The organism is Pelagibacterium sp. 26DY04 (genome assembly GCF_031202305.1).
Lineage (GTDB): Bacteria > Pseudomonadota > Alphaproteobacteria > Rhizobiales > Devosiaceae > Pelagibacterium.
The window spans coordinates 3692995-3749609 of the sequence record NZ_CP101731.1 but is presented as its reverse complement, the minus strand read 5'-3'; the positions used below and the strand labels follow the sequence as shown (position 1 = coordinate 3749609).

Sequence of the window (56615 nt, the reverse complement as noted above, 5' to 3'; positions counted from 1 at the left end):
GGAAGCCGCCGCGCTCGAAGGCGAGCAGCTCGGCGAATTCATGGGGGAAATCCTCGCCGCCCGTCGAGCGCAGGGCGCGCAGGGTCAGCCCGTCCGAACCGCCGGCGCGGCCGATGCCCAGATCGATGCGATCCGGGAAGAGGCCGTTGAGGGTCCGGTAGGTCTCAACCACGCGCAGCGGAACGTGATTGGGCAGCATGACGCCGCCGGCGCCCACGCGGATGCGCGAGGTGTTGGCGGCGGCGTTGGCGATCAGGATCTCGGGCGCCGAGGAGGCGATCGAGGCCATGCCGTGATGTTCGGCATACCAGAGGCGGACAAAGCCCATCTCGTCGCCCAGACGGGCGAGATCGAGGGTTCTGGCGAGGGCGTCCTGGGTGGAATAGCCTTGCGAGATCGGCGCAAGGTCCTGAATGGAAAGCGGAGGCAGGGTCATCGGGCTCATCTGGGTTCGGGAAGGGCCACCGTCAAGACGGCGAGTCGGGTTTGATCGTTAAAAGACGATAATCGGTTCTGTTGCCTTCCTGCAATTGACATCGGCGCATCGATGAGGTGCATTGCTCGCCATTCCCTGCGTAACGAGGACGTCCCATGATCCGCAAGCTTGCCGCATTGGCTATCGCCCTTCTGGCTGGCGCGGGAGCGGGACCGGCGCTGGCCCAGGGGCTGGAGCTGGACGAAATACGCGCCGGGGCGTTCTTCCATTCGGCCTATGGCGGCTTCCTGCCCACGGGCGACAATTGGGAGCTCACCCGGTTCGAGGACATCAAGTTTTCGGCGCTGTTCGCCTCGCCCGATATCGCGGCATTCGAATGGATCGGCTCGCCGCGCCCGGAAATCGGCGCGACGATCAATCTCCAGGGGCGGGAAAATCTCGTCCATGCCAATCTCAACTGGCAGATTCCGGTGTTCGAAACCCCGCTCTATCTCGAACTTGGGTTCGGCGCGGCGCTGACCGACGGGGCGCTGGACGGCGCGACGCGGCCCGAGCGCAATTTCGGCTGTTCGCTCAATTTCTACGATGCCGCTGGCATCGGGGCCAATGTGAGCGAGAACGTCACGGTGACGCTGCGCTACGAGCATATCTCCAATCTCGAGCTTTGTTCGCCCAATGACGGGTTGTCCAATTTGGGCTTGATGGTCGGCGTCAAATTCTAGTTGCGCGGCCAGTTGGGCGATGGCGGTCACCTCGTGGTCGCCCCGGCCTTGCGCCGGGTCCAATACACTCCGCGCTCAGGTGGAACCGCGGCGCTGCCGGTTACTGGATCCCGGGTCGGGCCCGGGATGACGGGGAGTCCCGGTTCGCGTTCCAATTCTCCGTGGCCACCCTTGGCAAAGTGACCGGAACCACGTATGTAACGGGCTCCGGACGGCAGGAGCCTTTTTCGTGGCATTAATGACCATGACAGTGCTGCTCAAAACAGTCGGCGCGAGCGCCGGCGCGATGCCGTTTATGGGTAAAACCACCACCAAAACCGCTTGACGCACTCCCCGGGCCAATCCTCCCGGCGGGGAGGGCGGCAAAGCACATAAAGGCCGAGCGGGCGGAACGCCCCGGCGCGGGAGGTGGGGTGAAAGGACAAAAATCGAAATGGGTTACAAGGTTGCAGTCGTAGGCGCCACCGGCAATGTGGGCCGCGAAATGCTCGACATCCTCGCCGAACGCAATTTCCCGGTCTCCGAGCTGGTGCCCTTGGCATCGTCGCGCTCGGTGGGCCGCGCGGTGAGCTTCGGCGACAAGATATTGAAGTGCAAGAACCTCGACGATTTCGACTTTACCGGCACCGATTTCGTTCTGATGAGCGCTGGGGGCGATATCTCCAAGCAGTGGGCGCCCAAGATCGGGGCAGCGGGCGCGATCGTCATCGATAATTCCTCGGCATGGCGCTACCACGAGGACGTGCCGCTGGTGGTGCCCGAGGTCAACGGGCATGTGCTCGACGCCTATATGGCGCGCAATGAACGCAAGAACATCATCGCCAATCCCAATTGCTCGACGGCGCAACTTGTCGTGGCGCTAAAGCCGCTGCACGATCTTGCGACCATCACCCGGCTGGTGGTTTCCACCTATCAGTCGGTTTCGGGCGGAGGCAAGGAGGCCATGGACGAGCTCTGGGACCAGACCAAGGGCATTTTCGTCAACGACCAGCCCGAGCCGAAAAAGTTCACCAAGCAGATCGCCTTCAACGTCATCCCCCATATCGACGTGTTCATGGAGGATGGCTACACCAAGGAAGAGTGGAAGGTTCTGGCCGAAACCAAGAAGATGCTCGACCCCAAGATCAAGGTGACCTGCACGGCGGTGCGCGTGCCGGTGTTCGTGGGGCATTCCGAAGCTGTCAACATGGAGTTCGCCAACCCCATCACCCCCGACGAGGCGCGGGACGCCCTGCGCGAGGCGCCGGGGATCGTGGTGCTCGATAAGCGCGAGAACGGCGGCTACATCACCCCGGTCGAAGCCAAGGGCGAGGATGCCACCTATGTGAGCCGCATCCGCGAGGACGTGACGGTTGAAAACGGGCTCGCCATGTGGGTGGTCTCGGACAATTTGCGCAAGGGTGCGGCGCTCAACACCATCCAGATCGCCGAAACGCTGATCGAGCGTGGCCTGATGGACAGGAAGGCCGCCTGATGCGTTGGGCGGCGCTTTTCACCGACCGGACGGACGGCGCGGATATCCGCGCCGCCCATACCGAAGCGCATCAAGCCTATTTGCGCAAATACAAGGGCAGGATTGCCCTCGCCGGGGCCTTGCGTCCCGAACCGGGCGGCGCGCCCTCGGGCGGGCTCTGGATTTTCGAGGCCGAGAGTCGCGCGGAAGTCGAACAGATCATCGCCGAGGACCCCTTCCAGATCCATGGATTGCGGGCGACGAGCGAAGTCTTCGCCTGGGGCACGGCTCCGGGGTTCGAGGATATCGAGATCGGGGCGCGGTAGCGGCCTGGTTGGAAGCTTGGCGAAGGCCTCACCCGCCGTTTTGCGTCGACCTCTCCCCCAAGGGAGAGGTTAGGCTGGGGCTCCCTCGTCCCGTTTGTCTCACGCAAGAGCGATATCCTGGGCCACCGCTGCGGCCCCTCATCGGACCGCTTCGCGGCCACCTTCTCCCCAGCGGGGAGAAGGACATCGGGTGCCGCCGCTCACGTTCACCTCTTCCTCTGGGCGAGCTCGCCCTGAAGCGGCGGGTGAGGGGCCTCGCCGCGTTCACCATGCGGGATGACAAGCCTTGTCACTCTGCGCTAAGGCAGGGCTCCTGTCTTTTCTTCGGAAGCCCGCCATGCCCTTGCGCGACGTGCTCATTGCCCTGGTCGTCGTCACGATCTGGGGCGTCAATTTCACGGTCATCAAGCTAAGCGTCGGAGAGTTGCCGCCGCTGCTGGTCGCGGCGCTGCGGTTTTTCTTTGCCGCCGTGCCGGTGATCTTTTTCGTCGCCCGGCCCCAGGCGCCGTGGCGGCTGGTGGTCGGCTACGGGCTTTTCATGGGCTGCGCGCTCTATGCGCTTTTGAACCTCGCGATCTTCATGGGGCTTTCCGCTTCGCTCGCTTCGCTGGCCCTGCAGGTGCAGGCGATGTTTACCATCGGGCTGGCGTTTTTCGTCTTCGGCGAAGTGCCGCGCCGGCTCCAGATGGTGGGCGCGGCGGTGGCGTTTGCCGGGATCGGGGTGATTGCCTGGGGCCATGGAGCGGACGGAGAACTGGTTCCCATCGCCATCTTGATGGTGGCGGCCTTGTGCTGGGGCACGGCCAATATCATTTCCAAAAAGGCCGGCGCGGTTCCCATGGTGCCCTTTACCGTCTGGGGCAATTTCTTCGCCTCGATCCCGCTCTTTGCCCTCTCGTTCGCCTTCGAGGGCGGGACGAGCGCCTTTGCCGGGCTGATGCCGCCGAGCTGGAGCGTGGTGGGACTGGTCGCGTTCCTCGCCTATCCGGCAACGCTTTTCGGCTTTGCCATGTGGAGCGGGCTGCTCTCGCGCCATTCGGCGGCGACGGTGGCTCCCTTCACGCTGCTGGTGCCCATCGCGGGGATCAGTTCGGGCGTGCTGATCCTGGGCGAGCCGATCTATCCGGTGGATATTGCCGGCGGGGTGCTGGTTTTCGCTGGGCTGATCCTCACTGTGGTCAAGCTCAAGCCAAGGCAGGCGGCAACCCAGCCGGTGGGGTGAGCGGATCTAGGGGCGTGAAAAGTCGCCGCTCTCCCCGTTCATGGTCCAGAGCTCGCCCGTTGAGATGTCGAACCAGGCGCCGTGGATCGAAAGCTGGTTCTCATCGACGCGGGATTTGACGAAAGGGAAGGTCAGGAGGTTGTTAAGCGACTGGCGGATGGCGATGCGTTCGAGCGCGGTCTGCTGTTCGGCCGGGGTCATCAGCGAATTGGCTTCGACCTTGTCGGCGACGTCCTTGACCATGGTCAGCCATTTGCCGATGAAGTCGCCTTCCGGGGCGTGACCGGCAGCGGTGGCGAGGGCGCCGGAAATGCCGCCGCAGCGGCCATGGCCCATGACAACGATATGGGCGACCTTCAAATGGATGACGGCGAATTCGATGGCCGAGGAGGTGCCGTGATAGGCGGCGTCGGGACCAAAAGGCGGTACGAGGTTGGCGACGTTGCGCAGAACGAAGAGCTGGCCGGGGCCGGCATCGAAAATGGTTTCGGGGGCCGAGCGGGAATCGCAGCAGGCGATCACCATGGTCGTGGGCTTCTGGCCTTCCTCGGCGAGGCTGCGATAGCGCTCGCTCTCGGCACTGTAGCGGCCCGCCATGAAATTGCGGTAGCCCTCGAGGAGGAAGGGGGGAAAGTCCTGCGCCATGGAGTTCATCCTTTCACGTCGATCGGTTTGCGATAGACCCTGGCGCGGCCAAGATCAATTGCTATGCTTGGCGCAAGAACCACAAAGGAGATCGGGCAATGGTGATTTATCGCTTCCTGTCGGGGGACGACGATTCGTCCTTTTGCCACAAGGTCACAAAGGCGCTGAGCGAGGGCTGGCTGCTCTATGGCGAGCCCCATTACGTGTTCGATGCGGTGGCGGGAAAGATGCGCTGCGGGCAGGCGGTGACCAAGGAGGTTTCCGACCAGGTTTACGACCCCGACAAAAAGCTCACCGACTACGCCTGATCGGCGTCGCCCCGCCAGGCCATGCCCATGTAGACGCCGCCCTTTTCGAGTTCCTCGAGCATCTGGGCGATACGTTTTTCCCGCGTGGCCGGGCGTTTGGCGCGGGCGATCCAGCCCAGATAGTCGTTGCGCTGATAGGCGGGGCGGGCGGCGTATTGTTTCTCCAGCTTTTTGGCCTTGAGCTGCTGCCCGATATCGTCGGGCATCGGCTGGATGGGGCGGGAGAGATTGGAGAGGTCGGTGCTCATACCTGGCCGCCGGTGGGGGTGACGACGACGGAGTCGGCGCTGCGCGTCGAGGGGCCGTGCCACACAGCTTCGATATTGTTGCCGTCCGGATCGATGACGAAACAGGCGTAATAACCGGGATGATAGGGGCGCTCGCCCGGCGCGCCATTGTCGGTGCCGCCGGCGGCAAGGGCGGCCTGGTGGAAGCGGGCGACCATTTCGGGGCCATCGGCCTGGAAGGCCAGGTGCACGCGGGTGACATAATCGTCGGCCTTGTCCACGAACAATTCGTCCGAGGCGAAGAACCCTTCGCCTTCGTGGGTAATTTCACGGCCCAGGGCGGCCAGCGCCGCGCGGTAGAAGCTTTTGCTTCTTTCAACGTCGGCAACGCGCAGATGAACGTGATCGATGAGACGTCCGACGTGGAATTCCATGGGCGGCACCTTTCGTGGCGGCGGTTAACCGTCTAAGCTAATATTTAGCGTAGCTAACGAAGTTAAACCTGCCGGATGTCAAACGCAAGCCTTTCGCGAACGTTGCAATTGATGCATCGCATCGTCCTGCCCCTCGATCGGCTGTTGCAGGCCGCTGACAGGGAGAGCGGGTGCACGGCAGCGCAACTCTCCATCCTGGCCGGGGTGCACTATCTCAAGCGCACGACGCTGAGCCGGCTTGCCGCCCGCGAGCGGATAGCCGCCCCCACCGCCTCGCGGATCGTCGATGGCCTGGTGCGGGAAGGAATGCTCTCGCGCATCGTCGAGGCGGGGGACCGCCGGGCCGTGCGGCTCGAAGTGACCGGTAAGGGCGTAAAAGCCATTGCCGTGGCCTGCGCGGCGCGCGAGAAGGTCCTGGCCCAAGCCCTGGAAGGGCTGACCGAGGCGGAGAAGGATGCGCTGAGGGTAGCCGTACCGGGGCTCAATCGCGTGCTGGGCCTTGTGCCCGAACCGGTCAGCGCAGAATCCCCTTGAGAGCGGCGTGCTGAATCAGCGCCACGGTTTTGGAATCAACGATGGCGCCTTGTTCGATCCGGCCGAGGGCTTCGTCAAAGCCGATCTCGACGATCTCGATGTCCTCGCCTTCGTGGCCGAGCCCGCCGCCTGCGCCGGTGCGGTCGGTTTCGGTGTAAAAGCCCAGGAAACAGTGGGTTTTTTCCGAGAGCGAGCCGGGGCTGGCATAGAGATCGAACACATGGGCGAGCGTTGCGGGCGCGATGCCGGTTTCCTCCATCGCTTCCTTTTTCGCGCAGGCTTGGGGCGTGTCGCCATCGAGGAGCCCGGCACAGACTTCGAGCAGATAGCCGTCATCGCCCAGAAGATGGGGCGGCAGGCGGAACTGGCGCACGAGCGTCAGGCATCGGCGGTCGGGATCGATGAGCAGAATCGCCGCCGCATTGCCGTGGTCATAGACCTCGCGCGTGTGGCGATTTTCGCTGCCGTCGCGGTGAGGAAGCGAAAAAACATACTCGGTAAGGCTTCCCCAGGCGCGGGCGAGGATTTTTTTGCTCTCGATGCGGATGGGACTGGGCTTGGACATGCTACTTTACCTAGTAGGTAAACCTGGCTGACATTTCCCCAGTCTTGCCTCGACTTAGCCCTCGATGTCCAGTGCGGAAATAAAATATGACGTTGAAAGTCAATATTTTAGCACCGCTTCGGAAAGCGGTTTTGAGACCAAAGACGTACCCATGTCCCTTTGACGAATGGGGAAAGCGCGATTAGAAGTTGGCGCCAAGTTCGATGCCGGGCGACCGGCTGTTCATGCCCGGCCCCGGCGCCGGAGGAGATCGAGGCAGCATGGCGACCCAGTTTCGACCCACCTCTCCCCACCTTTCGGTTTGGCGTTTCACCCTCACCATGACGATGTCGATCCTGCACCGGATCCTCGGCATAGGGCTCTATCTGGGCACCATCCTGTTCGTTTTGTGGCTGGGGGCGGCGGCGCTGGGACAGGAAGAGTTCGAGATGGTTCAGGGGTTCTTCGGCTACCCCATCATCCAGATCGGCCTCTTTCTTTATACCTGGACGCTGTTCCACCACATGGCCGGCGGAATCAAGCATTTCGTCTGGGATACGGGCGCCGGGTTCGATCCAGCCGGGCGCGAGATCATCACGGTGGCAACCCTGGTGTTTTCGGTGACCGCCACGGTGCTGGTCTGGGCGCTGCTGGTCTGGTTCTAGGGGGAGAAGACATGAAGACCCATCCAAGGGAAAAGGGCACCGGCACCTTCATCCGCCAGCGCGTCACGGGCGTCATCAACATCGCCTTTGTGGGCTTTCTGATCTGGCTGGTGGTCTCGTTTGCCGGGGCCACGCGGGCCGAGATGGCGGCGACCTTCTCGAACCCGTTTGTCGCCATCCTGGCGCTGGCGCTCATCGCTTCCCCGCTCATCCATATGCGCATCGGCATGTATGAAGTGATCGAGGACTATGTCCACGATCCCAAGCTGCACGCGCTCGCCAAGACGCTCAATACGATTTTCGTTCTGATCATCGGCGTCATCGCCGCGGTCTCGGTGCTCGTCCTCGCCTTTGGAGGTTAGTTAGTTCATGGCTTCGGCTTATCAAATCATCGACCACGCCTATGACGTCGTGGTGGTCGGCGCCGGCGGCGCGGGTTTGCGCGCGACGCTGGGCATGGCCGAGCAGGGCTTTTCGACGGCATGCGTCACCAAGGTGTTTCCGACCCGCTCGCATACGGTGGCGGCGCAGGGCGGGATTGCCGCCTCGCTCTCCAATATGGGCCCCGACAGCTGGCAGTGGCACATGTACGACACCGTCAAGGGGTCGGACTGGCTGGGCGACAACGACGCCATGGAATATCTGGCCCGCGAGGCGCCTCAGGCGGTTTACGAGCTCGAGCATTACGGCGTGCCGTTCTCGCGCACCGAAGAGGGCAAGATCTATCAGCGCCCGTTCGGCGGGCACATGCAGAACTATGGCGACGGCCCCCCGGTGCAGCGCACCTGCGCGGCGGCGGACCGGACCGGCCATGCGATCCTGCACACGCTTTACGGGCAGAGCCTGCGCAACAATGCCGAGTTCTTCGTCGAATATTTCGCCATCGACCTTTTGATGAGCGATGACGGGGTTTGCCAGGGGGTGATCGCCTGGAAGCTCGACGACGGCACCATCCACCGGTTCCGCGCCAAGATGGTGGTGCTGGCGACCGGCGGCTATGGCCGCGCCTATTTCTCGGCGACGAGCGCCCATACCTGCACCGGCGACGGCAACGGCATGGTGGCGCGGGCCGGGCTGCCGCTGCAGGACATGGAGTTCGTCCAGTTCCACCCCACGGGCATTTACGGTTCGGGGTGCCTGATCACCGAGGGCGCGCGCGGCGAGGGCGGCTATCTGGTCAATTCCGAGGGCGAGCGCTTCATGGAGCGCTATGCGCCCAACGCGAAAGACCTCGCTTCGCGCGACGTGGTATCGCGCTGCATGACGCTCGAAATCCGCGAGGGGCGGGGCGTGGGGCCCAAGAAGGACCACATCTTCCTCCACCTCGACCATCTTGACCCCGCCGTGCTGCATGAACGGCTGCCGGGGATTTCGGAATCGGCAAAGATCTTCGCCGGGGTCGATCTGACCCGCGATCCGATCCCGGTGATCCCGACGGTCCATTACAATATGGGCGGCATCCCCACGACCTATTGGGGCGAAGCGATCGATCCGCGCAATGGCGGGCCCGATGCCACGATCCCCGGGCTGATGGCGGTGGGCGAAGCGGGTTGCGCTTCGGTCCATGGCGCCAACCGGCTGGGGTCCAATTCTCTGATCGACCTCGTGGTGTTCGGGCGTGCCGCGGCGATCCGGGCCGGCGAGATCATCGACCGCAATTCCCCGGTGCCCGAAGTCAACAAAGCCGCCGAAGACAAGATCATGGCGCGCTTCGACCGGTTGCGGAACGCCAATGGCGCGATACCCACGGCAAAGCTCAGAGACAAGATGCAGCGCGCCATGCAGGAAGACGCCGCCGTGTTCCGCACCCAGGAGACCCTGGAAAGCGGATGCCGGCGGATTTCGGAAATCTGGGGCGAGCTCAAGGACATCAAGGTCCATGACCGTTCGCTGATCTGGAATTCGGATCTGGTGGAAACGCTCGAACTGGAAAACCTGATGGCCAATGCCGTCACCACCGTCTATTCGGCGGAAAACCGCAAGGAAAGCCGGGGCGCCCATGCGCGCGAGGATTTCTCCGAGCGCGACGACGCCAACTGGCGCAAGCATACGCTTTCCTGGGTGGATGACGCCGGCAATGTGGCGCTGGACTACCGGCCGGTGCATGTGGATCCGCTTTCGGACGGCATCGACCTTGCCAAAATCGCGCCCAAGGCGCGCGTCTACTAGGGGGCGGGAGAGGACAATGGCTGAACTCATCCTCAACAAGCGCTCGCAGCCCAAGAAGGGCAAGACCTGGCCCAAGCCGGAAGGGGCGACGCGGCTGCGCGAATACCGGGTCTATCGCTACGATCCCGACACCCAGGAAAACCCTCGGATCGACACCTATTTCGTCGATCTCGACGATTGCGGGCCGATGATCCTCGACGGGCTTTTGTGGATCAAGAACAACATCGACCCCACCCTCACCCTGCGCCGCTCGTGCCGCGAGGGCATTTGCGGGTCGTGCGCGATGAACATCGATGGGGCCAATACGCTCGCCTGCACCAAGGGCATGGACGATGTTTCGAGCGGGCCCATCAAGGTCTATCCGCTGCCCCACATGCCGGTGGTGAAAGATCTGGTGCCCGATCTTTCGACCTTTTACGAGCAGCACAAATCGGTCGAACCTTGGTTGCAGACCAAATCGCCCACCCCGGACACCGAATGGCTGCAGAGCCGGGAAGACCGGGCCAAGCTCGACGGGCTTTACGAGTGCATCCTTTGCGCGTGCTGTTCGACCTCTTGCCCGTCCTATTGGTGGAATGGGGAAAAGTATCTCGGGCCGGCGGTGCTGCTGCAGGCCTATCGCTGGCTGATCGACAGCCGCGACGAAGCGACCAGCGAACGGCTCGACAATCTCGAGGACCCGTTCAAGCTCTATCGCTGCCACACCATCATGAACTGCGCCAAGGTGTGCCCCAAGGGCTTGAACCCGGCCAAGGCGATCGCCGAGATCAAGAAGATGATGATGGAACGCAAGGTGGCCTGAACCGGCGGCTTGGGTTAAACGTTTAAAGGGTCCGCGGGAAACGCCCGCGGACCCTTTGTATTTGATGGAGCGCGCCATGACCGATTACGAGACGATCATCTATGTCGAGAGGGAATCGGTGGCGCGGCTGATGGTGACGGCGCTGCGGGCGCATGGGTTTTCGCCGCGCGAGATCGCCGATGGCGGCTTGCCGGGAATCGGCACGGGACTGACCGGCCGGGGGCTGGCCATCGCGGTGCCCGAGAGCGAGGCGCGAGACGCCCAACCGCTGGCCGAGGCGCTGCTCAAGGACATGGTCGCCAAAAAGAGCTAGCGCGTCACCGCGCGCGCCAGCCAATCCTTGAGTGCCTGGGGCAGTTGGTGATTGTCGACGTCCTGGGCGACGACCTTGCGCCACTTTTCGATTTCGGCCTGCTGGTCGTTACTGCGGCTGACCCGGTCGAGGAGCGCAAGGAGCGCGATCAGCCGCTCTGTGGCAAGCGTATCGGAGCGCATGGCCGGCAGCAGGGCGGGAACGATCAGGTCGAGATAATGCCCAAGGCCCAGATCGGGGCGGCGCAGGCAGGGGCGGCCACTTTCATCAAAGAGTATGCGCGGGACGCCTTCGGCGCGGACCAGGGGAAGAAGGCCGGCGCTCAGGTGATCGATGGCGGCAACGGCGGTGGCCGGATCGTTGATGCCGGGGGAAAGGCCGCGCAGGGCGATGTCGATCAAGGCGCGGGCTTCATAGGTGGCTTCCTGCAGCACGTCGCGGCGCGGGCCGATGGTGAAGGCGGAGGCAAGGCGGGATATGTCGGGGTTGGGGCCTTCCACAAGGGCGAGCGGCAGGCCCTCGCCGATGAAATCATCGGGCCGGACGAGCACATCGATGCGCAGGCCGGCCCGGCTGGCGATCTGCAGCAATTGATCATAGGCGACATGGCGGACATAGCCCGAGCCGGGAGCGGGGACCGGAGCGCCCGAGACGGCTTGGAACCGGGCCAGCTCCCGGTTGGCCCTGGCGATATCGAAACCCTTGCCGGCTTCGGTCACCCGCCCGATCGCCTTTTCGAACCGGCGGCCCAGGCCGGCGACGATGACGTCGGCCTGGATCGAGAGCGCCATGTGGTGGACGAAATAGATCACAAGGCCAAAGGCGATGGTGGCGCTCAGAATCGCGGTGGCGACGGCCAGATGGGGAACGAAGCCGTCCTCGAGCTCGGTGACGTTGACCAGAACGATAAGGGTGAAGAGAAAGACGCCGACAAAGGCACCCATGACGACCCGGGTGGGCTTGTCGTGCATGAACATCATCAGGATGCGCGGGCCGAGCTGGCCCGAAAGCAGGGTCAGCCCCACAAAGGTCAGCGAAAAGACCAGGCTCGCCATGGTCATCATGCCGCCGGCTATGGTGGTCAGCACCGATCGGGCGCCCTCGGGCCCGAATTGCGGGTAGAAAGACTGGCGTCTGAGCGGGGCGAGCTGCTCGACGCTTTCAAGAAGGATCGCCAGCTCGGCCAGGACCAGGCCACTTGCCGCCATGATCAGGGGGAGGAACCAGAAGCTGCCGGCGATCCCCGAGGTCAGCGATTTGATCCTGGCATAGAACGGCATCTCTCTCTCCGGCTGGCGAACACACCTCTCGCTACTAAAGCCCAAGACGGGCCAAGCGATCCAGCCGGTCAGACGATGACGGTATCGCGCGGCAGTTCGGAGAGGATTTCGGGGCCGTCGGAGCGCACGATCACCACTTCCTCGAGCCGGATGCCGAAGCGGCCGGCGAGATAGATGCCCGGCTCGATGGAAAACACCATGCCTTCCTCGAGCACCGTATCGCTGGTGGCGGTGATGTAGGGAGGCTCGTGGATATCGAGGCCCAGGCCGTGACCGGTGCGGTGGAGGAAGAATTCGCCATAGCCGGCCTGAGCGATCACCCCGCGCGCCGCATCGTCCACCGCGCTTGCCTTAACGCCGGGTCTGACGGAGGCCAGTGCGGCCTCGACAGCCGTATTGACGACGGCGTGGACCTTGGCGAACTCGGCACTGGGCTCCCCCAGATGGGCGACGCGGGTCATGTCGCTGGGATAGCCGTCGAGCCGCCCGCCGATGTCGAGCAGCACGGCATCGCCGGCTTTGAGCACGGTATCGCCGGTGTGGTGGTGGGGAAAGGCGCCGTTTTCGCCAAAGCACACCAGATCGAATTGCGGGCGGGCGCCATTTTCGAGATAGACCGAGCGGATGACGCTCGCCACGTCCCGTTCGGTGACGCCGGGCTTGAGCGCCGCGAACCCGGCCTGCATCGCCTTGTCGTTCAAAAGCTGGCTGGCCTTGAGCCGGCGGTATTCGTCTTCGTCCTTGCGGGCTCTCAAAAAGGAAACGGTGTCGCCGGTAAAGCGGCGGCGAGCGCCGGGCAGGGCGTCGAGCAGCAGCAGGGCGAAATCGGCGCGCATGGTTTCGTCGAGAACGACCGAAGGCGAAGTTCGGTCGATGCCGGTGGCTTCGAGCACCTGAGCCAGCGCGGCGTCGGGACCGTCGCTGTCGCTCCAGGGGATCATGGGAAGATCGGAATTCTTGCGCGCGGCGTCGAGGTTGAGGGCGGGCATCAAAAAGCCCGCATAGGTCGGGGAGACCAGGAGCATCACCGGCCGCTCGTCGCCATGGGGATCGACGCCGGTCAGATAGACCATATGGCTGGAGGGGCCGATGGCGACGAGGTCGGTGCCGGTTTCGGCCATGCGCTGGCGCAGGCGTTCAATGCGAGGGGAAGCGGTCATGATGGTCTCCGGGAACGAAAAGGAAAGGGCCGCCCATGGGCGGCCCTGGAGCACGATCAGTCCTTGGTCACGAGGCGATAGTAGACGAAGTCCGAGGTCGCGCCGTTGACATAGCCCTCGACGTTCTCGGCCATGGCCACCTGGTAGGCGGCCTGGAACATGATGACGATGGGCGAATTTTCCTGAACCTTGCGCTGCAGGTCGAGATAAAGCTCGTTACGTGCTTCCGGATCGGCTTCGGCGAGCGCCGCCATGGTTTCCGCGTTCATCTCCTCGGGCACGGCCCAGGCATTGCGCCAGGTGGTGGTTGCCGCATAGGCCTCGTCGGAATTGTCCGAATTGTAGGCGAATGCCTTGGCGTTGGAGTGCGGATCCATGAAGTCCGGGCCCCAATAGAGAAGCATGGCTTCGTGGCTGCGCTCACGGTATTTGGTGATGACCTGGGCCGCGGTGCCGGGGACGATCTCGAACTCGATGCCGGCTTCCGCGAACGTGGCCTGCAGCGACTGGGCGATATCGGTGAAGGGGGACGAGTTGATCACGTCGAGCGAAACGGTGATCGGGGTTTCGACGCCCGCTTCCTCGAGGATTTCCATCGCCCGGTCGGGATCGTAGGAATAAGGCTCGTCGTTGAGCGCACCGGGGAAACCCTCGGGCCAGAAGGCCTGATGCACTTCCATCTGCCCGGCAAGGAAGCTATCGACCATGCCTTCGTAATCGACAAGATAGCGGGCCGCTTCCCAGACCGCTTCGTCGGTCAGCTCCTCGACCTTCTGATTGAAGGAGAGGAAGTGCACGGCGGCTTGCGGGAAGGTTTCGACCTTGAGCGTGTCCTCGAGGGCCGCGATCTGATCGGGCGTCAGATTGCGGGCCAGGTCCACGTCGCCGGTTTCGAGCAGGAGCTGCTGGGTCGCCGCCTCGGCGACGTGACGGATGATGACGCTTTCGATCTCGGGCGCGCCCTTGAAATAGTCGGGGTTCGACTGCAGGCGGATGATCTCGGCCGGGCGGTAGGCCTGCAGCGAGAACGGGCCCGAGCCGGCCGAATTGGCGTTGAGCCAGGCATTGCCCATGTCGCCATCGACCTCGTTGGCCATGACCGTCACCTCATCGACGATCGAGGCGGGGCGGGAGGCGAGGACGTTGAGCACGAAGGCGGAGGAGAAATCGCCTTCGTAGCGCACGGTTACGGTGTTGCCCTCGACGGTGATCATCTCGTCGATATTGTCGGCGGTCCAGCCGAGCTGGGTGAGGATGAAGGCAGGGGTCAGATCGAGGGCCACGACGCGCTTGAAGGAAAACAGCACGTCTTCGGGGCGCACCGGATTGCCCGAATGGAAGGTCGCGCCTTCGCGGATGGTGAAGGTGATCGACTTGTTTTCGTCATCGACCTCCCATTCGCTGGCGAGGCCCGGCGCCAGGACCGTCGTGTCCTCGGCATCGTACTGCACGAGGCGGTCATAGACATTGGTGACCAACTCGCCCGAGCTGAACTCATAGGCCTGGGCGGGATCGATGGCGACGATGTCGTCGATGTTCTGGGCGACGACCAGAACGCCTGGCGGGGTGGCGGCAATGCCCGCCACCGGGGCCAGAGGCAGTGCGATGGCCGTGGCCAGCAATGCGGCGCGGAAAAGCTTCATGATTGGTCTTCCTTTGGCTTTGATGTGGAAAGGGCCGGTTGGCGTTCCGGCTTCTTGTCTGCGTCCGGGAGCACCCTCGACGCGGTTATGGATTGGAAAAGCTCAAGCGTGCCGGTCCATAAAAGCCTGGCCGGCAGGGCCGTGTGATTGGACCAGGCATGGGGCTGGTTGCCGCGGAAATGCAGGGCATCGCCCGCCTTCATGACCATCTCGTCCTGGCCCAGCCGCTGCGTGATTTCACCGGACAGGACGTAAAGCAGCTCTTCGCCCTCATGGCTGACGGTTTCCGAGCGATAGCCCGGCGGCACCGTCATGATGAAGGCCGAGAGCATGTTTCCGGGAAATTCGGTGGTGATGCGCTCATAGACGATGGAGGTGCCATCGATCGAAAAGCGCCGGCGATCTTCGGACCGGCTGAATGCGTTTTCCACAGAGGGCGCGGCGATGAAATAATCGACGCCCACGCCCAGGGCGCGCGCGATCTGCGCCAGGGTGCCAAGGGAGGGCGTCGCCTGGTCGCGTTCGATCTGGCTGAGATATCCCACCGAAGTTCGGGCGGCTTCGCCCAGCATCTGCAGCGTCATCTGCTGCTGCCTGCGGCGGGCGCGGATCAGCGAACCCACCTTGGGGGACAGATCTTGTGCCAATCTCCCACCCGCGATGTCGGCCATGCTGCCGTCCTCCACCAAAATTTTTTTGATATAAGCAAAACTTTTTGTATGATCCAAGCGAATTGTGACGGTCTCGACATCTGGAACGCCCTCGGCGCAACGTCGTAAAACGCCGTTCCCAACAAGGAGAATGTGCCCCGTGTCACTTGAGGGACAGGCAGGCGGAGAGCCGGTGAACCAACCGGCCGGGCGCTGGAGCGGAAAACGCGTGGCAGCCGTTTTGGGCGAGCTTGCCTGGTTCGTCGCCACCATCGCCCTGACCTTTCTGGGCCTGCTCGCCATCACCTTCTTTATCGGCCGCGTGGTGCCCATCGATCCGGTTCTGGCGGTGGTGGGCGACCGGGCCTCGGCCAGCACTTATGAGGCGGCGCGGGTCGCCATGGGGCTGGACCGGCCGCTTTACGAGCAGTTCTTTTCCTATGTGGGGGATATTCTCAGCGGCAATTTCGGCATGTCGGTCTCGACCGGCCGGCCGGTGATCGTCGATCTCAGCCGGGTTTTCCCCGCAACGCTCGAAATGGCGACGATCGGCATCCTGATCGGGGTCGCGCTGGGCGTGCCCATGGGCGTTCTGGCCGCCGCGCGGCAGGGGAGCTGGACCGATCAGATCATCCGCGTCTTCGGGCTTTTGGGCTATTCGGTGCCGGCCTTCTGGCTGGGGCTCGTGGGGCTGGCGCTGTTTTATGCCCAATTGCGCTGGGTCGGCGGGCCGGGCCGGGTCGATATCTTCTACGATGGGCTGGTGCCGCACATCACCGGGCTGATGCTGGTCGATAGCCTCATCACCGGTCAGGTGGACGTGTTCTGGAACGCGGTCAGCCACATCATTCTCCCCGCCTCCATTCTCGGGTTTTTCTCGCTGGCCTATATCGCGCGCATGACGCGCTCGTTCATGCTCGACCAGTTGGGGCAGGAATTCGTCACCACCGCGCGGGTCAAGGGCGTGCCCGAATGGCGGGTGATCTGGCGGCACGGGTTTTATCCCATCCGCATCCAGCTCATCACCGTCATCGGGCTTTCCTATGCCGGCCTTCTCGAAGGGTCGGTGATGATCGAGACCGTGTTCTCCTGGCCCGGCATCGGCAATTATCTCACCACCGGCCTCTTTAACGCCGACATGAACGCGGTGCTCGGGGCCACGCTGGTGATCGGGGCGGTGTTCATCGTCATCAACAAAGTTTCGGACGTGCTCTATCGCGTCCTTGATCCGAGGGCGCGCTGATGGCCTCTACACGCGACTGGCTTTTGGCCGACTCTCCCACCTCCCGCATGCAGGCGAGCCTTGGCCGGTTCTATCGGCTGGCGCTTGGCCTTTTGAGCAATCCGCTCACCGTTGTCGGGCTCATCATCATCATAACGCTGGTGGTGACCGCGATCGCGGCCGATTGGATCGCCCCCTATTCGGCGACGCGGCAGAACCTTTCGGACCGGCTGCTGCCGCCCAGTTGGGACCATTTGATGGGCACCGACATGCTGGGCCGCGATATTTTCTCCCGCGTGGTCCATGGTTCGCAGATCACCTTGACCATTGTGCTGCTGGTGGCGGTGATCGCCGCGCCGGTGGGATTGGTGGTCGGCGCCATAGCGGGCTATTTCGGCGGCTGGGTGGACCGGGCCCTGATGGGGATTACCGACATCTTTCTCTCCATGCCCAAGCTGATCCTGGCGCTGGCCTTCGTCGCGGCGCTCGGGCCGGGCATCAACAACGCCATCATCGCCATCGCGATCACCACATGGCCGGCCTATGCCCGCATAGCGCGGGCCGAGACGCTGACCTTCCGCAATTCCGAATTCATCGCAGCCGTGCAGCTTCAGGGCGCTTCGCCGATCCGGGTCATCGTCAACCACATCCTGCCGCTCTGCACCTCTTCGATGATCGTCCGCGTGACCCTCGATATGGCGGGCATTATCCTCACCGCCGCCGGTCTGGGCTTTCTCGGGCTGGGGGCGCAGCCGCCGCTTCCCGAATGGGGCGCGATGATCGCGACGGGCCGCGATTTCATTCTCAACCAGTGGTGGGTCGCCACCATGCCCGGCATTGCCATCATCGTGGTCAGCCTCGGGTTTTGTTTCCTGGGCGACGGGCTGCGTGACGTGCTCGATCCCAAGCAGGGAGAAAAGCATTGAGCGCGCCGCTTCTCGAGGTCGAAAACCTCCGCGTTTCCTTTCCCACCCATCAGGGCCGGGTGGAGGTGGTCAAGGGAATATCGTTTTCGCTGGGCCGGGAGCGGCTGGGAATCGTGGGCGAAAGCGGATCAGGCAAATCGATGACCGGACGCTCGGTCCTGCGGCTGATCCGCTCGCCCGGGCGTGTCACCGCCGACAAGCTCTCCTTTAGCGGCATCGACCTTCTCTCCCAATCCGAGCGCCAGATGCGGGCCATTCGCGGCGCCCGCATCTCCATGGTGATGCAGGACCCCAAATTCTCGCTCAACCCCGTGATGACGGTGGGCGACCAAATCGCCGAGGCGCTCAAGGTGCACACGAGGGTGCCCGGACGCGAGGTGCGCGATCGGGTGATCGCCATGCTCGAAGCGGTGCGCATCAACGATCCGGAGCGCGTCGCCAAGCTTTATCCCCATGAGGTGTCCGGCGGCATGGGCCAGCGCATCATGATCGCCATGATGCTGATCCCCGAGCCCGATCTGTTGATCGCGGACGAGCCGACCTCGGCGCTCGACGTTTCGGTCCAGGCCCAGGTGCTCGACATCATCGACGACCTGATCAAGACCAAGGGCATGGGGCTGATCCTCATCAGCCACGACCTCAACCTCGTCTCGCGCTATTGCGACCGCATCCTGGTGATGAATGCCGGCCAGGTGGTGGAAAGCTGCGCGGCGGGCGAACTTTCGAACGCAACCCATCCCTATACGCGCGGATTGCTGGCGGCGATGCCCCGGCTCGACGAGACGCGCGATCAACTGCCGGTCCTCGACCGGGCGAGCTGGGGCGGCACATGACAAGTGCCATCATCCTCAAGGATCTTTCGATCGCCTATGGCGAGACCGTCATCACCCACGATATCTCCCTCGATATCGCGCAAGGGGAGAGCTTTGCCCTTGTGGGCGAATCGGGGTCGGGCAAAACGACGGTGCTGCGCGCCATCGCCGGGCTCGCGCCGCAATGGACGGGGGAGATTTCGCTCCTTGGCGGAACGCGCACCCATGGCATCGACAAGCGCTCGGTGCGCGAGACGCAGATGGTGTTCCAGGATCCCTATGGTTCGCTCCACCCGCGCAAGACCATCGATGCGGTGCTTTCCGAACCGTTGGCCATCCACGGCGTTTCGAATCGTGGCGAGCGGGTCGAAGCGGCCCTCGGGGCGGTCGGGCTCGATCAGCGCTTCCGCTTTCGCTATCCGCACCAGCTTTCGGGTGGGCAGCGCCAGCGTGTCGCCATTGCGCGCGCGCTGATGCTGGAACCGAAGGTCCTGCTGCTGGACGAACCCACCTCGGCGCTGGACGTCTCGGTGCAAGCCGAGATTCTCAACCTTTTGAAGCGCCTGCAACGCGAGCAGAACCTCACCTATCTGATGGTGACCCACAATCTTCCGGTGGTGTCGTTCCTCTGCGATCGGCTGGCCGTGATGCGCCATGGCCGGATCGTGGAGATCGCCACCGCCGATCAATTGCGCGAAGGGAATTTCACCGATGCCTATTCGCGCGAACTCTACGCCGCCAGTGGCGGTGCTCCTGCCTAGTCCAAGGACATTGCAAAGTGACGACACCTGATATTTCCGCCGCGCGGCAGCAATTCGACGCCGCGATTTCCGCAGCCACCAGCGCGGAGGCCGCATTCCTCGCGCTGCAGGATTTCGTACGGCGGATCGTGGGGGCCAAGCTCTTCACCGTCATGCTGGTGGACATGGAGGCCGAGCTGGCGCGGCGCGCCTATACCTCCGACCCCGAAAACTACCCCGCTTCGGGCACCAAGCCGATCCGCTATGACCGCTGGTTCGATATCGTGCACAAGGCGCGTCAGCCCTTCGTCGCCAATTCCATCGCCGATATCTCGACGGTCTTTGCCGATTACGAGCTGATCGACTCGCTGGGCTGCCAGTCGGTGGTCAACCTGCCGGTGGTTCTGGGGGGCGAGCTGATCGGCACGATCAACATGCTCGATGTGGCCGATCACTATACGCCCGAGCGGGTCGAGTTGATCGTCCGGGAAGTCTCGATCCCGGCCAAGCTCGCTCTCGCTGTCGCGACGCGAGCCTAGAGCCGTTCAGGATTTGATTGTATCAAATCCTCGGCTCTAACCCTTTGTTTCGTCGCGTGTCCGAACCGCAAAACCGTTTCCACTTTTGCTGGACACGCTCTAGCCCGCTTAATCTTCATCGGCCTGGAAGCGCGACAGGCCACGGAAGATGAAGGGGGCGACGAGCGCGATCGCCGCGATGGCGAGCATGAGTGCCGAACTCCAGTGCTCCAGGAAGACCATGGGATCGCCCAGGCTGATCTGCAGCGCGCGGCGCATCTGCAGGTCGGCCATTGGCCCCAGGATCAGGCCGACAACGGCCGGCGCGATGGGGTAATTGTATCGTCGCATCAGAAAGCCGGCGGCGCCGAAGGCAACGAGCAGCAAAAGCTCGACGATGGAGGGGTTGGCCGCGATGGTCCCCATGGCGGCAAAGACCATGATGCCTGCATAGAGCCATGGCGTTGGAATGGCCAAAAGCCGGACCCACAGACCCACAAGGGGGAGATTGAGGAACAGCAGCATCACATTGGCGATGAACAGCGAGGCGATCAGTGCCCAGACGATATCGGCATGCTGGGCAAAGAGCAGCGGGCCGGGCTGGATGTTGTATTGCTGAAATCCGGCCAGCATGACCGCCGCAGTGGCCGATGTCGGCAGCCCCAGGGTCAGAAGCGGCACCATGGTGCCGGCCGCCGAAGCGTTATTGGCCGCTTCGGGACCGGCCACGCCTTCGATGGCGCCATTGCCGAAGGCTTCGGGGTCGCGGCACAGCTTGCGTTCCAGATTGTAACTGAGGAAGGTCGGAACTTCCGCGCCGCCGGCCGGCAATCCGCCGATGGGAAAGCCGATCGCTGCGCCGCGCAGCCAAGGTTTCCACGAGCGCGACCAATCCTGCCGGTTCATCCAGACAGAGCCCTTGACGGGGATGGGCTGGGCGGGGGAGGTGCGATGCTGCGAGGCGATCAGAAGGGCTTCCCCGATGGCGAACAGGCCGACGGCGAGGGTCGTCACCTCGATGCCGTCGAGCAGTTGCGGCACGCCGAAGGTCAGCCGCGCCTGGCCGGTCAATTGATCGATGCCGATGAGCCCGAGCCAAAGACCCAGCGCAAGGCTGGTCAAGCCCTTGAGCGGGGAGGATCCGAATGTCGCCGAAACGGTGACGAAAGCGATCATCATCAGCGCGAAATAATCCCACGGCCCGAAGCGGACGGCGATCTCGACGATGACGGGAGCCAGGAACGCGATGCCTATGGTTGCAACCAGCGCGGCAACGAACGAGCCGATGGCGGCGGTGGCCAGGGCCGGTCCGCCGCGTCCCTGCCGCGCCATCTTGTTGCCCTCGAGCGCGGTGACGACCGAGGCGGCCTCGCCGGGCGTATTGAGCAGGATGGCCGTGGTCGAGCCCCCATACATGCCGCCATAATAGATGCCGGCGAACATGATGAGCGAGCCGCCCGGATCGAGCTTGAACGTCACCGGCAGCAACAGCGCCACGGTCAGGGCCGGGCCGATGCCCGGCAGCACGCCGACAGCGGTGCCCAAAAAGACGCCGACCAGGGCAAAGACGAGATTCATCGGCGTCAGGGCTTGGGTAAAGCCTTCGGCCAGGAACATGAGGGTTTCCACTGGCAGCGCTCCTAAAGCAGGCGTTCGAGCGGACCGTGGGGCAGGGTCAGCGACAGCAGGTTGTTGAAGAGAAAGAAGATCGCCAGCGAGATCACGAACCCGATGATCAGGTCGACAAGGATCGCCTTGCGGTCGAAGGCGCGGGCGGTGAGGGCGAAAAGCAGGGTGGAGCCCAAAATGAAACCGGCGCCCAGGAAAATACAGGCAACCAGCGCGCCCAGAGCGGCCGCGATCAACCCGATAGCCCGCCAATCGGCGTCGAGCGCGTCGCCCTCATCGGTGGGACGCGTGGCGCTCCAGAAATGGGCGATCCCGAGGACGGCAAGAAGGATGGCCACGAGATAGGACGCGGTATTGGGATTGAGGCCATAGGCGGCGCGAAAGCTCATCGAATAGGCGTCATAGCCCGTGACGGCGGCAAAGCCGAGCAGGATGATCCCGACCATGAGCTTGGACCGATCGAGCGCTAAGCCTTTGCGCGTTTGTGCGGCTTGTTGCATGCCGTTCCTCCCCTTGATGGTGGCCGGCGGGGCTTTGGGGCCCCGCCGGACTGGTGCCTTACTGCTGGGCCAGACCCAGATTGGTCAGGATGGTGCCGACACGCTCGATTTCAGCGTCAAGGAAAGTGGAGAATTCGGCGGCGGGCATGTAGTAGTCGGTCCAGCCGCGAGCCTCGAGCACTTCCTGCCATTCGGCGGAATTCACCATCGCTTCGAAGGCGGCGGTGAGCCTGGCCATATCCTCGTCGGAGACGTCGGGGCCGGCAAAGATGGCGCGCCAGTTGACCAGTTCGACATCCACGCCCTGGGCCTTGAGCGGCTGGGCGTCGATCCCTTCGATGGGCTCGGGATAGGAGATGGCGAGCGCGCGCAGGTCGCCCGATTCGATCTGGCCCTGCCATTCGCCATAGCCCGAGATGCCGGCGGTGACCTGTCCGCCGAGCATCGCCGCCAGGGCCTCGCCGCCGCCCGAGAAGGCGACATAGTTGACGGCGCTGGGGTCTTCGCCTGCGGCCTCGGTCAAAAGAGCGGCAAGCATGTGATCGGCGCCGCCGGCCGAACCGCCCGCCCAGATGGTGCCGGCCACGTCGGACTGGATCTGGGCCAAAAGGTCATCGATGGTCTGGATGGGTGAATCGGCGGGGACCACAACGGCGAGCGGATCGCCGGTGAGGCGGGCCAGCGGGGTCACCGAACCCAGGTCCACGGGGGCGTTGTTGGAAATGATGGCGCCCACCATGGTGATGCCGCCCACGAGCAGCTGGCTGGGATCGGACCCCGCCCCGTTGGCAAATTGAGCCAGACCGACCGTGCCGCCAGCGCCGGGCACGTTGATGACCTGGACCGAGTTCGCAAGCCCGGTCGCGGTCATCACTTCCTGGATGGCGCGGGCCGCACCGTCCCAGCCGCCGCCGGCGCCAGCGGGGGCGATGATGGAGAGTTCGCCGACGCTTTCGGCGTCCTGGGTAAAGCCAGGTCCGGTCAGCGCCGCGACGGCGAGCAGGCCGGTGGAGATGATGGCTCCGAATTTATTCATTGGTTCCTCCCTTAAAGAACACATCAAGTGAATACCCAGTGGGCGGGTGATGTCGACCGCTAATGCAGATCGACTTTCTTCCCTCCCGATGCCGACCGATCGAGGGCCCCGGAAAGGATGAAAGGAATAATGCCGCCTTTGTGCAAGAGGCTGATTTCAAGCTCGGTTTCGATTTGCGCGATGGCCGCGAAGGTTTCCGGCTCGCGGCCGGCATAGTGGATGGTGACCGCAAAGCGGCTGCGTTTGGCGAGCGTGGGATCGAGCAAGGCGATCTCGATGGTGTCGGTGGGGCCGATACCGAGTTTGCTCGGCACCAGTCCCTGAGGCGCCTTGAGCGGCAGGACGCCCATGCCGATCAGGTTGGTGCGATGGATGCGCTCGAAGCTCGATGCGATGACGGCGCGCGCGCCGATCAGCGCGGTGCCCTTTGCGGCCCAATCGCGCGAAGACCCCGCGCCATAGCGCTCTCCCGCCAGGATGACGCCGGCCACGCCGCGTTCGCGGTTGCGCCGGGCGAGGATATGGAGGGGCAGGTGCTCGCCGGTTTCGAAATCAACCCCGAAGCCCGGGGCGATGCCCGGGGCAAGGTGGTTTTCAACGGTGCGGTTGGTGAACAGCCCGCGCACCATCACCTCGAAATTGCCGCGCCGGGACGAAAAGACGTTCAGATCCTTGGGATTTTCGCCGCGCTCGACGAGATAGCGCCCCACCTCGCTGTCAGCCGGCACGGCGCCGGCCGGGGAGATCTGGTCGGTGGTGATATCGTCACCCAGGACCAGGAGCGGACGTGTGATCAGTCGGTCGAGGAATTGCGGTTCGGCGAAATTTGCGAAGGGCGGGCGGCGCAGATAGGTCGAGGCCGGATCGAACGGCCACAGCTCTCCCTTTACCGTCTCCACCTCCCGCCAAAGCCGGCTCTGGGTCGCTACGGCGAAGGCTTGCGGGAAATCGGCGATGCTCGAGGCGGCATGATAGATCGCTTCGATCTCGGCGGCGGAGGGCCAGAGATCGCGCAGATAGACGTTCTTGCCGTCGGGCGTCTGCCCGAGGGGATCGTTCTGGATGTCGATGTCGATGGTGCCCGCCAGGGAATAGGCGATGACCAGCGGCGGTGAGGCGAGGAAACCGGCCGAAAGGAGAGGATGCACGCGGCCGGGGAAATTACGATTGCCCGAAAGCACCGCGACCGGCACGATGCCCTCTTCACGGATGGCGGTTTCAACGGTGTCGAGAAGCGGCCCGGAATTGCCGATGCATGTCATGCAGCCAAAGCCGACAATGCCGAAACCAACCGCATCGAGATCCTCGATCAGGCCGGCGCGCTCAAGATAGCGTGCCGCGGCCGGCGATCCGGGCGAGAAGGAGGTTTTGACCCACGGCTTGGGCGCAAGCCCGAAGGCTCTCGCCCGGCGCGCCAGGAGGCCCGCCGCGATGTTGAGGCGGGCATCGGAGGTGTTGGTGCAACTGGTGATCGCCGCGATGGCGACGGCGCCGTCTTCGATGCGTCCGGGTTGGCTTTTCCGTCCACTATGGCGGGCCTTGGCCACGAGCGGCTCGATGCTCTGGCGCGCCTCGGCCGGCGCGATCAGATCCTGCGGCCGTTGCGGGCCGGCCAGCGATGTGGCGACGGTGGAAAGGTCGATGGTAAACGTGTCGGTGTAGCTGGGACTGGACAGGGGATCGAACCAGAGGCCGCTCGCTTGGGCGTAATCGCGCACCAGCGCCACTTGATCGGCGCTTCTCCCTGTTGCTTTGAGATAAGCAAGCGTTTGATCGTCGATGGGAAAATAGGCCGTCTGAGCGCCCATTTCGGGGGCCATGTTGGCGACCACGGCGCGTTGCCCGACGGTGAGGCCGGAAACGCCGGGACCGTGGAACTCCACGAAGGGATTGTCGATCCCGCGGGCGCGAAACTGGTGGGTGACGTGCAGGGCAAGATCGGTCGCGAAAGTGCCTTCGGGCAGCGCGCCCTCGAGCCTTACGCCGATGACATCGGGAATGCGCATCATGACCGGCAGGCCGAACATGACGCCCTCCGCCTCCAGCCCGCCTACGCCCCAGGCCAGGACGCCCAATCCGTTGATCATGGGCGTGTGGCTGTCGGTGCCGATCAGGGTATCGGGGAAGGTCCAGCCATCCCGCGTCGTCACCACGCTTGCCAATTGTTCGAGATTGATGGTGTGCATGATGCCGGTGCCCGGCGGGTGGATGCGCAGGTTGGTCAAATTGGCCTGGGCCCATTTCATGAACCGGAAGCGCTCTTCGTTGCGCTCCTGCTCACGCTTCATGTTGGCCTTGATGGCCGCGCTGCTGCCGAAATGGTCGACGGCGATGGAATGGTCCACCGAGACGTCGATCGGAATTTGCGGGTTGAGCGCCCAAGGGGTACCGCCGGCTTCGGCAAGGCTATGACGCATGCCCGCAATGTCGGCGAGCGCCGGGCCGCAGGTGGTGTCGTGCATGAGCAGGCGCGCCGGCTGGAAAGGGATCTCCTGAGCGCTGGAGCGCCTGTCCAGCCAAGCCAGAATGGCCGAAGTCTGCTCGCCTTCCCCCAGATGGCGGGCGACGTTCTCCAAAAGGATGCGCAGGACATAGGGCAGTTGCGGGAGTTTTTCTCCCGCCAACGAGCGCAGCGATATCGTGCGTTGAGCCGCCATGATCCGTGGTGTCCTCCTTGGCGAAGGATTGCATAATTCGAAAATAAAATGCAAGTATCCAATTTGCGCCAAGGGGTATTGGGGCAGCCTTAGTGACGAGTGACAGCCGACGATTGCTCAAATTTGCGCAGAAGGCCAACTGTCAGTCGACTGAGACGATGTCCGGCAGGGCCAGGGGGGATTTGGCCTTGAGAGCCCCGATCAGGTGCTTGCGCATGGCGTAGGAGGCGGCCACGATATCGCCTTTCGCGAGCAATTCGATAATCTCAAGGTGCTGGCTGCATTGGCCGTAGAGCCGGCGCCGGTCGACGCGGGAGCGGTATTCCATGAGCCGCCGCATGCGATTGACCCGCACCAGGGACTGGTGGAAAAACGGATTGCCCGAGAGCTTGATCAGTTCCTCGTGAAACGTCGCCCCGCGTTCCATCAAGCGTTCGCCCGGCAGCTTTTCTATGTCGGTTTCGAGCATTTTCGACTGCTGGCGCTTGAGTTCGTCGAGCACCTTGCGGTCGAGATGGAACGTGGGTTCGAGCAGGGCCGCCGGCTCGATCACCATGCGAAAGCGATAGGCCTGTTCGAACGCTTCGGGCGTCTTGGCCACCGGCAGGAGATTCCAGCCATAGCCGGGTTTGGGTTCGGCCCAGCCTTCGCGGGCCGCCCGCATCAGGATATCGCTGAGCTGGGCCTTGGTCAGCCCGTAACGCTCCTTGAGCATCTGTTCGGTGACTTCGGCCGGCAAGCGGTCGGACAGCCAGTCATCGGCCATGCGCTGATAGGTGTTGGGCGCTTCGAAAGGCAATTCGCGCGTGGCATTCGCGGCGGCACCCGACACCGGCCTGAGGCGCGCGAAAAACCCCTTGTGCGGCTCCTGGACCGCGTAACCCTCCGCTGCCAGCAATTGCAGCGCTTCCCGGACTGGCGAGCGCGAGACGCTGAACCGGTCGGCGAGTTTTTGCGCGCTCATATGTTCGCCTTCGGCGATGTCTCCCGCAACAATGGCATTTGTAATGGCCTTCGCGATCTGCAGTGCCAGCGCTGTCGCCATCGATATTGGACCTCCCCAATGCGATGCCGGATTTTCCCGGCATCGGAATGCAAGAATTGCACCTATTTATCCAAAAAGCCAGCAACCCGAAGGCAAGCCGCTGGGTCAGTCACTGGACCCAGCATCTTTTGTTCGGACAAAAGGCAATCGGCGCCGCCACCAATACGCTGGGCGCGACCGTATGCGGGATGAGAGGCTGGGTGTCCCATTACCGCCATATTGCGGCGTTTGGTAGGAAGGGTCGCCTCCAGGACTTGTTTCGTCACAGCTATCCCGCCATAAAGCCAAGGCGTGGCGGGCGCGTTTGGGGAACGGGGTGAACTCCGGGCGCGTTTTCGCAGCATGAAAGATGGTGGAGCCGATATGACCGGAACCTTGCAAAGACCATTGGGCCTGGTGCTCGCGGCGGTGTCGCTCGCTGCCCTTGCGGCATGTTCTCCCAGCAATTTTGGCCGCTCCGCGCCGAGCACCCCGACCCCGACGCCGCCCCAGCCCGCCCCGATCCAGCCGGTGCAGACGGGCAATGTCCAGACCACCGATCTGCCGCCGATCGCGGGAACCAGCACCATCGAAACGACGCCGGCGCCTTCGACCGTGCCGGGAAATACCGCCGCGCTCGATACCGGCACGACGTCGGCTTCGGGACCGGGGTTCGTGCTCGACGATGTGGGTGCGCCGGGCAACACCACGGCTGGGCGCGATCTTTCCGGACCCACCACGATGGAGCAGCTCCTGGGCGGCTGGACGATCCTTGTGGGGGCCGAGCAATGCCGGCTCAACCTCACCTATACCGCCAAGGGGGCGACCGGCCGCTACCGTGCCTCGACGCCGGCCTGCACCGAGCCGACGCTGGCGACGGTCACCGCCTGGCAGTTGCTGGGCAACCAGATCCAGCTCTACAATGAAGCGGACGAGTTGATCGGCACGCTGCTGAAAAGCGGCAACCGGTTCGTGGGTACCCTCTCCGGAGGCCAGGCCATTTCGTTGGTCGGCTGATTTTGGCGGGGGGAGAAGGAGCCGGGGGCTCAATCCTGGACGCCTATGCCGAGCTGGTGATCTCGGGGCAAGTCAAACCCGATGCCGCGCAAAAACAGGCGGTCGAAAAGCTCCAGGCCGTGGCCGAGGGGCTCGATAGGCTCGAAGCCCAATCGGGGTCGGTGATTGCGGCGCTGTTCCGGCGCAAGCGCGAAGCCCCCAAGGGACTCTATATCTGGGGAGACGTGGGGCGGGGCAAGACCATGCTCATGGACCTGTTTTTCCAGACCGTGCCGGTGGAGAACAAGCGGCGCGTCCATTTCCACGAGTTCATGAACGAGGTGCATGAGGCGATCGCCAAATTTCGGGCCGAGAACCCAGGAACCAAAGGCGCGCGCGATCCCATTCCTGCCGTGGCGCGGCCCATCACGCGCTCGGTGCGGTTGTTGTGTTTCGACGAGTTCTTCGTTTCCGACATCACCGACGCGATGCTTTTGAAGCGCCTGTTCGAGATCCTGTTCGCCGATGGCGTGGTGGTGGTGGCGACTTCCAACATCCCGCCTGAAAAGCTTTATTGGAACGGGCTTAACCGCCAGCTCTTCCTGCCCTTCATCGACCTGCTCGAAAGCCATGCAGAGGTTTTCAACCTCAATGGGGCGACCGACTACCGGCGCGAAAAGCTCGATGCGCAGGAGGTCTATCATTTCGGCACCGGTCCGGAGATCGATGCCGCGATGGACCGGCTGTTTGCCCACCTCACCGGTGGGGCGGAAGCCCGGCCCAATGCCATCGAGAGCCTGGGGCGAGTCATTTCGGTTCCAGCGCACGCCATGGGGGTGGCGCGGTTCGATTTTGCCGATCTGTGCGAACGCCCCCTTGGCGCGCGCGACTATCTCAAGATCGCCAATGGTTATCACACGCTGATGGTCGAGCACGTGCCGGTGTTCTCGTGCCTCAAATCGGATGCTTCGAAACGCTTCATCCTCCTGGTGGACACGCTCTATGACCGGGGGGTGAAACTGGCGGCGAGCTTTGCCGCTCCACTCGATGAATTGGCGCAGGACGATAAGACGCGCTTCGAATTTGCCCGGTGTCTGTCGCGGCTCGAAGAGATGCGCTCGGCCGACTATATCGCTCAGCCTTTGCGGCAGCAGAGGTCGATTTAGAAACCTTCCGTAGCAGGGAAACTGTCAGCATTGCAGACGTATTTGACGGTGCCCTGATCGAAACATCCGAATTTTCGGGCGTTAGACGAAGGGTTCACTTGCGCCTTTTTGTCACAAGGGCTATGGAGGGCGCGAGGAAAAACTTACTTTACCTATAGGGAAACTTGCTTATGGCGCGTAAGAAAATCGCTCTGATCGGCGCGGGTCAGATCGGGGGAACGCTGGCACATCTGGTGGCGCTCAAGGAGCTGGGCGATGTGATCCTGTTCGACATCGTCGACGGCGTGCCGCAGGGCAAGGCGCTGGATCTGGCGCAGTCGGGGCCAGTCGAGGGCTATAACGCATCCCTTAAAGGTACGTCCGAATACAAGGACATCGATGGCGCCGATGTGGTGATCGTCACCGCCGGCGTGCCGCGCAAGCCGGGCATGAGCCGCGACGATCTGCTCGAGATCAATCTCAAAGTCATGGAGCAGGTGGGCGCGGGCATCGCCAAATACGCGCCCAATGCATTCGTCATCTGCATCACCAACCCGCTCGACGCCATGGTCTGGGCGCTGCAGAAATTCTCCGGCCTGCCGGTCGAAAAGGTGGTCGGGATGGCCGGCGTGCTCGATTCGGCGCGCTTCCGTCACTTCATCGCCGAGGAACTCAATGTGTCGGTTCAGGATGTCACGGCGTTCGTCATGGGCGGGCACGGGGACACCATGGTGCCTCTGGCGCGCTATTCGACGGTCGCCGGCATTCCGCTGCCCGACATGGTCAAGATGGGCTGGATGAGCAAGGACAAGCTCGACCAGATCATCCAGCGCACCCGCGACGGCGGCGCCGAGATCGTAGGGCTTTTGAAGACCGGTTCGGCCTTCTATGCGCCCGCCGCGTCGGCGATCGAGATGGCCGAATGCTATCTCAAGGACAAGAAGCGGATTTTGCCTGCTGCCGCGCACCTTAACGGGCAGTTCGGGGTCGACGACATGTATGTCGGCGTGCCGGTGGTGATCGGGGCGGGCGGTGTCGAGCGCATCGTCGAGATCGAGCTCAATGCCAGCGAAAAGAAGATGTTCGACGCCTCGGTCGAGGCGGTCGACGGGCTGGTCGAAGCCTGCAAGAAGATCGCGCCCAAGCTGGCCTGATCGATCGAGCCCGGAGGCGATGTCTCCGGGCCTTTTCTCGTCTGGCGCCATCGCGCCTCGGAACGAACACCCAAGCGAAGGGTTCGACACACGATGAACATTCACGAATACCAGGCCAAAGAGCTTTTGAAGGGGTTCGGCGCACCGGTGGCCAAGGGCGTGCCCATCACCGGCGCCGACCAGGCCGAAGCGGCGGCGAAATCGCTGCCCGGACCGCTTTACGTGGTCAAAAGCCAGATTCATGCAGGTGGCCGCGGCAAGGGAAAGTTCAAGGAACTCGGGCCTGACGCCAAGGGCGGCGTGCGGCTGGCGCGTTCGGTGGACGAGGTCGTCGCCAATGCCCGCGAGATGCTGGGCAATACCCTGGTCACCGCCCAGACCGGCGAGGCGGGCAAGCAGGTCAACAGGCTCTATATCGAAGACGGCGCCGATATCGAGCGCGAGCTTTATTGCTCGCTGCTGGTCGATCGCTCGGTCGGCCGCGTGGCGTTCGTCGTGTCCACCGAAGGCGGCATGGATATCGAGCAGGTCGCCCATGACACACCCGAAAAGATCGAAACCATCGCGATTGATCCCGAAGCGGGGGTGACCGAAGGCGATGTGGCCCGGATCGCCGCGGCGCTGAAGCTCGAGGGAGCTGCCGCCGAGGACGCCAAGTCGCTGTTTCCGGCGCTCTATAAGGCGTTCATCGAAAAGGACATGAGCCTGCTCGAAATCAATCCCTTGATCGTCATGACCGACGGGCATTTGCGGGTGCTGGACGCCAAGGTGTCGTTCGACGGCAATGCGCTGTTCCGTCACCCCGATATCGCGCAGTTGCGCGACGAGACCGAAGAGGACGCCAAGGAGATCGAGGCCAGCAAATGGGACCTCGCCTATGTGGCGCTCGACGGCAATATCGGTTGCATGGTCAATGGCGCCGGGCTTGCCATGGCGACCATGGACATCATCAAGCTCTACGGCAAGGAGCCGGCCAATTTCTGTGACGTCGGCGGGGGCGCTTCCAAGGAAAAGGTCGCCGCGGCCTTCAAGATCATCACCGCCGACCCCAAGGTCGAGGGTATTCTGGTCAACATCTTCGGCGGCATCATGAAGTGCGACGTGATCGCCGAGGGCGTGGTCGCCGCCGTCAAGGAAGTGGGGCTCAAGGTGCCGCTCGTCGTGCGTCTCGAGGGCACCAATGTCGAACTCGGCAAGAAGATCCTCAACGAATCGGGGCTGGCGATCACCGCTGCCGACGATTTGGACGATGCCGCCCAGAAGATTGTCGCCGCCGTGGCCTAAGCGCCGCAACCAGCCACACGGAATTTGAGCTCGAAAGACATATGTCAATTCTCGTCGACAAGAACACCAAGATCCTCGTGCAGGGTCTGACCGGCAAGACCGGCACCTTCCACACCGAACAGGCGCTGGCCTATTACAACACGCAGATGGTCGGGGGCATTCACCCCAAAAAGGGCGGAGAGACCTGGACGGGAGCGGGCGGGCACGAGCTGCCGATTTTCGCCACCGTGGCCGAAGGCAAGGAAAAGACCGGCGCTGACGCTTCGGTCATCTATGTGCCGCCGGCCGGGGCCGCCGATGCCATCATCGAAGCGATCGATGCGGAAATCCCCTTTATCACCTGCATCACCGAGGGCATTCCGGTGGCCGACATGGTACGCGTCAAGGCGCGGCTGGAAAAGTCCAATTCGCGCCTTCTGGGCCCGAACTGCCCCGGTATCCTCACGCCGGAAGAATGCAAGATCGGCATCATGCCGGGCTCGATCTTCCGCAAGGGCTCGGTGGGCATCGTCTCGCGTTCCGGCACGCTGACCTATGAAGCGGTGTTCCAGACCACCAATGAGGGGCTGGGGCAGACGACGGCGGTGGGGATCGGCGGCGATCCGGTCAAGGGCACCGAATTCATCGACGTCCTCGAGATGTTCCTGGCAGATGATCAGACCGAATCGATCATCATGATCGGTGAGATCGGCGGCTCGGCAGAGGAAGATGCCGCCCAGTTCCTGATCGACGAGGCCAAGAAAGGCCGCAAGAAGCCGATGGCAGGGTTCATCGCCGGGCGCACCGCGCCCAAGGGGCGGACCATGGGCCATGCGGGCGCGGTGGTCTCTGGCGGCAAGGGCGATGCCGAATCCAAGATCGCCGCGATGGAACAAGCGGGCATTGTGGTTTCGCCTTCGCCGGCCCGGCTGGGCAAGACCCTTGTGGATGTGTTGAAGGGCTAGGTGTTTAAGCCGACCGGCCGGGACCCCATGTTGGGATCGGTTAACCCAAGCGTAGGTTCGGGCCGGTCATAGTTCCAACCCAATTGGCGGCCCAAACCAAGGGCAGGTTGGATTTTTACCCGGGGGATCGGGACCCCCAATCGAGAGTGAAATGGCACGACAGGACCAGAACGAAACGTTCCTCCTCACCTCCTTTCTGTACGGCGGCAACGCCGATTATATCGAGGCGCTCTACGCCCGCTACAAAGCCGATCCCAAAAGCGTCGATCCGAGCTGGGCAGAGTTCTTCTCCAACCTTTCCGACAGCGCCGATCAGGTGAAGCAGAATGCGGAGGGCCCGAGCTGGCAGCGGCGTGACTGGCCGCGCACGGCCAATGGCGAACTGGTCTCGGCGCTCGACGGCGATTGGGGTGCCGTGGCGGTCAAGGCCCAGAAGGCGGTGAGCGAAAAGGCCAGGGCCTCCGGTCAGGAGGTTTCGCCGCAAGCCATCATGCAGGCGACCCGCGATTCCATTCACGCCATCATGATGATCCGCGCCTACCGCATGCGCGGGCATCTGCATGCCAATCTCGATCCGCTGGGGCTGGAAACGCGCGAAGAAGCGCCCGAGCTCGATCCGGCCACCTATGGGTTCACCGAGGCCGACTACGACCGCGAGATCTTCATCGACAATTATCTCGGGCTGGAATCGGCGACCGTGCCGCAGATGCTCGAAATCCTCAAGCGCACCTATTGCGGCACGCTGGGCATCGAGTTCATGCACATCTCCGATCCCGAGGCCAAGGCCTGGATTCAGGAGCGGATCGAAGGCCCGGACAAGGAAATCAGCTTCACCCCCGAGGGCAAGCGCGCCATCCTCAACAAGCTCGCCGAGGCCGAGGGGTTCGAAAAATTCCTCGACGTCAAATATACCGGCACCAAGCGGTTCGGGCTCGATGGCGGCGAAGCACTGATTCCGGCGCTCGAACAGATCGTCAAGCGCGGCGGCGCGCTGGGGGTCAAGGATATCGTCCTGGGCATGGCCCATCGCGGCCGGCTCAATGTTCTGACTCAGTTGATGGCCAAGCCGCACAGGGCGCTGTTTCACGAATTCAAGGGCGGCGCCTTCTATCCCGACGATGTCGAGGGTTCCGGTGACGTCAAATATCACCTGGGCGCTTCTTCGGACCGTGAGTTCGACGGCAACAAGGTGCATCTCTCGCTGACCGCCAACCCGTCCCATCTCGAGATCGTCGATCCGGTGGTGCTGGGCAAAGCGCGCGCCAAGCAGGATCAGCTTTCGGCCATTGACGGGCGGTTCGTGCGCGATACGCGGGACACCAACCGCATGGCCGTGCTTCCGCTGCTGCTCCATGGCGATGCCGCCTTCGCGGGCCAGGGCGTGGTTGCCGAATGCTTCGGGCTTTCGGGGCTCAAGGGGCATCGGACGGGCGGGTCGATCCACTTCGTCATCAACAACCAGATCGGGTTTACGACGAGCCCGCACTTCTCGCGCTCTTCGCCTTATCCCACCGATGTGGCCAAGATGATCGAGGCGCCGGTGTTCCACTGCAATGGCGACGATCCCGAAGCTGTGGTCTATGCCGCCAAGATCGCCACCGAGTTCCGCCAGAAATTTGGGCGGCCGGTGGTCATCGACATGTTCTGCTACCGCCGGTTCGGGCACAACGAAGGTGATGAGCCCAGTTTCACCCAGCCGCTGATGTACAAGGCGATCCGCGGGCACAAGACGACGCTGGAAATCTATGGGCACAAGCTCATCGACGAGGGCGTGGTATCGGCCGAGGAATTCGAGCAGCTCAAGGCCGATTGGCGCACGCGGCTCGAAGGCGAGTTCGAGGCGGGGCAGGATTATCGCCCCAACAAGGCCGACTGGCTCGACGGCGCCTGGAAGAACATCAAGCTTGCCGAGGTGGACGGGCCGCGGCGCGGGGTGACCGGGGTCGAGATCGAAAAGCTCACCGGGCTGGGCGAGAAGCTGTGCGCGGTGCCGCAGGGCTTTCACGTCCATCGCACGGTGCAGCGGTTCCTGGACAACCGCAAGAAGATCATTACCGAGGGCGAAGGGATCGACTGGGCAACCGCCGAAGCGCTCGCCTTTGCCACCCTGCTCGACGAAGGCCATCCGGTCCGCCTTTCGGGTCAGGATGTGGAGCGCGGCACGTTCAGCCAGCGCCATTCGGTGCTTTACGACCAGGAAAACGAATCCACCCATACTCCGCTCAACAACCTGGCCGACGGCCAGGCGCGCTACGAAGTCATCAACTCGATGCTGTCCGAAGAGGCGGTGCTCGGGTTCGAATACGGCTATTCGCTGGCCGAGCCCAATGCGCTCACCATCTGGGAGGCCCAGTTCGGCGATTTCGTCAATGGGGCGCAGGTGGTGATCGACCAGTTCATCGCGGCGGGCGAACGCAAATGGCTGCGCATGAGTGGGCTGGTGATGCTGCTGCCCCATGGCTATGAGGGCCAGGGCCCCGAGCACTCCTCGGCACGCCCGGAGCGCTTCCTGCAGCTTTGCGCCGAAGACAATATGCAGGTACTCAACTGCACGACGCCGGCCAATTATTTTCACGCCCTGCGCCGGCAACTCAAGCGCGACTTCCGCAAGCCGCTGATCATCATGACGCCCAAATCGCTGCTGCGCCACAAGCGGGCGGTGTCCGGCCTGCGCGAGCTGGGCCCCGATACGTTCTTCCATCGCCTGCTCTGGGACGATGCGGAAACGCCGGGCGTGCCCAAGACCGAGGTCAACCTTGTCGGCGACGACAAGATCCGACGTGTCGTGGTGTGCACGGGCAAGGTCTATTACGACCTGCTGGAAGATCGCGAAAAGCGCGGCATCAACGATGTCTATCTGATGCGGCTCGAACAGCTCTACCCGTTCCCGGCCAAGGCGCTGATCGATGAACTCAGCCGCTTCCGCAATGCCGAGATCGTCTGGTGCCAGGAAGAACCCAAGAACATGGGCGCCTGGAGTTTCGTTCAACCCTATATCGAGTGGGTGCTCGAGCAGATGGGGCAGCCCGGGGCGCGTCCGCGCTATGTGGGCCGGCCGGCATCGGCTTCGACCGCGACCGGGCTGATGCGCACCCATGTCGCCCAGCTCCAGGCGTTCCTGGACGAGGCCTTCGAGTAACAGTGTTTTGCCGCTGCCCGGCTGTCAGTGCCGGGTCCACGCGCTGCGAGAAAGGATATAGCAGATGTCCACTGAAGTCCGGGTTCCTACCCTTGGGGAAAGCGTCACCGAAGCGACGATCGGGCAATGGTTCAAGAAGGTGGGGGATGCGGTTTCGGCCGACGAGCCGATCGTGGAGCTGGAAACCGACAAGGTGACCATCGAAGTGCCCGCCCCGGTGTCGGGCACGATCGAAGCCATTTCGGTCAATGAAGGCGATACGGTCGAAGTGGGTGCGCTGATCGCGGCGATCGCCGCCGGCGCCGCCCCTGCCAAGCAGGCCGAAGAGCCCAAGGCGGAAGCGGCCAAGCCCGCCGAGGCGCCCAAGCCCGCCGAAACTCCGGCGCCCGCCGCCAAGACCGAAATGCCCCCGGCCCCTTCGGCTGCCAAGCTGATGGCGGAGCGCGATGTCGATCCCTCTTCGGTCGAAGGATCGGGCAAGCGCGGCCAGGTGCTCAAGGAAGACGTGTTCAAGGCACTCGAGCGCACCAGCGCCCAACCGGCGCCTGCCGCCGCTCAGCCGGCCCAGACGCGCGCACCCTCAAAGCAGGAGGATGCAAGCCGCGAGGAGCGGGTCAAGATGACCCGGCTGCGCCAGACCATCGCCAAGCGTTTGAAGGACGCCCAGAACACCGCCGCCATGCTCACCACCTTCAACGAGGTGGACATGAAGCCGGTGATGGATCTGCGCAATTCCTACAAGGAGCTGTTCGAGAAAAAGCACGGCGTCAAGCTCGGCTTCATGGGCTTTTTCACCAAGGCCGTGGTGCATGCTTTAAAGGAGATCCCGGCGGTCAATGCCGAGATCGACGGCATCGACATCATCTACAAGAACTTCGCCCATATCGGGGTGGCGGTGGGGACCGACAAGGGGCTCGTGGTGCCGGTGGTGCGCGATGCCGATCAGATGACCATCGCCGAGATCGAAAAGGAGATCGCGCGGCTGGGCAAGGCGGCGCGGGATGGCGAGCTTTCGATGGCCGACATGCAGGGCGGCACCTTCACCATCTCCAATGGCGGCGTCTATGGTTCGCTGATGTCGACTCCTATCCTCAACGCCCCGCAATCGGGCATTTTGGGCATGCACAAGATCCAGGAACGCCCGGTGGTCGTGGGCGGTCAGGTGGTCGTGCGGCCGATGATGTATCTGGCTCTGAGCTATGACCACCGGATCGTCGACGGCAAGGAAGCGGTGACGTTCCTGGTGCGCGTCAAGGAGAGCCTCGAGGATCCGCAGCGTCTGGTGCTCGATCTTTAAGGGCGATGGCGGGGCGCCAACCCTGCCGTTTTGGCGGGTCGTGTTGAGCCCGAGGAGATGGTGTTGAACCTTGAATTGACGCTTGCGGTTTGGTCGGTGTTGATTTTGTTCATCCACATCGGCCTCCAGGCTGGATTTCTGACCCGCGACCTGGGCAGTGCGTACAATGCCGGACCCCGCGACGAACGGCGTGATCTCAGCGTCGTGGGCGGGCGCGCCGAACGGGCGTTGCGCAATTTTCTCGAGACCTGGCCCGCCTTCCTCGTCCTGGCGCTGGCGGCGAGCGTTGTGGGGACATCGAACTGGCTCACCCAATGGGGGGCGGGGCTCTATCTGGTCTTCCGCCTCGCTTACATCCCGCTCTACCTCCTGGGCATACCCTATCTGCGTTCGCTGGTGTTTACCGGCGCGTGCATCGGACTACTTCTGATGTTTGTGGGGATCGTCTTCTGATCCCCGCATCGGAATATTTCATGTGACTTCGCGCCAAGGCGCGGCAGCCGAGAAGGACAAGGCATCATGGCCGAAACTTTCGATCTCACCATCATCGGCACGGGGCCGGGGGGCTATGTCTGCGCGGTGCGTGCCGCCCAGCTTGGCATGAAGGTGGCTGTCGTTGAAAAATGGCCGAGCTTTGGAGGCACCTGCCTCAATATCGGCTGCATTCCCTCCAAGGCCCTGCTGCACGCCTCCGAACTTTTCGAGGAGGCCAGCCACAGCTTTCCGCAATTGGGGATCGAGGTGGGCGCACCCACGCTCAACCTCTCGGCGATGATGGCGCACAAGGACGATACGGTGGCGTCAAACACCGGCGGCATCGAATATCTGTTCAAGAAGAACAAGATCACCGCCTTTAAAGGTACCGGAAGGATCGTCGCCGCGGGCAAGGTGGCCGTGAGCGGCGATGACGGGGCGACAACCGAGATCGAAACCAAAAACATCGTCATCGCCACCGGTTCGGTTTCGGCAACCTTGCCGGGGATCGAGATCGACGAGGAAAAGATCGTCACCTCCACCGGGGCGCTCAAACTCGACAAGGTGCCCGAGAACCTGTTGGTGATCGGGGCCGGCGTGATCGGGCTGGAACTGGGCTCGGTCTGGGCGCGGCTGGGGGCCAAGGTTACGGTGGTCGAGTTCCTCGACCGCATCCTGCCGGGCATGGATCTCGACGTCGCCAAGCAGTTCCAGCGCATGCTGGGCAAGCAGGGGTTCGAGTTCAAGCTGGGCACCAAGGTCACGGGCATCGAAAAGACCGATGCCGGGCTTAACGTGACGATCGAGCCGGCCGCCGGCGGGGAGGCGACGACGCTTTCCACCGACATCGCCCTGGTCGCCATCGGACGCGTGCCGTTCACCGAAGGGCTGGGCCTCGAGGAGATCGGCGTCGAATGCGACAAGCGCGGGCGGGTGGTGACCGACGCCCACTACAAGACCAATGTGGAAGGCATCTATGCCATCGGCGACGTGATCGCCGGCCCCATGCTGGCGCACAAGGCCGAGGATGAGGGGATTGCGGTGGCCGAAATCCTCGCCGGCCAGGCCGGGCACGTCAATTACGGCGTGATCCCCGGCGTCGTCTACACCAATCCCGAAGTCGCATCGGTGGGCAAGACCGAAGAGGATCTGAAGGCCGAGGGGATCGAATACAAGGCCGCCAAATTCCCCTTCACCGCCAATGGCCGCGCCAAGGCCATGCTGGCGACGCAGGGCTTCGTCAAGATCCTTGCCGACAAGGCCACCGACCGGGTGCTGGGTTGCCATATCGTGGGCAAGGGGGCAGGCGAAATGATCCACGAGGCGGCGGTGCTCATGGAATTTTCCGGTTCGGCCGAGGATCTGGCCCGCACCTGCCATGCGCACCCCACCATGAGCGAGGCGGTCCGCGAAGCGGCGCTCGGGCTGGGCGACGGGTCGATACACATCTAAGTGTCTCACGGTGCGCACCGCCCCGGTCATGACGCGCTAAAGCCGCGCTATGACCGGGGCTGCACCTGCGACGGCGCGGCGAAAACGTTCGCCGGGGTCCTCGGCTTCGCCTCGTCCATTCTGTGCCTCACGGGCCGCACCGTGAAAGTCATGACGGGCTAGAACCGCCCTATGACTTTCACTGGCCCTCCGGCGGGGCGCGCGAAACGTCGCGCGGGGTCCTCGGCGTTGCCTCGTCCTTTTTGGTCTCACGCGCCGCACCGCTCGCGGCAGCGCATGAGGGCTTGCTTTGTCTCTGCCGGTTACTGGATCCCGGCTCTTCGGCCGGGATGACCTGGGTTTGTGGGTGCCAAAACGAAAAGGCCGCATCGGGGATGCGGCCTTTGGGTTTGGTGAATGATCCGCTCACGCATTGTTTGGTCGCGTGTCCGAACCGCAAAACCAGTTTTCGTCCCCGGCCAAGCCGGGGACATGCTTTTGCTGGTCACGCTCCTAGGGGTTGTAGGTCACCGTGCCGGCGTCGTAGGCGGCGCGGCAGTCGGTGGCGTCGGCCATCCGGTTGGCGTTCTGGAGTTCGGAGGCGCCGCCGCGGCCCTGGAAGCGGGGATCGTCGCAGACGCCGTCATTGGCCGAGGCGCTGGAATCGTCACCGAAATTGATGCGGAAGTCCTCATCGGACCCGGCATCGCCCTCAAGGGTCACCGTGCCATCCTCATAGGCAGTCGAACAGTCGGTGGCATCGGCCATCAGGTGGTCGTCAAGAGCAACGCCCACGCCCGAACCGGTAAAGCGCGGGTCGTCGCATTCGCCGTCATTGGCCCAATTGCCCGAATCGTCACCGAAATCGATGTCGTCGACGACGATGGATTCTCCCGACCCTTGGTTTTCATCCAGCGTGACGGTGCCATCCTCATAGGCTGTGGAACAGTCGGTGGCATCGGCCATCAGGTGATCGTCCAGAGCAACGCCGACGCCCGAGCCGGTAAAGCGCGGATCGTCGCATTCGTCGTCCAGCGAATAGGTGCCCGAATCGTCGCCGAAGTCGATGCCATCGATCACGATGGGATCTCCGCCCGCTGCGCCCGTCTCGCCGTTAAAGGTGACTTCGCCGGCCTCATAGGCGTTGCGGCAGTCCGTGGCGTCGGCCAGTTCGTGGCTGGTGAGGCTGCCGCCGAAACGGGGGTCGTCGCATTCGCCGTCATTGGCCCAGGTGCCCGAATCGTCGCCGAAATCGATGTCGTCGATCGAGATTTCGCCGCCGGCGTCGGTGCCCGTCTCGCCGCTATAGGTGACATCGCCGGCTTCGTAAGCGGCCTGGCAGTCGGTGGCGTCGGCCAGCTCATGGCTGGTGAGCGCGCCGCCGAAGCGGGGATCGTCACATTCGCCGTCATTGGCGAACGAGCCGGAATCATCGCCGAAATCGATCTCGCCATCGGTGGCGCCGGTTTGGGTGTCGGCCTCTCCGGCGGGCGTGTAGGTCACTTCGCCGGCTTCATAGGCATTGCGGCAGTCGGTGGCATCGGCCAATTCGTGGCTGGTGAGGGCGCCCCCGAAACGGGGGTCGTCGCATTCGCCATCATTGGCCCAATTGCCAGAATCGTCGCCGAAGTCGATCTCGCCGTCCGTGACGCCGGCGTCCGCGCTCTCCTGGGGCGCAAAGGTCACCTCGCCGGCCTCATAGGCGGTGCGGCAGTCGGTTGCGTCGGCCAGAAGATGGCTTTCGAGGCCGCCGCCGAAGCGCGGATCGTCGCATTCGCCGTCATTGGCCCAATTGCCCGAATCATCGCCGAAATCGATCTCGCCCTCGGCCGGCGCCGCGGCGGTTGCCGGAGCGTCGGGGGCGGGGGCGGGCTCTCCGGTCTCGCCTTCGGCGGCAAGGGTGACCTCGCCGGCTTCGAAGGCGGCCTGGCAGTCGGTCGCATCACGCATCTCGTCGACCGGGCTGAGCACCATGGCGGCGCCCGGGCCTTCGAAGCGCGGGTCGTCGCATTGCTGGTCGTTGGCGAAGGTGCTCGAATCGTCGCCGAAATCAATGTCCTGGGAGAATGCCGGTCCGCCCAAGGCAAGTCCAAGGGCAAGCACGGCGCCGCCCATCATCAACCCGGTTCTTTTCATGAGATTGGTCCCTCTTCGCGGCTAGCAATTGCCGGTTGCGTGGTGAGACGAGTGAACAGCAAAATGCCGCAAATTACCAGTGCGGTTCCGGCACCGTGGATCGCCGTAAAGGGTTCACCCAGAACGATAATGGCCAGAATAATGGTCAAAATCGGGGAGATATTGCCGAAAACCGCCGTCCTTTCGGCGCCGATCGAGCCGATGGCGGCGGCGATCAACAGCACCGGCGCGACAGTGGCGGCGAGCGCAAGGGCAAGGAGAATCCAAAAGGTGTCCGGCGCAATCGCCAGGGCGGAAAACGGGTGTGTCCAAAAGAAGTGGACCAGCACGATGACGCCCGCCGCCGTCATGGCGATGGCGGTGAACAGGCGCGGCCCGAGCACGTCGATCAGCGGCTTGGCGAAAAGCTGATAGAGCGCATAGGCCAGGGCGCTGGCGAGGGCCAGCGCGGTGCCGGCCAGAACCGTATCGCCCTCGATCACCATGTCATGGCCGAAGATGATGGCGATGCCCAGATAGGCGAGCAGGGCGGCGCCGATCACCGGGGCGGTGAGGCGCCGGCGGAACAACACCGCGCCCAGGACCAGGACGATGAAGGGGTAAGTGAGCAAAACCAGGCGGTTGAGCTGGGCGGTGATGAGGTCGAGGCTGAGAAAATCGAGAAGGCTTGCGCCATAATAGCCCATGATGCCGATGAGCATGGCGCCCAAGACCGATCTGAACGGAACCTTTTCATTGGCATGGCGGCCTTTTCCCCGGCGGCGGTCGCGATAGGCGAGGAGGCCGAACGCCAGGAAAAACGGCACGGCCAGGATCATGCGCCAGGCCAGAACCGTAAGCGCATCAAGGTCCTGAGCGTAGGCGAGTTTGACGAAAATGCCCTTGGTGGCAAAGAGGGCGGCGCCGAGGGCGGCGAGGGCCAGGCCGATATTCTGATCGCGGATGGGGGAGGGGGGCATGGTGTGCATATCGGCCATAAAGGGATGTTGTCAGCCTATTAGAGCGTGTCCAGCAAAAGTGGAACGGTTTTGCGTTCGGGCACGCGACAAACAATGGGTTGGAATCGAGGATTTGATGCAATCAAATCCTGAACGGTTCCAGCAGCAAATTCACACACGCCAAGACGGCGTTTACGACCGCGGATGTGCGGAGCGATAGGCTTCGAGCAGGCGTTCGCCGTCGATATGGGTGTAGATCTGGGTGGTCGAGAGCGAGGCGTGGCCCAAAAGCTCCTGGATGGCGCGTAAATCTCCGCCGCCGGCCAAAAGGTGGGTGGCAAAGGAATGGCGCAGGGCATGCGGGGTCGCCGAGGCGGGAAGCCCGAGCGCGCCGCGAAGCTCTTCGAGCCGGAGCTGGATGAGGCGCGGGCTCAAGGGGCCGCCGCGAACGCCGCGGAACATGGGGTCATTAGCGCCGACGGCGAAGGGGCAGAGGCGGAGGTAATCCTCGATGGCGGCGCGGACCGGGGCGATCAGCGGGACGAGGCGCACCTTGTTGCCCTTGCCCACGACCCGCAGCGCCGAGCCATCGAGATCGGCGCGGGTCAGCGCCAGGGCTTCCGAAATGCGCAGGCCGGCGCCGTAGCAAAGGGAGATGACCGCCACGTCGCGGGCGGCGATCCAGGGACGAACTTCCTGCTCATGGGTGGCCGGGCCGACCGCTTTGGCCTCGGAGGCCGAAAGCGGTTTGGGCAGGCCCCGCGGCAATTTGGGGGTGCGCACCACAGAGAGCGCTTCGAGGGCCATGATGCCTTCGCGTTCCAGATATGTGAAGAAGGATTTCACCCCCGAAAGGGCGCGGGCGAGGCTGCGCGAGCCGATATCGGCGCGGCGGCGGGCGGCAAGGAAGGCGCGCAGATCGGCGGGGCGAAGCTGTTTGAGATCGCCAAGGTCGACAGTGCCGCCGATATGGGCGGAGAGGAAGGCCATGAACTGGTCGAGATCGCGGCCATAGGCCTCGACCGTCTTGGGCGAGAGGCGCCTTATTGTTGAGAGTTCGCGCTGCCAGGCGGTGACGTGGCTGCGCAGGCGATCGGAAATGGCAAAGCCGGTATCGGTCATGGCGGCCAGTCTAAGCGCAAAGAGGTTACCAAAACGGGGACTGGCCGAATCGCGCCAGCACACTATGTTAGGCGGCCTGATCCCGTTTCGTTCGCATTTTTCCCTATGTCCCTTGGCCCAGTCGTATCAGTGATGGTTTCGGTCGCCGTCGACGGCCCCTATTCCTATCGGGTGCCCGAGGGGATGGCGGTCGAGCGCGGTTCGATCGTCGTCGTGCCGCTGGGGCCGCGGCCGACGCTGGGGGTGGTGTGGGGAGAGCCGAAAGACAATTTCGCCCATAACCGGCTCAAGGACATCGCGCACGCCTTCGAGGTGCCGCCGCTTTCCGACGAGCTTTTAAAGACCGTCGACTGGGTGGCGCGCTATACGCTGGCCCAGCCGGGAATGGTGCTGCGCGGAGCGCTCAGAAGCCGGGAGGCGCTGGACCCGCCACGTCCGATCGTCGCGTATAAGAGAGCCGGCCCCGAACCCGAGCGCATGACCGAGGCCCGCGCCCGGGTGCTTTCGGTGATGGAGGACGGCTACCCCTGGGCCAAGCCGGCGCTGATCGGGGCGGCGGGGGTTTCGACGGCGGTGGTCGACGGGTTGGTGAAATCGGGGTGCCTCGAGGCGGTAGAGATGCCCGCGCCTCCGCCCGTGCTGCCGCCCGAGCCCGACTTCGCGCCGGCCAGGCTTTCCCCGGCGCAGCAGGCGGCGATCGAGAAAATCCGCGCCCATGACAATGGCGGATTTTCGGTGGCATTGCTCGACGGCATCACCGGGTCGGGCAAGACCGAAGTGTTCTTCGAGGCGGTGGCCGATACGCTGAGGGCCGGCAGGCAGGTGGCGATCATCCTGCCCGAGATCGCCTTGACCCACACATTCCTCGACCGGTTCGAAAAGCGCTTCGGGCAGCGGGCCGCCGAATGGCATTCGGAAATGACGCCGGTGCAAAGGGCGCGGGTGTGGCGCGGGGTGCTGACGGGCGAAGTGCGGGCGGTGATCGGGGCGCGGTCGGCGCTGTTCCTGCCGTTTCGCGAGCTGGGGCTGTTCGTGCTCGACGAGGAGCATGACGGGGCGTTCAAGCAGGCCGACCGGGTGAACTATCACGGGCGCGACATGGCGGTGGTGCGCGCTTCGCTGGCCGATGCGCGGGTGCTGCTCTCCTCGGCCACGCCCTCTGTCGAATCGCGCAACAATGCCGAGACGGGGCGCTATGCGCATGTGCGGCTCGAAAGCCGTTTCGCCGATGCGGCGCTGCCCGACATCACGGCGATCGACATGCGGGCCGACGGGCCGGAAAAGGGTCAGTGGATCGCGCCCAAACTGGCGCGGGCGGTGTTCGACGCGCTCGACCGGGGCGAGCAGGCGCTGCTGTTTCTCAACCGGCGCGGATATGCGCCGCTGACCCTGTGCCGGGCCTGCGGGCATCAATATCAATGTCCCGATTGCTCGACCTGGCTGGTCGAGCACCGGTTCCGGGGCGTTCTGATGTGCCACCATTGCGGGCATGAGGAGCGGGCCCCCGAAGTGTGCGGTTCGTGCGGGGCGACGGATTCGCTGGTGGCGGTGGGGCCGGGCATCGAAAGGCTGGCCGAGGAGGTCGCCGAGCGCTTCCCCGGCGCGCGGCCGGTGGTGCTCTCGTCCGACATGGGCTCGATGCGCCAGATCCGCGACCGCTTCGCCGAGATCGCGCGCGGGGAATACGACATCATCATCGGCACGCAATTGGTGGCCAAGGGGCACCATTTCGAAAAGCTGTCGCTGGTGGGGGTGATCGATGCCGATCTGGGGCTGGCCCATGGCGATCCGCGGGCGGCGGAAAAGACGTTTCAGATTTTAACGCAGGTCACCGGACGCGCGGGGCGCGAATCGCGGTCGGGCAAGGCGTTCCTCCAGACCTATCATCCCGACCATGCGGTGATGCGGGCGATGATCAGCGGGGACCGCGAAGGGTTCTATGCCCATGAGCTGGAGGTGCGCCGGCAGGGCGGGCTGCCGCCGTTCGGGCGGCTCGCCGCGCTGATCGTTTCGGGCAACGAGCATACAGAGACCATGGGCTATGCCAGGGCGTTGATGGCGGCGGCGCCGCTGGCGGCAAATGTCAGCCGCTTCGGGCCGGCAGACGCGCCCGTGGCGATGGTGCGCGGGCGGCACAGGGTGCGGATTCTCGTGCAAAGCCCCAAGGATTTCGACCTTTCCGGCTATGTGCGATTCTGGCTGGAAAACGGGCCTGCCGCCAAGGGAAATCTCAGGGTTCAGGTCGATATCGATCCCATGAGTTTTTATTGATCTAGGCTGGCCGGCTCAAGATAAGAGAAATGCGACATTTGGGTCGCCGCGATTTGGCCTTGATCCGCTTGCGCGGGCGTTTTCGTCATGGTAAGGCCACCCCGGAAATTTCAGGGCAGGTCCTTCGTCTCGGCTGCTCTTTGTGAATACCAGATCAACAGAACCAGATGCCGCCGCCGCCGAAATTTCGGCGATGACGACGACCTAGGGCGGGGCAAGCAGCGGGGTTATGAAGGCTTGAGCGCACCACGATCCGTTCTCTCAAAGATCGCGCGGCCCTATGCGTCGGCGCTTTTCGACCTGGCAAGCGAAGCGGGCTCGGTCCCGGCCGTGGAAGCCGATCTCGATGCCATCGCGGATTTGATCCAGTCCTCGGACGATTTCTCCCGGTTCCTGTTCAGCCCCACCATCGCGACCGATGCCAAGAGCGCCGCGCTCAATTCGGTGATCGAAAAGACCGGTCCGGTCGAGCTGGTTGCCAACACGCTCAAGGTCGTCGCCCAGAACGGCCGGCTGTTCGCGCTTTCGGAGATCATCGCCGAATTCAAGCGCCTCGCCGCCGAGGCCCGGAACGAAGTGAGCGCCGAAGTGACTTCGGCAGCGCCTTTGTCCGACCAGCAGCAAAGCGAACTCGCCGCCGTCCTCAAGGACAAGATCGGCAAGGACGTCTCCCTCAATACGCGTGTCGATGAAAGCCTGATCGGCGGCCTTGTCGTCAAGGTCGGCAGCCAGATGATCGACACCTCCCTCAAGACAAAACTTTCGGCCATGAAGATCGCCATGAAAGGGGTCAGCTAATGGATATCAAAGCTGCGGAAATTTCCGCGATCCTCAAAGACCAGATCAAGGATTTCGGCAAGGAAGCCCAGGTTTCCGAGGTCGGGCAGGTGCTCAGCGTCGGTGACGGCATCGCGCGCGTCTTCGGGCTGGACAAGGTGCAGGCCGGCGAGCTCGTCGAATTTCCCGGCGGCATCAAGGGCATGGCCCAGAACCTGGAAGCCGACAATGTCGGCGTCGTGATCTTCGGGTCCGACCGCGACATCAAGGAAGGCGATACCGTCAAGCGCACCGGCGCGATCGTCGATACCCCCGTGGGCATGGGCCTTCTGGGCCGTGTCGTGGACGGGCTGGGCAATCCGATCGACGGCAAGGGCCCGATCGAAGCGACCGAACGCCGCCGCGTGGACGTCAAGGCGCCCGGCATTCTGCCGCGCAAATCCGTGCACGAGCCGATGTCGACCGGTTTGAAGGCCATCGACGCGCTGATCCCCATCGGCCGCGGCCAGCGCGAGCTGGTGATCGGTGACCGCCAGACCGGCAAGACCGCCATCGTTCTGGACACCTTCCTCAACCAGAAGCCGGCGCACCAGGAAAACCGCGAGAACGACAAGCTCTACTGCGTCTATGTCGCGGTGGGCCAGAAGCGCTCGACCGTTGCCCAGTTCGTCAAGATGCTGGAAGACAATGGCGCGCTCGAATATTCGATCGTGGTTGCCGCGACCGCTTCGGACCCGGCGCCGATGCAGTTCCTGGCGCCGTTCACCGGCTGCGCCATCGGCGAATATTTCCGCGACAACGGCATGCATGCCGTGATCGCCTATGACGACCTTTCCAAGCAGGCCGTCGCCTACCGCCAGATGAGCCTGCTGCTGCGTCGTCCTCCCGGACGTGAAGCCTATCCGGGCGACGTGTTCTATCTGCACAGCCGTCTTCTCGAACGCGCTGCCAAGATGAACGAAAACCACGGTGCCGGTTCGCTGACCGCCCTGCCGATCATCGAAACCCAGGCCAACGACGTTTCGGCCTATATCCCCACCAACGTGATCTCGATCACCGACGGCCAGATCTTCCTTGAGACGAACCTGTTCTTCCAGGGTATCCGTCCGGCCGTGAACGTGGGTCTGTCGGTGTCCCGCGTGGGTTCGTCCGCTCAGGTCAAGGCGATGAAGCAGGTTGCCGGCTCGATCAAGGGCGAGCTCAGCCAGTATCGCGAAATGGCCGCCTTCGCCCAGTTCGGTTCGGACCTCGACGCCGCGACCCAGCGCCTGCTGAACCGTGGCGCGCGTCTGACCGAGCTTTTGAAGCAGCCCCAGTTCTCTCCGCTCAAGACCGAAGAGCAGGTCGCTGTGATCTATGCCGGCGTCAACGGCTATCTCGACGATCTTCCGGTGCGCGGCGTGCAGGCGTTCGAAAAGGCGCTGCTTTCGACGCTCCGCAGCAAGCATGCCGACCTTCTGGGTGACATCGCCCAGGAAAAGGCGCTTTCCGACGGGATCAAGGATCGGCTCAAGTCTGCGCTCGACGCCTTCAAGAAGACCTATACCGCTTAAGACCGGCGGATCGGCTGGCAAGGAGCTTTCGGCGCAATGCCCTCTTTGAAAGACCTCAAGAACCGGATCAACTCGGTCAAGTCGACCCAGAAGATCACCAAGGCCATGCAGATGGTCGCGGCGGCCAAGCTCCGCCGCGCCCAGGACGCCGCCGAAGCCGCGCGCCCCTATGCCGAGCGCATGGAAAAGGTGCTGGCCGGGCTGGGCGCTGCCTATGAGGGCCGTCCGGATGCGCCGGCGCTCCTGGCGGGCACGGGCAAGGAAGACGTGCACCTTCTGGTGGTGGCGACCGGCGAGCGCGGACTGGCCGGCGGCTTCAACTCCTCGATCGCCCGCATGGCGCGCGAGCATGCCCAGCGGCTGATCGCCCAGGGCAAGACCGTCAAGATCCTGACGGTGGGCAAGAAGGGCGCCGATATCCTGAAGCGCGGCCTTGCGAAAAACATCACCGAGCAGATCTCGCTGCGCGAGGTCAAGCAGCTCGGCTACGCCACGGCCCAGGGCATCGGGGAAAAGATCCTCGCGCTTTACGAAGCCGGCGAGTTCGACGTGGCGACGCTGTTCTATTCGCGCTTCCAGTCGGTCATCTCCCAGGTGCCGACCGCTCAGCAGCTCATTCCGGCCAAGTTCGACAAGGCCGAGGGCGAGGAGATCAAGGCCGGCGCGGCGATCTACGAATACGAGCCCGACGAGGAGGCGATCCTCGAAGACCTGCTGCCGCGCAATGTGAGCGTGCAGATCTTCCGGGCGCTGCTCGAGAACAACGCCTCGTTCTTTGGCGCGCAGATGACGGCGATGGACAACGCCACCCGCAATGCCGGTGAGCTGATCACCAAGTTGCAGCTGAGCTACAACCGCCAGCGCCAGGCGCAGATCACCAAGGAACTGATCGAAATTATTTCGGGCGCCGAGGCGCTCTAGCAATTTAGGCTCTCGCGTTCCCCCAACGGAAAAGTCTGCAACTTTTCCTTAGGAACGCACCAAGACACAGGGACAAGAACCATGGCAGAGACTAAAATCGGCCGCGTTTCCCAGATCATGGGCGCCGTTGTGGACGTCACCTTCGACGACCACCTGCCGGCCATTCTGAACGCGCTGGAAACCGACAACAACGGCAACCGCCTCGTGCTCGAAGTGGCGCAGCACCTGGGCGAGAACACCGTGCGCACCATCGCCATGGACACGACCGAAGGTCTGGCCCGCGGCACCGAAGTGCGCGACACGGGCGAAGCCATCTCGGTGCCGGTGGGCGACGAGACGCTCGGCCGCATCATGAACGTGATCGGCGAGCCGATCGACGAAGCCGGTCCGGTCAACACCCCGACCCGCCGCACCATTCACCAGCCGGCGCCCGAATTCGTCGACCAGGCCACCCAGGCCGAAATCCTTGTGACCGGCATCAAGGTCATCGACCTCCTGGCCCCCTATGCCCGTGGCGGCAAGATCGGCCTGTTCGGCGGCGCCGGCGTGGGCAAGACGGTGCTGATCCAGGAGCTGATCAACAACGTCGCCAAGGCTCACGGCGGTTACTCGGTGTTCGCCGGCGTCGGCGAGCGCACCCGCGAAGGCAACGATCTTTACTACGAAATGATCGAATCGGGCGTGAACAAGGACCCCAAGGAGAACAACGGTTCGACCGAGGGTTCCAAGTGCGCGCTGGTCTTCGGCCAGATGAACGAACCCCCGGGAGCCCGTGCCCGCGTGGCGCTGACCGGCCTGTCGATCGCCGAGGACTTCCGCGACAAGGGTCAGGACGTGCTGTTCTTCGTGGACAACATCTTCCGCTTCACCCAGGCCGGTTCGGAAGTGTCGGCTCTCTTGGGCCGCATTCCTTCGGCCGTGGGTTACCAGCCGACCCTGGGCACCGACATGGGCGCCCTCCAGGAACGCATCACCACCACCAACAAGGGCTCGATCACCTCGGTGCAGGCCGTGTACGTGCCGGCCGACGACTTCACCGATCCGGCGCCTGCCTCGACCTTTGCGCACCTTGACGCGACGACCTCGCTCAACCGCGCCATTTCGGAAAAGGGCATCTACCCGGCGGTCGATCCGCTCGACTCCAACTCGCGCATGCTCGATCCCACCATCGTGGGCGAAGAGCACTACAACGTGGCCCGTTCGGTGCAGGAAATCCTTCAGCGCTACAAGTCGCTCCAGGACATCATCGCCATTCTGGGCATGGACGAGCTTTCCGAAGAAGACAAGCTCACCGTGGCGCGCGCCCGCAAGGTCGAGCGCTTCATGAGCCAGCCCTTCCACGTGGCCGAAGCCTTCACCAACACGCCGGGCATCTATGTCGAGCTCGAAGACACCATCAAGGCCTTCAAGGGCCTGGTGGCCGGTGAATACGACCACCTGCCCGAACAGGCGTTCTACATGGTCGGGACCATCGACGACGCGGTCAAGAAGGCCCAGCGCCTGGCTGCCGAAGCAGCCTAGGGTTTTGACGGCATGTGCGGGCCTTTGGGGGCCCGCACGGGATTTGTTTTAGAGAACGGACAGGGACATGGCCGAAGGCGTCAAAGTCGAAATCGTATCGCCGGAAGTGCTCGTTCTGAGCGCCGAGGCGCGGTCGGTGGTCGTACCGGGCGCCGAGGGTTATCTCACGGTGATGGGCGACCATGCGCCGCTGATGACCGTGCTCAAGCCGGGGTTCGTCACGGTGGTCGACACCAGCGGGGCCAACAAGAGCTTTTTCGTCGGTGGCGGCTTTGCCGACATTTCCGATGCCGGGGTCACGATCCTGGCCGAGGAGGCCCGGCCGGCGAGCGAGTTCGGCCGGACCGAAATCGAGGCGCGGATTTCCCAAGCGCAGCAGGCGCTGTCGGCGGCAGGCGAGGGCGACGAGAAGATCGCCGCCCAGAATGCGCTCGATACCTGGCGTAACCTGCTGCTCGAAAGTGCTTCGATCGGTGGCTCGGTGCATTAGGCCCCGGGCAGAACGAATTTCTTGAAAAAGGGCGTCCGGCGGGCGCCTTTTTGTTTTGCGGCGGGGTGGAAACCGGCCCGCGCGAGGCTTCGAATTCTTGCCGGGAGGCGACCGAAATCCGAAACGATCATTTAATCTTCTGTCCGTAGCTTTGCGACGATCTCCCAGGAGGGAGAAAATTCGTCGACGAGGAGCAGACGATGCAGGGCTTAATCAGCAGAACGCTGGGGCGCATTCCCATGACCACGACGATCGCCGCGATGGTGGTCGGTGCCGTGTTGCTTTCGGTGGGTGCCGTGGTCGCGGCGGTTTACATCAATCTTTCGGCCAGTACCGACCAGGTGGCGCAGCAGAGCCAGCAGTCCAATATCCGGACGGCAGCCACCATTCTGGGTGGCATGGGCGGCATTCAGGTCGACTGGACCGAACAAGGCGACGTGGCGAGCATCGGCACATGGGTGATGCCGCGCTTTTACAACAATGACGTCGCCGATTCGATCGCCCGGGTGACCGGCGAGACGACGGCGATCTTTGCCTGGAACTCGGAAACCGGATTTTTCGAGCAGGTGACGACCTCGATGGTCGATGCCGAGGGCAATCGCGTCACGATGGAGCCGATTCCGGGCGACAGCCCGCTGCACCGGCAGGTCCTCGAAGAGGGCGCCGTCTATACCGAGACCATGGTCAATGGCGAGCATTATTATTCGGTCTATCAGCCCATAACCTATCTCTCGGGCACCGATGTGCTGGGGCTGCTCTATGTGGGCGTTGGCCAGGATGCGATCACGGCCGTGGTGTCCGACACCATGAACCTGTTGCTGATCGTGAGCGGCATTGCCGTCGCCATCATGTGCGTTCTCTCGGTGATCGCCTCGCGGCTGATCGCGCGGCCGATCCCGGTGCTCTCGCAAGTGATGGGCCGGATCGCCCAGAACGAATTCGACGTCGAGGTGCCCTATACCGACCGGCGCAACGAAGTGGGCGAGATGGCCCGCGCCGTCGAGGTGTTCCGCGAGAACGGCCAGAAGGTCGCCGCGATGACCGAAGCGGAAGCCGCGCGCATCGTGGCCGACGAAAAGGCCCGCCGGGAAATGATGGGGCAGCTTCAGGCTTCGTTCGGCAATGTGGTGGATGCGGCAATCGCCGGCGATTTCGGCCAGCGGGTCGAGGCCAATTTCGCCGATGCCGAACTCAATGCCCTGGCCGGCTCGGTCAACGATCTTGTCGAGACCGTCGACAGGGGATTGCGCGAAACCGGCAGCGTGCTCGGAGCCCTGGCCAATACCGACCTCACCATGCGGGTGATGGGCGAGTATCAGGGGGCGTTCGCCAATCTCAAGCACGACACCAATGCGGTCGCCGAAAAGCTCTCCGATATCGTGATGGAGCTGCGCGGCACCTCGCGTACGCTCAAGACGGCGACGGGCGAGATCCTTTCGGGCGCGAACGATCTTTCCGAGCGCACCACCCGACAGGCGGCGACCATCGAGGAAACCTCGGCGGCCATGGAACAGCTTGCGGTGACCGTGATGGACAACGCCAAGCGGGCCCAGGATGCTTCCCAGACCGCCGCTTCGGTCACCCGTTCGGCCGAGGAAGGCGGGCAGGTCATGGGCGAGGCGACCGCCGCGATGGGGCGGATCACCACCTCGTCGGCCAAGGTTTCCGACATCATCAAGATGATCGACGACATCGCCTTCCAGACCAACCTTCTGGCGCTCAACGCTTCGGTGGAAGCGGCGCGGGCCGGGGAAGCGGGCAAGGGCTTTGCCGTCGTCGCCGTCGAGGTGCGCCGGCTGGCCCAGAGCGCGGCCGAGGCTTCGGCCGAGGTCAAGGCGCTGATCGAGCAGAGCGCGACCGAGGTCGATGGCGGCTCCAAGCTCGTCGCCCAGGCGGCCGAAAAGCTTGCGGCCATGCTGGAGGCGGCGCGCGCCAACACCAGCCAGATGGAAGCGATCGCGCGCGACAGCCGCGAGCAGGCCTCCTCGATCGAGGAGGTCAACGCCGCCGTACGGCAGATGGACGAAATGACCCAGCACAATGCGGCGCTGGTCGAGGAAACCAATGCGGCGATCGCCCAGACCGAGGAACAGGCGACGGCGCTCGACCGGATCGTGGATGTGTTCCGCGTGGAGCGCGGCGCGGCGGCTTCCCGGCCGCAAGGGCAGCCGGACGACCATGCCCGCTCGCTGCAGGTCAAGGTCAAGCAGGCCGCCGGCGCCTATTTGAGCCACGGCAATGCCGCCGTCGACGAGGACTGGAAAGAGTTTTAGGACTTCTCCGGCAGATCAATGGGAAGGGGCGCGTGGGCGCCCCTTTTTTATTTCAGGGCCGCTTCGACGGCTGCCGCCGCGTGCAGGGCCGTGGTGTCATAGACGGGCAAGGGACTGTCATCGTCGGAAATCAGCATGCCGATTTCGGTGCAGCCGAGAATGATTGCCTCTGCGCCTCGGGCGGCGAGGCGCTCGATGGCCTCGACATAGACGGCGCGCGAGGCGTCGCTGACGATGCCGCGACAGAGCTCGTTATAGATGATGCCGTCAAGATTGGTCCTATCCACCTCGGGGACCAGCGGCTCGAGACCGCGGGCGCGCAGCCGGTCCTTGTAGAAATCCATCTCCATGGTGAACCGGGTGCCCAGCAATCCCACCGTTCCGGCGCCATCGGCGAGGAGCGCGTCGGCGGTGGGATCGGCGATGTGGAGGAAGGGGATCGAAACGGCGCTTTCGATGTCCTCGGCCACGATATGCATGGTGTTGGTGGCGAGGACGAGCAGGTCGGCGCCGGCGGCCTGGAGGCGCCGGGCCGAAGCGGCCAGCAGCTCGCCGGCGCGCTGCCAGTCACCTCGAGCCTGGAGGGTTTCGAAGGCGGCGAAATCGAGGGAATCCAGGATGATGGGCGCCGAATGCAGGCCGCCGCGCCGGCTGGCGGTGTGCCGGTTGATGAGCGCGTAATATTGCGCGCTCGATTCCCAGCTCATCCCGCCGATGATGCCGATGGTTTTCACGGCTTGCGGGCCTGGATATCTTGCGGCAGGTGGGCGAAGGCGTCGCGCACTTCGAGATAGGCAGGGCGCTTGAAGGGCACGATGATCTCGGGAACCTTGTCGAAATCTTCCCAGGCCCAGGCGTCGAATTCGGGATCGATGCCGGGATTGTCGTGGCAGAGAGTGATTTCGGCTTCTTCGCCTTCGAAAAGGAAGGCGAACCATTTCTGGCGCTGGCCGCGATACTTGCCCTTGAGCGCGATGCCCAGCACCTCGTCGGGCAGGTCATATTCGATCCAATCGGGCGCTTCGGCGAGAAGACGGATGGTGCGGATGCCGGTTTCCTCGAAAAGCTCGCGATAGGCGGCGCGCAGGGGCTCCTCGCCATCATCGATCCCGCCCTGCGGCATCTGCCAGGGAGCGTCGACTTCGGAGGTGTCGGGGCCGGGGGTGAGGATGCGGCGGGCAATGAAGACTTTGCCCTCGGCATTAAAGAGCGCGATGCCGACGCAATCGCGGTAGGGCATGTCCTCGCGCCGCGGAGACTGGGTCATTGATTTGCCTCGAGAGTGGAAAGGGTGCTGACCGGGACCAGAAGATATTGCTCCTCATCGAGCGTATCGGCCCAATCGGCCAGGGTGCGGATGGATACGGGCAGCGCTGAAAGGATGCCGAGAGCCTGGCCGCGTTGGTCGGCGGCTGCCTTGAGGCCGTCGAGCGCGCTCATGATGGCCGCCTGGGAGGGATTGGTATCGATCACCGCGTCGATGCGGGCATAGGGAACATCGTTCTGGCGCGCCAGTTGCGGGGCGACCGACCGGTTGGAGCTGCCATCGTCGAGATAGGCCAGCCCGCGCAGCCCGAGCTCTTCCATGACGGGCGCGAAATCGGCGGCCGACGCGGTAAAGCGCGCGCCCATATGGTTGAGAACGCCGGTATAGCCGGTCATCCGCGTCAACAGCCAATAGAGCTTTTCGAGGTTGTCGCGCGGCGGCTGATCCACCAAAAGAGTGTGTGGGCCGGGATCGTTCTGGGGATAATCGAAGGGTTCGAGCGGAATTTCGAGCATGAGTTCATGCCCGTCGGCCCGTGCCTCGTCGGCCAGCGCGGTGAGGTTGCCGCCGTAGGGAGCGAAGGCGAGTGTCACGGTGCCCGGTAGCGCATCGATGGCTTCTCGTGTGGTTGCCTCGCTCAGCCCCAGGCCGGATACGACCACCGCGATGAGCTTGCGTCCGCCGGCCGAGGCGGGGGAAATCGAAGGCCGGGCATAGGCCTCATGGGGCGCAAGGCCGCTGGGGCTGACGCGGGGCAGGGGACCGTTTTCGGTCATCTCGAAGAGATCCCGGTCCGGGCCTGCCGCAGCCAGTTCGTCATCGTCGGCGGGGATGTCGGAAAGGGTGATGATCGAGGGGCCGTCCGCGGGCGTCGCGGTGGCCTGGGCAGGTTCGGACGGGCTGGCGAGTTCGATCGCCACCGGGTTCTCGACCGGCTGGGTGTTGACCGGCGCTTCGGCGACAGGGCGTCCGCCAAGGGGATCGTCGACAAGAACGATCCAGCCGACAACGCCCAGAACGATGAGCGCGAGGAGTGCCGCGCCGATCCGTCCCCATGGCCAAGCCATCGGGGAGGGCGATCCCGACTTGTTATTCTTGCGGCGTTTGCGGCCGAGCGGGGCGCTCAACTCGTCAGTCATGGCACTAGTGTTCCGGTTTCCCCCGAGCACTGGAACGGTTCGGCCCCCCGAACGGGGGGCCGAGTTGTCGAGCCGTCTATTCGGTTTCGGTGGTTTCGGCCTCAGCTTCGGCCGCTTCGGTATCCTGCTGGGCCACCACCGCATCAGGATTGGGTGGGAAGGCCGGGTCCTCGGTTTCGCCCAGGATGAGATCGATGGCGTGCTGGAGCTGATTGTCTTCGGCCTTGTCGGCGGGAACATAGACCGAGGAGCCAACCGTTGCCTCCTCTTCTTCGCCCGCGATATGGCCGGCAAGGCCAGCCTCGCCGATGATGGTATCAAAGCCCTGGAGTTCCTCGGGAACATCCTGGAGCACTTCGATATCGGGCGTGATGCCGAGCGCCTGGATCGAACGGTTGTTGGGCGTGTAGTAGCGCGCCGTGGTCAGGCGCATGGCGCCGTCAAAGCCCAGGGGAATGATCGACTGGACGGAACCCTTGCCGAAGGACCGGGTGCCCACAAGCGTGGCGCGGCCCTGATCCTGGAGCGCACCGGCGACGATTTCGGCCGCCGAGGCCGACCCGCCATTGATGAGCACGATCACCGGCACATCGGCCAGCATGGCGTCGAGCTCGTCGGGACGGGCATCGTAGCGCGAGTTCTGGCTGTCGATCCGCCCCCGCGTCAGCACCACCGAGCCCTGGGAGAGGAAGGCATCGGCCACGAACTGGGCCTGATCGACAAGCCCGCCGGGATTGTTGCGCAGGTCGAGAATGATGCCGGTGGGCGCTTCGCCATCGTTTTCGGCAAAGATCTCGCGGATCGCCTCGTCGAGCCCGCTGAAGGCCTGGCCGGAGAACCGCGAAAGGCGGATGACGGGCACGTCGCGTTCCATGCTCCAGCGCACCGCCGAAACCTCGATGATGTCGCGGGTGAGGGTCAACTCAATGGGCTGGTCGACACCTTCACGGGCGATGACGACATCCACATCTGTGCCGATTTCGCCGCGCATCAGCTCCACCGCCTCGTCAAGGGTCATGCCCATGACCTGCTGGCCGTCGATCTCGACAACGAAATCGTTGGCGAGGATCCCGGCGCGCGAGGCGGGGCTTTCGTCATAGGGGGTGACGACCTTGACCAGCCCCTCTTCCATGGTGACCTCGATGCCCAGGCCGCCGAAGGTGCCCGAGGTGTCCTCGCGCACATCGGCAAAGCTCTCGGGCGAAAGGTAGGCCGAGTGCGGATCGAGCGAGGTCAGCATGCCCTGGATGGCGGCGCGGATCAGTTCGGTCTCGTCGGGGGCTTCGATATATTCGTCGCGGATGCGATCGAGCACCAGCCCGAACAATTCGAGCTGACGATAGAATTCGTCCTGCTCCTGTTGGGTCATCTCGCCTTGTTCGGTCTGCGCCGCGATCGGACCGACCGACACAAGCACCGCCATGAGCGCGATCAGAGCCCGCTTGAAAACCACCGCCATCAGCTCGTTCCACTTTCCTGTTGCTGGGAGCCGGCTGTCCACCATCCTTCCGGATCGATGGGAATGCCGCCCTCCCTCAATTCTATATACAATGCCGGGCCCGATCCGCCACCATCGTCCCCGGACGCTTCGCCCATGGTGCCCACGCTCGTTCCCATTTGCACGAAGGCGCCGCGCTCGACCGACACGGTTTCGAGACCCGCGAGCACCACGAGATAATCCTGACCAGCATTGAGAATGACGATTTGGCCGTAATTGAGGAAGGGGCCGGTATAGACCACCCAGCC

General features: G+C 63.6%; 55 protein-coding genes (2 of these 55 only partly in view). 33 read left to right on the top strand and 22 right to left on the bottom strand.

From position 1 onward, the window contains the following. Nucleotides 1-445 carry the beginning of an LLM class flavin-dependent oxidoreductase gene (locus NO932_RS18620; RefSeq protein ID WP_309208873.1) on the bottom strand. Its footprint begins 557 nt before the window's first position, so 445 of the gene's 1002 nt are visible here — the first part of the coding sequence; the start codon lies at nt 443-445; its stop codon lies off the left edge, out of view. Between the two features lie 146 nt (nt 446-591). Here NO932_RS18620 and NO932_RS18615 point away from each other — a divergent pair, with 146 nt between their 5' ends. From NO932_RS18615 to NO932_RS18600, 4 genes are all read left to right on the top strand, one after another. Next, on the top strand, nt 592-1158 hold the full coding sequence (locus NO932_RS18615; protein ID WP_309208872.1) for an acyloxyacyl hydrolase: 567 nt from the start codon (nt 592-594) through the stop codon (nt 1156-1158). A gap of 433 nt (nt 1159-1591) precedes the next feature. Further along, on the top strand, nt 1592-2632 hold the full coding sequence (locus tag NO932_RS18610) for an aspartate-semialdehyde dehydrogenase (protein ID WP_309208871.1): 1041 nt from the start codon (nt 1592-1594) through the stop codon (nt 2630-2632). Next, on the top strand, nt 2632-2937 hold the full coding sequence (locus NO932_RS18605; protein WP_309208870.1) for a YciI family protein: 306 nt from the start codon (nt 2632-2634) through the stop codon (nt 2935-2937). The genes NO932_RS18610 and NO932_RS18605 overlap by 1 nt, the downstream gene beginning before the upstream one ends. Before the next feature lie 337 nt (nt 2938-3274). Continuing rightward, nucleotides 3275-4159: an EamA family transporter gene (locus tag NO932_RS18600; RefSeq protein WP_309208869.1), complete on the top strand. Its 885-nt coding sequence runs from the start codon at nt 3275-3277 to the stop codon at nt 4157-4159. A 6-nt stretch (nt 4160-4165) separates the two neighbouring features. Here NO932_RS18600 and NO932_RS18595 read toward each other — a convergent pair whose 3' ends face one another. Next, nucleotides 4166-4804: a carbonic anhydrase gene (locus NO932_RS18595; RefSeq protein ID WP_309208868.1), complete on the bottom strand. Its 639-nt coding sequence runs from the start codon at nt 4802-4804 to the stop codon at nt 4166-4168. Between the two features lie 98 nt (nt 4805-4902). Between NO932_RS18595 and NO932_RS18590 the strand changes: the two genes are divergently transcribed. Continuing rightward, nucleotides 4903-5112: a DUF1737 domain-containing protein gene (locus NO932_RS18590; protein ID WP_309163626.1), complete on the top strand. Its 210-nt coding sequence runs from the start codon at nt 4903-4905 to the stop codon at nt 5110-5112. Here NO932_RS18590 and NO932_RS18585 read toward each other — a convergent pair. Continuing rightward, nucleotides 5103-5360 (bottom strand): YdeI/OmpD-associated family protein, encoded by a 258-nt coding sequence (locus NO932_RS18585; protein WP_309208867.1) that lies wholly within the window; start codon nt 5358-5360, stop codon nt 5103-5105. The genes NO932_RS18590 and NO932_RS18585 overlap by 10 nt on opposite strands. Beyond that, a complete protein-coding gene (locus NO932_RS18580; RefSeq protein WP_309208866.1) occupies nt 5357-5773 on the bottom strand; it encodes a VOC family protein in 417 nt (138 codons plus the stop codon). Before NO932_RS18580 ends, NO932_RS18585 begins: the two co-directional genes overlap by 4 nt. 111 nt (nt 5774-5884) lie before the next feature. Here NO932_RS18580 and NO932_RS18575 point away from each other — a divergent pair, with 111 nt between their 5' ends. Continuing rightward, complete coding sequence (locus NO932_RS18575; protein WP_309208865.1) at nt 5885-6307, top strand: MarR family transcriptional regulator; 423 nt, start codon at nt 5885-5887, stop codon at nt 6305-6307. Here NO932_RS18575 and NO932_RS18570 read toward each other — a convergent pair. After that, nucleotides 6288-6872, bottom strand: a complete 585-nt coding sequence (locus tag NO932_RS18570) for an NUDIX domain-containing protein (RefSeq protein ID WP_309208864.1) — start codon at nt 6870-6872, stop codon at nt 6288-6290. The two genes, NO932_RS18575 and NO932_RS18570, sit on opposite strands and share 20 nt — an antisense overlap. 260 nt (nt 6873-7132) lie before the next feature. Here NO932_RS18570 and sdhC point away from each other — a divergent pair, with 260 nt between their 5' ends. The 5 genes from sdhC (at nt 7133) to NO932_RS18545 (ending at nt 10800) form a co-directional block, all read left to right on the top strand. Continuing rightward, nucleotides 7133-7516, top strand: a complete 384-nt coding sequence (gene sdhC / locus NO932_RS18565) for a succinate dehydrogenase, cytochrome b556 subunit (RefSeq protein ID WP_309208863.1) — start codon at nt 7133-7135, stop codon at nt 7514-7516. Nucleotides 7517-7527: 11 nt separating this feature from the next. Further along, on the top strand, nt 7528-7878 hold the full coding sequence (sdhD, locus tag NO932_RS18560) for a succinate dehydrogenase, hydrophobic membrane anchor protein (RefSeq protein WP_309159631.1): 351 nt from the start codon (nt 7528-7530) through the stop codon (nt 7876-7878). A gap of 7 nt (nt 7879-7885) precedes the next feature. Continuing rightward, complete coding sequence (gene sdhA / locus NO932_RS18555) at nt 7886-9685, top strand: succinate dehydrogenase flavoprotein subunit (protein ID WP_309208861.1); 1800 nt, start codon at nt 7886-7888, stop codon at nt 9683-9685. 16 nt (nt 9686-9701) lie between these two features. Continuing rightward, nucleotides 9702-10487 (top strand): succinate dehydrogenase iron-sulfur subunit, encoded by a 786-nt coding sequence (locus NO932_RS18550; RefSeq protein ID WP_309208860.1) that lies wholly within the window; start codon nt 9702-9704, stop codon nt 10485-10487. A 76-nt stretch (nt 10488-10563) separates the two neighbouring features. Continuing rightward, nucleotides 10564-10800: a hypothetical protein gene (locus tag NO932_RS18545; RefSeq protein WP_309208859.1), complete on the top strand. Its 237-nt coding sequence runs from the start codon at nt 10564-10566 to the stop codon at nt 10798-10800. Here NO932_RS18545 and NO932_RS18540 read toward each other — a convergent pair. The 4 genes from NO932_RS18540 to NO932_RS18525 all read right to left on the bottom strand — a co-directional run bounded on the left by NO932_RS18540 (nt 10797) and on the right by NO932_RS18525 (nt 15554). Continuing rightward, nucleotides 10797-12080: a DUF2254 domain-containing protein gene (locus NO932_RS18540; RefSeq protein ID WP_309208858.1), complete on the bottom strand. Its 1284-nt coding sequence runs from the start codon at nt 12078-12080 to the stop codon at nt 10797-10799. The genes NO932_RS18545 and NO932_RS18540 overlap by 4 nt on opposite strands. 68 nt (nt 12081-12148) lie before the next feature. After that, nucleotides 12149-13240, bottom strand: a complete 1092-nt coding sequence (locus NO932_RS18535) for a Xaa-Pro peptidase family protein (protein WP_309208856.1) — start codon at nt 13238-13240, stop codon at nt 12149-12151. Between the two features lie 56 nt (nt 13241-13296). Next, nucleotides 13297-14883, bottom strand: coding sequence for an ABC transporter substrate-binding protein (locus NO932_RS18530; RefSeq protein WP_309208855.1), 1587 nt, complete (start codon nt 14881-14883; stop codon nt 13297-13299). Beyond that, complete coding sequence (locus NO932_RS18525; RefSeq protein ID WP_309208854.1) at nt 14880-15554, bottom strand: XRE family transcriptional regulator; 675 nt, start codon at nt 15552-15554, stop codon at nt 14880-14882. Before NO932_RS18525 ends, NO932_RS18530 begins: the two co-directional genes overlap by 4 nt. 130 nt (nt 15555-15684) lie before the next feature. Here NO932_RS18525 and NO932_RS18520 point away from each other — a divergent pair, with 130 nt between their 5' ends. The 5 genes from NO932_RS18520 to NO932_RS18500 are packed head-to-tail and all read left to right on the top strand — an operon-like array spanning nt 15685 to nt 19772. Further along, the gene (locus tag NO932_RS18520) at nt 15685-16776 is read left to right on the top strand and encodes an ABC transporter permease (protein WP_375142788.1); all 1092 of its coding nucleotides are present in this window, start codon (nt 15685-15687) and stop codon (nt 16774-16776) included. After that, on the top strand, nt 16776-17681 hold the full coding sequence (locus tag NO932_RS18515; protein ID WP_309208852.1) for an ABC transporter permease: 906 nt from the start codon (nt 16776-16778) through the stop codon (nt 17679-17681). Before NO932_RS18520 ends, NO932_RS18515 begins: the two co-directional genes overlap by 1 nt. Continuing rightward, the gene (locus NO932_RS18510) at nt 17678-18514 is read left to right on the top strand and encodes an ABC transporter ATP-binding protein (RefSeq protein WP_309159640.1); all 837 of its coding nucleotides are present in this window, start codon (nt 17678-17680) and stop codon (nt 18512-18514) included. Before NO932_RS18515 ends, NO932_RS18510 begins: the two co-directional genes overlap by 4 nt. Beyond that, nucleotides 18511-19254, top strand: coding sequence for an ABC transporter ATP-binding protein (locus NO932_RS18505; protein WP_309208851.1), 744 nt, complete (start codon nt 18511-18513; stop codon nt 19252-19254). The genes NO932_RS18510 and NO932_RS18505 overlap by 4 nt, the downstream gene beginning before the upstream one ends. 17 nt (nt 19255-19271) lie before the next feature. Then, a complete protein-coding gene (locus tag NO932_RS18500; protein ID WP_309208850.1) occupies nt 19272-19772 on the top strand; it encodes a GAF domain-containing protein in 501 nt (166 codons plus the stop codon). Nucleotides 19773-19880: 108 nt separating this feature from the next. On the opposite strand, the gene NO932_RS18495 is transcribed toward NO932_RS18500, so the two are convergent. The 5 genes from NO932_RS18495 to NO932_RS18475 form a co-directional block, all read right to left on the bottom strand. Beyond that, complete coding sequence (locus NO932_RS18495) at nt 19881-21368, bottom strand: tripartite tricarboxylate transporter permease (protein WP_375142898.1); 1488 nt, start codon at nt 21366-21368, stop codon at nt 19881-19883. Between the two features lie 23 nt (nt 21369-21391). Beyond that, nucleotides 21392-21880, bottom strand: a complete 489-nt coding sequence (locus tag NO932_RS18490) for a tripartite tricarboxylate transporter TctB family protein (RefSeq protein WP_309208848.1) — start codon at nt 21878-21880, stop codon at nt 21392-21394. 58 nt (nt 21881-21938) lie between these two features. Continuing rightward, nucleotides 21939-22916 carry a tripartite tricarboxylate transporter substrate-binding protein gene (locus tag NO932_RS18485; protein ID WP_309208847.1) on the bottom strand — a complete coding sequence of 326 codons (978 nt, stop codon included), beginning with the start codon at nt 22914-22916 and terminating at the stop codon, nt 21939-21941. Between the two features lie 59 nt (nt 22917-22975). Continuing rightward, a complete protein-coding gene (gene acnA / locus NO932_RS18480; protein ID WP_309208846.1) occupies nt 22976-25573 on the bottom strand; it encodes an aconitate hydratase AcnA in 2598 nt (865 codons plus the stop codon). 142 nt (nt 25574-25715) lie between these two features. Continuing rightward, on the bottom strand, nt 25716-26618 hold the full coding sequence (locus NO932_RS18475) for a GntR family transcriptional regulator (protein ID WP_309208845.1): 903 nt from the start codon (nt 26616-26618) through the stop codon (nt 25716-25718). A gap of 363 nt (nt 26619-26981) precedes the next feature. On the opposite strand from NO932_RS18475, the gene NO932_RS18470 reads away from it, so the two are divergent. The 9 genes from NO932_RS18470 (at nt 26982) to lpdA (ending at nt 38482) form a co-directional block, all read left to right on the top strand. Further along, on the top strand, nt 26982-27614 hold the full coding sequence (locus tag NO932_RS18470; RefSeq protein WP_309208844.1) for an AprI/Inh family metalloprotease inhibitor: 633 nt from the start codon (nt 26982-26984) through the stop codon (nt 27612-27614). Between the two features lie 2 nt (nt 27615-27616). Continuing rightward, nucleotides 27617-28759, top strand: a complete 1143-nt coding sequence (zapE, locus tag NO932_RS18465) for a cell division protein ZapE (RefSeq protein ID WP_309208843.1) — start codon at nt 27617-27619, stop codon at nt 28757-28759. A 170-nt stretch (nt 28760-28929) separates the two neighbouring features. After that, nucleotides 28930-29892: a malate dehydrogenase gene (gene mdh, locus NO932_RS18460; RefSeq protein WP_309208842.1), complete on the top strand. Its 963-nt coding sequence runs from the start codon at nt 28930-28932 to the stop codon at nt 29890-29892. 93 nt (nt 29893-29985) lie between these two features. After that, nucleotides 29986-31176, top strand: a complete 1191-nt coding sequence (sucC, locus tag NO932_RS18455) for an ADP-forming succinate--CoA ligase subunit beta (protein ID WP_309208841.1) — start codon at nt 29986-29988, stop codon at nt 31174-31176. A gap of 41 nt (nt 31177-31217) precedes the next feature. Beyond that, nucleotides 31218-32120 carry a succinate--CoA ligase subunit alpha gene (gene sucD / locus NO932_RS18450; RefSeq protein ID WP_309208840.1) on the top strand — a complete coding sequence of 301 codons (903 nt, stop codon included), beginning with the start codon at nt 31218-31220 and terminating at the stop codon, nt 32118-32120. Nucleotides 32121-32271: 151 nt separating this feature from the next. Beyond that, entirely contained in the window at nt 32272-35259 is a 2988-nt protein-coding gene (locus NO932_RS18445) for a 2-oxoglutarate dehydrogenase E1 component (RefSeq protein ID WP_309208839.1), read from the top strand. A gap of 64 nt (nt 35260-35323) precedes the next feature. Beyond that, nucleotides 35324-36556: a 2-oxoglutarate dehydrogenase complex dihydrolipoyllysine-residue succinyltransferase gene (gene odhB / locus NO932_RS18440; protein ID WP_309208838.1), complete on the top strand. Its 1233-nt coding sequence runs from the start codon at nt 35324-35326 to the stop codon at nt 36554-36556. A gap of 63 nt (nt 36557-36619) precedes the next feature. Further along, nucleotides 36620-37009 carry an MAPEG family protein gene (locus NO932_RS18435; RefSeq protein WP_309208837.1) on the top strand — a complete coding sequence of 130 codons (390 nt, stop codon included), beginning with the start codon at nt 36620-36622 and terminating at the stop codon, nt 37007-37009. A 66-nt stretch (nt 37010-37075) separates the two neighbouring features. Next, entirely contained in the window at nt 37076-38482 is a 1407-nt protein-coding gene (gene lpdA, locus NO932_RS18430) for a dihydrolipoyl dehydrogenase (RefSeq protein WP_309208836.1), read from the top strand. A gap of 492 nt (nt 38483-38974) precedes the next feature. On the opposite strand, the gene NO932_RS18425 is transcribed toward lpdA, so the two are convergent. Next, entirely contained in the window at nt 38975-40147 is a 1173-nt protein-coding gene (locus tag NO932_RS18425; RefSeq protein ID WP_375142787.1) for a hypothetical protein, read from the bottom strand. Nucleotides 40148-40166: 19 nt separating this feature from the next. On the opposite strand from NO932_RS18425, the gene NO932_RS19395 reads away from it, so the two are divergent. Next, on the top strand, nt 40167-40622 hold the full coding sequence (locus NO932_RS19395; protein WP_375142786.1) for a DUF3693 domain-containing protein: 456 nt from the start codon (nt 40167-40169) through the stop codon (nt 40620-40622). On the opposite strand, the gene NO932_RS18420 is transcribed toward NO932_RS19395, so the two are convergent. Both NO932_RS18420 and NO932_RS18415 read right to left on the bottom strand, forming a co-directional pair. After that, nucleotides 40594-41574, bottom strand: a complete 981-nt coding sequence (locus NO932_RS18420; protein ID WP_309208834.1) for a DMT family transporter — start codon at nt 41572-41574, stop codon at nt 40594-40596. The genes NO932_RS19395 and NO932_RS18420 overlap by 29 nt on opposite strands. Before the next feature lie 153 nt (nt 41575-41727). Beyond that, the gene (locus NO932_RS18415; RefSeq protein ID WP_309208833.1) at nt 41728-42657 is read right to left on the bottom strand and encodes a tyrosine recombinase XerC; all 930 of its coding nucleotides are present in this window, start codon (nt 42655-42657) and stop codon (nt 41728-41730) included. 105 nt (nt 42658-42762) lie between these two features. On the opposite strand from NO932_RS18415, the gene NO932_RS18410 reads away from it, so the two are divergent. The 7 genes from NO932_RS18410 to NO932_RS18380 all read left to right on the top strand — a co-directional run bounded on the left by NO932_RS18410 (nt 42763) and on the right by NO932_RS18380 (nt 52463). Next, nucleotides 42763-44928 (top strand): primosomal protein N', encoded by a 2166-nt coding sequence (locus NO932_RS18410; protein ID WP_309208832.1) that lies wholly within the window; start codon nt 42763-42765, stop codon nt 44926-44928. 237 nt (nt 44929-45165) lie between these two features. Further along, nucleotides 45166-45726, top strand: a complete 561-nt coding sequence (locus NO932_RS18405; protein WP_309208831.1) for a F0F1 ATP synthase subunit delta — start codon at nt 45166-45168, stop codon at nt 45724-45726. Further along, complete coding sequence (atpA, locus tag NO932_RS18400) at nt 45726-47258, top strand: F0F1 ATP synthase subunit alpha (RefSeq protein ID WP_309208830.1); 1533 nt, start codon at nt 45726-45728, stop codon at nt 47256-47258. The genes NO932_RS18405 and atpA overlap by 1 nt, the downstream gene beginning before the upstream one ends. 36 nt (nt 47259-47294) lie before the next feature. Further along, complete coding sequence (locus NO932_RS18395) at nt 47295-48179, top strand: F0F1 ATP synthase subunit gamma (RefSeq protein ID WP_309208829.1); 885 nt, start codon at nt 47295-47297, stop codon at nt 48177-48179. Between the two features lie 81 nt (nt 48180-48260). After that, the gene (gene atpD / locus NO932_RS18390; RefSeq protein ID WP_309159664.1) at nt 48261-49700 is read left to right on the top strand and encodes a F0F1 ATP synthase subunit beta; all 1440 of its coding nucleotides are present in this window, start codon (nt 48261-48263) and stop codon (nt 49698-49700) included. A gap of 67 nt (nt 49701-49767) precedes the next feature. Further along, nucleotides 49768-50190: a F0F1 ATP synthase subunit epsilon gene (locus NO932_RS18385; protein ID WP_309159665.1), complete on the top strand. Its 423-nt coding sequence runs from the start codon at nt 49768-49770 to the stop codon at nt 50188-50190. A 200-nt stretch (nt 50191-50390) separates the two neighbouring features. Further along, nucleotides 50391-52463 (top strand): methyl-accepting chemotaxis protein, encoded by a 2073-nt coding sequence (locus NO932_RS18380; RefSeq protein ID WP_309208828.1) that lies wholly within the window; start codon nt 50391-50393, stop codon nt 52461-52463. Nucleotides 52464-52510: 47 nt separating this feature from the next. Here the strand turns inward: NO932_RS18380 and NO932_RS18375 are convergent, their stop codons facing one another. The 5 genes from NO932_RS18375 to NO932_RS18355 form a co-directional block, all read right to left on the bottom strand. Next, the gene (locus tag NO932_RS18375; protein WP_309208827.1) at nt 52511-53197 is read right to left on the bottom strand and encodes an aspartate/glutamate racemase family protein; all 687 of its coding nucleotides are present in this window, start codon (nt 53195-53197) and stop codon (nt 52511-52513) included. Then, nucleotides 53194-53730: an RNA pyrophosphohydrolase gene (locus NO932_RS18370; RefSeq protein WP_309159668.1), complete on the bottom strand. Its 537-nt coding sequence runs from the start codon at nt 53728-53730 to the stop codon at nt 53194-53196. The genes NO932_RS18375 and NO932_RS18370 overlap by 4 nt, the downstream gene beginning before the upstream one ends. Then, nucleotides 53727-54869 (bottom strand): divergent polysaccharide deacetylase family protein, encoded by a 1143-nt coding sequence (locus NO932_RS18365; RefSeq protein WP_309208826.1) that lies wholly within the window; start codon nt 54867-54869, stop codon nt 53727-53729. Before NO932_RS18365 ends, NO932_RS18370 begins: the two co-directional genes overlap by 4 nt. Before the next feature lie 76 nt (nt 54870-54945). Further along, nucleotides 54946-56328, bottom strand: a complete 1383-nt coding sequence (locus NO932_RS18360; protein WP_309208825.1) for a S41 family peptidase — start codon at nt 56326-56328, stop codon at nt 54946-54948. Further along, nucleotides 56328-56615, bottom strand: the 3' end of a protein-coding gene (locus tag NO932_RS18355; protein WP_309208824.1) for a peptidoglycan DD-metalloendopeptidase family protein. The gene runs 1083 nt beyond the window's last position; 288 of the gene's 1371 nt are visible here — the last part of the coding sequence; its start codon lies beyond the right edge, outside the window; the stop codon is at nt 56328-56330. Before NO932_RS18355 ends, NO932_RS18360 begins: the two co-directional genes overlap by 1 nt.

Bases quoted from the DNA above. Each gene is read 5' to 3' on its own strand.
- NO932_RS18615 (WP_309208872.1), top strand. From the start codon at position 592: ATGATCCGCAAGCTTGCCGCATTGGCTATCGCCCTTCTGGCTGGCGCG.
- NO932_RS18610 (WP_309208871.1), top strand. From the start codon at position 1,592: ATGGGTTACAAGGTTGCAGTCGTAGGCGCCACCGGCAATGTGGGCCGC.
- NO932_RS18605 (WP_309208870.1), top strand. From the start codon at position 2,632: ATGCGTTGGGCGGCGCTTTTCACCGACCGGACGGACGGCGCGGATATC.
- NO932_RS18600 (WP_309208869.1), top strand. From the start codon at position 3,275: ATGCCCTTGCGCGACGTGCTCATTGCCCTGGTCGTCGTCACGATCTGG.
- NO932_RS18595 (WP_309208868.1), bottom strand. From the start codon at position 4,804: ATGGCGCAGGACTTTCCCCCCTTCCTCCTCGAGGGCTACCGCAATTTC.
- NO932_RS18590 (WP_309163626.1), top strand. From the start codon at position 4,903: ATGGTGATTTATCGCTTCCTGTCGGGGGACGACGATTCGTCCTTTTGC.
- NO932_RS18585 (WP_309208867.1), bottom strand. From the start codon at position 5,360: ATGAGCACCGACCTCTCCAATCTCTCCCGCCCCATCCAGCCGATGCCC.
- NO932_RS18580 (WP_309208866.1), bottom strand. From the start codon at position 5,773: ATGGAATTCCACGTCGGACGTCTCATCGATCACGTTCATCTGCGCGTT.
- NO932_RS18575 (WP_309208865.1), top strand. From the start codon at position 5,885: ATGCATCGCATCGTCCTGCCCCTCGATCGGCTGTTGCAGGCCGCTGAC.
- NO932_RS18570 (WP_309208864.1), bottom strand. From the start codon at position 6,872: ATGTCCAAGCCCAGTCCCATCCGCATCGAGAGCAAAAAAATCCTCGCC.
- sdhC (WP_309208863.1), top strand. From the start codon at position 7,133: ATGGCGACCCAGTTTCGACCCACCTCTCCCCACCTTTCGGTTTGGCGT.
- sdhD (WP_309159631.1), top strand. From the start codon at position 7,528: ATGAAGACCCATCCAAGGGAAAAGGGCACCGGCACCTTCATCCGCCAG.
- sdhA (WP_309208861.1), top strand. From the start codon at position 7,886: ATGGCTTCGGCTTATCAAATCATCGACCACGCCTATGACGTCGTGGTG.
- NO932_RS18550 (WP_309208860.1), top strand. From the start codon at position 9,702: ATGGCTGAACTCATCCTCAACAAGCGCTCGCAGCCCAAGAAGGGCAAG.
- NO932_RS18545 (WP_309208859.1), top strand. From the start codon at position 10,564: ATGACCGATTACGAGACGATCATCTATGTCGAGAGGGAATCGGTGGCG.
- NO932_RS18540 (WP_309208858.1), bottom strand. From the start codon at position 12,080: ATGCCGTTCTATGCCAGGATCAAATCGCTGACCTCGGGGATCGCCGGC.
- NO932_RS18535 (WP_309208856.1), bottom strand. From the start codon at position 13,240: ATGACCGCTTCCCCTCGCATTGAACGCCTGCGCCAGCGCATGGCCGAA.
- NO932_RS18530 (WP_309208855.1), bottom strand. From the start codon at position 14,883: ATGAAGCTTTTCCGCGCCGCATTGCTGGCCACGGCCATCGCACTGCCT.
- NO932_RS18525 (WP_309208854.1), bottom strand. From the start codon at position 15,554: ATGGCCGACATCGCGGGTGGGAGATTGGCACAAGATCTGTCCCCCAAG.
- NO932_RS18520 (WP_375142788.1), top strand. From the start codon at position 15,685: ATGTGCCCCGTGTCACTTGAGGGACAGGCAGGCGGAGAGCCGGTGAAC.
- NO932_RS18515 (WP_309208852.1), top strand. From the start codon at position 16,776: ATGGCCTCTACACGCGACTGGCTTTTGGCCGACTCTCCCACCTCCCGC.
- NO932_RS18505 (WP_309208851.1), top strand. From the start codon at position 18,511: ATGACAAGTGCCATCATCCTCAAGGATCTTTCGATCGCCTATGGCGAG.
- NO932_RS18495 (WP_375142898.1), bottom strand. From the start codon at position 21,368: ATGTTCCTGGCCGAAGGCTTTACCCAAGCCCTGACGCCGATGAATCTC.
- NO932_RS18490 (WP_309208848.1), bottom strand. From the start codon at position 21,880: ATGCAACAAGCCGCACAAACGCGCAAAGGCTTAGCGCTCGATCGGTCC.
- NO932_RS18485 (WP_309208847.1), bottom strand. From the start codon at position 22,916: ATGAATAAATTCGGAGCCATCATCTCCACCGGCCTGCTCGCCGTCGCG.
- acnA (WP_309208846.1), bottom strand. From the start codon at position 25,573: ATGGCGGCTCAACGCACGATATCGCTGCGCTCGTTGGCGGGAGAAAAA.
- NO932_RS18475 (WP_309208845.1), bottom strand. From the start codon at position 26,618: ATGGCGACAGCGCTGGCACTGCAGATCGCGAAGGCCATTACAAATGCC.
- NO932_RS18470 (WP_309208844.1), top strand. From the start codon at position 26,982: ATGACCGGAACCTTGCAAAGACCATTGGGCCTGGTGCTCGCGGCGGTG.
- mdh (WP_309208842.1), top strand. From the start codon at position 28,930: ATGGCGCGTAAGAAAATCGCTCTGATCGGCGCGGGTCAGATCGGGGGA.
- sucC (WP_309208841.1), top strand. From the start codon at position 29,986: ATGAACATTCACGAATACCAGGCCAAAGAGCTTTTGAAGGGGTTCGGC.
- sucD (WP_309208840.1), top strand. From the start codon at position 31,218: ATGTCAATTCTCGTCGACAAGAACACCAAGATCCTCGTGCAGGGTCTG.
- NO932_RS18445 (WP_309208839.1), top strand. From the start codon at position 32,272: ATGGCACGACAGGACCAGAACGAAACGTTCCTCCTCACCTCCTTTCTG.
- odhB (WP_309208838.1), top strand. From the start codon at position 35,324: ATGTCCACTGAAGTCCGGGTTCCTACCCTTGGGGAAAGCGTCACCGAA.
- lpdA (WP_309208836.1), top strand. From the start codon at position 37,076: ATGGCCGAAACTTTCGATCTCACCATCATCGGCACGGGGCCGGGGGGC.
- NO932_RS18420 (WP_309208834.1), bottom strand. From the start codon at position 41,574: ATGGCCGATATGCACACCATGCCCCCCTCCCCCATCCGCGATCAGAAT.
- NO932_RS18415 (WP_309208833.1), bottom strand. From the start codon at position 42,657: ATGACCGATACCGGCTTTGCCATTTCCGATCGCCTGCGCAGCCACGTC.
- NO932_RS18410 (WP_309208832.1), top strand. From the start codon at position 42,763: ATGTCCCTTGGCCCAGTCGTATCAGTGATGGTTTCGGTCGCCGTCGAC.
- atpA (WP_309208830.1), top strand. From the start codon at position 45,726: ATGGATATCAAAGCTGCGGAAATTTCCGCGATCCTCAAAGACCAGATC.
- NO932_RS18395 (WP_309208829.1), top strand. From the start codon at position 47,295: ATGCCCTCTTTGAAAGACCTCAAGAACCGGATCAACTCGGTCAAGTCG.
- atpD (WP_309159664.1), top strand. From the start codon at position 48,261: ATGGCAGAGACTAAAATCGGCCGCGTTTCCCAGATCATGGGCGCCGTT.
- NO932_RS18385 (WP_309159665.1), top strand. From the start codon at position 49,768: ATGGCCGAAGGCGTCAAAGTCGAAATCGTATCGCCGGAAGTGCTCGTT.
- NO932_RS18380 (WP_309208828.1), top strand. From the start codon at position 50,391: ATGCAGGGCTTAATCAGCAGAACGCTGGGGCGCATTCCCATGACCACG.
- NO932_RS18370 (WP_309159668.1), bottom strand. From the start codon at position 53,730: ATGACCCAGTCTCCGCGGCGCGAGGACATGCCCTACCGCGATTGCGTC.
- NO932_RS18365 (WP_309208826.1), bottom strand. From the start codon at position 54,869: ATGACTGACGAGTTGAGCGCCCCGCTCGGCCGCAAACGCCGCAAGAAT.
- NO932_RS18360 (WP_309208825.1), bottom strand. From the start codon at position 56,328: ATGGCGGTGGTTTTCAAGCGGGCTCTGATCGCGCTCATGGCGGTGCTT.